50 protein-coding genes and 2 tRNA genes (2 of these 52 only partly in view) are annotated in these 56505 nt (G+C 72.3%); 21 read left to right on the top strand and 31 right to left on the bottom strand.

Features of this window, described 5'->3' with window-relative positions:
- Together D7I47_RS06920 and D7I47_RS06915 are read right to left on the bottom strand one after the other, a co-directional pair.
- On the bottom strand, positions 1-65 hold the 5' end (the start) of the coding sequence (locus D7I47_RS06920; RefSeq protein ID WP_120762362.1) for a TRIC cation channel family protein. 289 nt of this gene lie to the left of the window's left edge; only the first 65 of its 354 coding nucleotides appear in the window; its start codon is at positions 63-65; its stop codon lies off the left edge, out of view.
- A gap of 121 nt (positions 66-186) precedes the next feature.
- Complete coding sequence (locus D7I47_RS06915) at positions 187-897, bottom strand: alpha/beta fold hydrolase (protein ID WP_120762361.1); 711 nt, start codon at positions 895-897, stop codon at positions 187-189.
- A gap of 154 nt (positions 898-1051) precedes the next feature.
- Between D7I47_RS06915 and D7I47_RS06910 the strand changes: the two genes are divergently transcribed.
- Positions 1052-1711, top strand: a complete 660-nt coding sequence (locus tag D7I47_RS06910; protein ID WP_120762360.1) for a GntR family transcriptional regulator — start codon at positions 1052-1054, stop codon at positions 1709-1711.
- A gap of 13 nt (positions 1712-1724) precedes the next feature.
- Here the strand turns inward: D7I47_RS06910 and D7I47_RS06905 are convergent, their stop codons facing one another.
- Positions 1725-2765 (bottom strand): LacI family DNA-binding transcriptional regulator, encoded by a 1041-nt coding sequence (locus tag D7I47_RS06905; protein ID WP_227000919.1) that lies wholly within the window; start codon positions 2763-2765, stop codon positions 1725-1727.
- 83 nt (positions 2766-2848) lie between these two features.
- Here D7I47_RS06905 and D7I47_RS06900 point away from each other — a divergent pair, with 83 nt between their 5' ends.
- The 5 genes from D7I47_RS06900 to D7I47_RS06880 all read left to right on the top strand — a co-directional run bounded on the left by D7I47_RS06900 (position 2849) and on the right by D7I47_RS06880 (position 10223).
- A complete protein-coding gene (locus D7I47_RS06900; protein WP_170154367.1) occupies positions 2849-5788 on the top strand; it encodes an alpha-mannosidase in 2940 nt (979 codons plus the stop codon).
- Complete coding sequence (locus tag D7I47_RS06895; protein WP_120762357.1) at positions 5785-7113, top strand: MFS transporter; 1329 nt, start codon at positions 5785-5787, stop codon at positions 7111-7113. The genes D7I47_RS06900 and D7I47_RS06895 overlap by 4 nt, the downstream gene beginning before the upstream one ends.
- Positions 7114-7215: 102 nt before the next feature.
- A complete protein-coding gene (locus D7I47_RS06890) occupies positions 7216-8481 on the top strand; it encodes an MFS transporter (RefSeq protein WP_157981658.1) in 1266 nt (421 codons plus the stop codon).
- Positions 8481-9320 carry an alpha/beta fold hydrolase gene (locus D7I47_RS06885; RefSeq protein WP_120762355.1) on the top strand — a complete coding sequence of 280 codons (840 nt, stop codon included), beginning with the start codon at positions 8481-8483 and terminating at the stop codon, positions 9318-9320. Before D7I47_RS06890 ends, D7I47_RS06885 begins: the two co-directional genes overlap by 1 nt.
- 9 nt (positions 9321-9329) lie before the next feature.
- Positions 9330-10223, top strand: a complete 894-nt coding sequence (locus D7I47_RS06880; RefSeq protein WP_120762354.1) for a cation transporter — start codon at positions 9330-9332, stop codon at positions 10221-10223.
- 9 nt (positions 10224-10232) lie between these two features.
- Here D7I47_RS06880 and D7I47_RS06875 read toward each other — a convergent pair whose 3' ends face one another.
- The 3 genes from D7I47_RS06875 to D7I47_RS06865 all read right to left on the bottom strand — a co-directional run bounded on the left by D7I47_RS06875 (position 10233) and on the right by D7I47_RS06865 (position 15078).
- Positions 10233-10685 (bottom strand): MarR family winged helix-turn-helix transcriptional regulator, encoded by a 453-nt coding sequence (locus D7I47_RS06875; protein WP_120762353.1) that lies wholly within the window; start codon positions 10683-10685, stop codon positions 10233-10235.
- Positions 10682-12376, bottom strand: coding sequence for an MDR family MFS transporter (locus tag D7I47_RS06870; RefSeq protein ID WP_120762352.1), 1695 nt, complete (start codon positions 12374-12376; stop codon positions 10682-10684). Before D7I47_RS06870 ends, D7I47_RS06875 begins: the two co-directional genes overlap by 4 nt.
- A 110-nt stretch (positions 12377-12486) precedes the next feature.
- Positions 12487-15078 carry a helix-turn-helix transcriptional regulator gene (locus tag D7I47_RS06865; RefSeq protein ID WP_120762351.1) on the bottom strand — a complete coding sequence of 864 codons (2592 nt, stop codon included), beginning with the start codon at positions 15076-15078 and terminating at the stop codon, positions 12487-12489.
- Between the two features lie 129 nt (positions 15079-15207).
- Here D7I47_RS06865 and D7I47_RS06860 point away from each other — a divergent pair, with 129 nt between their 5' ends.
- From D7I47_RS06860 to D7I47_RS06850, 3 genes are read left to right on the top strand one after another with little or no spacing between them, the layout of a single operon-like run.
- On the top strand, positions 15208-15756 hold the full coding sequence (locus D7I47_RS06860; RefSeq protein WP_120762350.1) for a hypothetical protein: 549 nt from the start codon (positions 15208-15210) through the stop codon (positions 15754-15756).
- Positions 15753-16259 carry a hypothetical protein gene (locus tag D7I47_RS06855; protein ID WP_120762349.1) on the top strand — a complete coding sequence of 169 codons (507 nt, stop codon included), beginning with the start codon at positions 15753-15755 and terminating at the stop codon, positions 16257-16259. Before D7I47_RS06860 ends, D7I47_RS06855 begins: the two co-directional genes overlap by 4 nt.
- Positions 16256-16888: a hypothetical protein gene (locus D7I47_RS06850; protein WP_120762348.1), complete on the top strand. Its 633-nt coding sequence runs from the start codon at positions 16256-16258 to the stop codon at positions 16886-16888. Before D7I47_RS06855 ends, D7I47_RS06850 begins: the two co-directional genes overlap by 4 nt.
- A gap of 3 nt (positions 16889-16891) precedes the next feature.
- On the opposite strand, the gene helR is transcribed toward D7I47_RS06850, so the two are convergent.
- The 3 genes from helR to D7I47_RS06835 form a co-directional block, all read right to left on the bottom strand.
- Positions 16892-19045, bottom strand: coding sequence for an RNA polymerase recycling motor ATPase HelR (gene helR / locus D7I47_RS06845; protein ID WP_120762347.1), 2154 nt, complete (start codon positions 19043-19045; stop codon positions 16892-16894).
- 115 nt (positions 19046-19160) lie between these two features.
- Positions 19161-19988, bottom strand: a complete 828-nt coding sequence (locus D7I47_RS06840; protein WP_120762346.1) for an SDR family NAD(P)-dependent oxidoreductase — start codon at positions 19986-19988, stop codon at positions 19161-19163.
- A complete protein-coding gene (locus tag D7I47_RS06835) occupies positions 19985-20767 on the bottom strand; it encodes an SDR family NAD(P)-dependent oxidoreductase (protein ID WP_120762345.1) in 783 nt (260 codons plus the stop codon). The genes D7I47_RS06840 and D7I47_RS06835 overlap by 4 nt, the downstream gene beginning before the upstream one ends.
- 124 nt (positions 20768-20891) lie before the next feature.
- On the opposite strand from D7I47_RS06835, the gene D7I47_RS06830 reads away from it, so the two are divergent.
- On the top strand, positions 20892-21812 hold the full coding sequence (locus D7I47_RS06830; RefSeq protein WP_120762344.1) for an AraC family transcriptional regulator: 921 nt from the start codon (positions 20892-20894) through the stop codon (positions 21810-21812).
- 2 nt (positions 21813-21814) lie between these two features.
- Here the strand turns inward: D7I47_RS06830 and D7I47_RS06825 are convergent, their stop codons facing one another.
- The 7 genes from D7I47_RS06825 to serS all read right to left on the bottom strand — a co-directional run bounded on the left by D7I47_RS06825 (position 21815) and on the right by serS (position 27810).
- Positions 21815-22651, bottom strand: a complete 837-nt coding sequence (locus tag D7I47_RS06825) for a hypothetical protein (RefSeq protein WP_120762343.1) — start codon at positions 22649-22651, stop codon at positions 21815-21817.
- A 10-nt stretch (positions 22652-22661) separates the two neighbouring features.
- A complete protein-coding gene (locus D7I47_RS15220) occupies positions 22662-23852 on the bottom strand; it encodes a Fic family protein (RefSeq protein ID WP_120762342.1) in 1191 nt (396 codons plus the stop codon).
- Between the two features lie 300 nt (positions 23853-24152).
- A tRNA-Ser gene (locus D7I47_RS06815) sits at positions 24153-24241 on the bottom strand.
- 50 nt (positions 24242-24291) lie between these two features.
- On the bottom strand, positions 24292-25548 hold the full coding sequence (locus D7I47_RS06810; protein WP_120763852.1) for an LCP family protein: 1257 nt from the start codon (positions 25546-25548) through the stop codon (positions 24292-24294).
- 52 nt (positions 25549-25600) lie between these two features.
- A tRNA-Ser gene (locus D7I47_RS06805) sits at positions 25601-25685 on the bottom strand.
- Between the two features lie 38 nt (positions 25686-25723).
- Positions 25724-26551 (bottom strand): HAD family hydrolase, encoded by an 828-nt coding sequence (locus D7I47_RS06800; RefSeq protein WP_120762341.1) that lies wholly within the window; start codon positions 26549-26551, stop codon positions 25724-25726.
- The gene (gene serS / locus D7I47_RS06795; RefSeq protein ID WP_120762340.1) at positions 26548-27810 is read right to left on the bottom strand and encodes a serine--tRNA ligase; all 1263 of its coding nucleotides are present in this window, start codon (positions 27808-27810) and stop codon (positions 26548-26550) included. Before serS ends, D7I47_RS06800 begins: the two co-directional genes overlap by 4 nt.
- Before the next feature lie 53 nt (positions 27811-27863).
- On the opposite strand from serS, the gene D7I47_RS06790 reads away from it, so the two are divergent.
- Positions 27864-28859 carry a diacylglycerol/lipid kinase family protein gene (locus tag D7I47_RS06790; RefSeq protein WP_120763851.1) on the top strand — a complete coding sequence of 332 codons (996 nt, stop codon included), beginning with the start codon at positions 27864-27866 and terminating at the stop codon, positions 28857-28859.
- 273 nt (positions 28860-29132) lie between these two features.
- Here D7I47_RS06790 and pheA read toward each other — a convergent pair whose 3' ends face one another.
- A complete protein-coding gene (gene pheA, locus D7I47_RS06785; protein WP_227000917.1) occupies positions 29133-30059 on the bottom strand; it encodes a prephenate dehydratase in 927 nt (308 codons plus the stop codon).
- Positions 30060-30089: 30 nt separating this feature from the next.
- Between pheA and pgm the strand changes: the two genes are divergently transcribed.
- Positions 30090-31709, top strand: a complete 1620-nt coding sequence (gene pgm, locus D7I47_RS06780; RefSeq protein WP_120762339.1) for a phosphoglucomutase (alpha-D-glucose-1,6-bisphosphate-dependent) — start codon at positions 30090-30092, stop codon at positions 31707-31709.
- Positions 31710-31953: 244 nt separating this feature from the next.
- On the opposite strand, the gene D7I47_RS06775 is transcribed toward pgm, so the two are convergent.
- Entirely contained in the window at positions 31954-33231 is a 1278-nt protein-coding gene (locus D7I47_RS06775; RefSeq protein ID WP_120762338.1) for an amidase domain-containing protein, read from the bottom strand.
- A gap of 305 nt (positions 33232-33536) precedes the next feature.
- Between D7I47_RS06775 and D7I47_RS06770 the strand changes: the two genes are divergently transcribed.
- The 6 genes from D7I47_RS06770 to D7I47_RS06745 all read left to right on the top strand — a co-directional run bounded on the left by D7I47_RS06770 (position 33537) and on the right by D7I47_RS06745 (position 39820).
- Positions 33537-34853 carry an ABC transporter substrate-binding protein gene (locus tag D7I47_RS06770; RefSeq protein ID WP_120762337.1) on the top strand — a complete coding sequence of 439 codons (1317 nt, stop codon included), beginning with the start codon at positions 33537-33539 and terminating at the stop codon, positions 34851-34853.
- Between the two features lie 91 nt (positions 34854-34944).
- Complete coding sequence (locus D7I47_RS06765) at positions 34945-35994, top strand: carbohydrate ABC transporter permease (RefSeq protein WP_120762336.1); 1050 nt, start codon at positions 34945-34947, stop codon at positions 35992-35994.
- Positions 35991-36866, top strand: a complete 876-nt coding sequence (locus D7I47_RS06760) for a carbohydrate ABC transporter permease (RefSeq protein WP_120762335.1) — start codon at positions 35991-35993, stop codon at positions 36864-36866. Before D7I47_RS06765 ends, D7I47_RS06760 begins: the two co-directional genes overlap by 4 nt.
- Positions 36866-38287 carry a GH1 family beta-glucosidase gene (locus D7I47_RS06755; RefSeq protein ID WP_120762334.1) on the top strand — a complete coding sequence of 474 codons (1422 nt, stop codon included), beginning with the start codon at positions 36866-36868 and terminating at the stop codon, positions 38285-38287. The genes D7I47_RS06760 and D7I47_RS06755 overlap by 1 nt, the downstream gene beginning before the upstream one ends.
- A gap of 36 nt (positions 38288-38323) precedes the next feature.
- Positions 38324-39340 carry a LacI family DNA-binding transcriptional regulator gene (locus D7I47_RS06750; RefSeq protein ID WP_120762333.1) on the top strand — a complete coding sequence of 339 codons (1017 nt, stop codon included), beginning with the start codon at positions 38324-38326 and terminating at the stop codon, positions 39338-39340.
- A gap of 195 nt (positions 39341-39535) precedes the next feature.
- Positions 39536-39820 (top strand): GNAT family N-acetyltransferase, encoded by a 285-nt coding sequence (locus D7I47_RS06745; RefSeq protein ID WP_120762332.1) that lies wholly within the window; start codon positions 39536-39538, stop codon positions 39818-39820.
- Here D7I47_RS06745 and D7I47_RS06740 read toward each other — a convergent pair.
- The 6 genes from D7I47_RS06740 to D7I47_RS06715 form a co-directional block, all read right to left on the bottom strand.
- Positions 39799-40743: a hypothetical protein gene (locus D7I47_RS06740; protein WP_120762331.1), complete on the bottom strand. Its 945-nt coding sequence runs from the start codon at positions 40741-40743 to the stop codon at positions 39799-39801. The genes D7I47_RS06745 and D7I47_RS06740 overlap by 22 nt on opposite strands.
- A gap of 4 nt (positions 40744-40747) precedes the next feature.
- Positions 40748-41515, bottom strand: coding sequence for an SGNH/GDSL hydrolase family protein (locus D7I47_RS06735; RefSeq protein ID WP_120762330.1), 768 nt, complete (start codon positions 41513-41515; stop codon positions 40748-40750).
- A gap of 94 nt (positions 41516-41609) precedes the next feature.
- Positions 41610-42371 (bottom strand): heme ABC transporter ATP-binding protein, encoded by a 762-nt coding sequence (locus D7I47_RS06730; protein ID WP_120763849.1) that lies wholly within the window; start codon positions 42369-42371, stop codon positions 41610-41612.
- Positions 42368-43435 (bottom strand): FecCD family ABC transporter permease, encoded by a 1068-nt coding sequence (locus tag D7I47_RS06725; RefSeq protein WP_120762329.1) that lies wholly within the window; start codon positions 43433-43435, stop codon positions 42368-42370. The genes D7I47_RS06730 and D7I47_RS06725 overlap by 4 nt, the downstream gene beginning before the upstream one ends.
- Positions 43432-44481, bottom strand: a complete 1050-nt coding sequence (locus D7I47_RS06720; protein WP_120762328.1) for a lipoate--protein ligase family protein — start codon at positions 44479-44481, stop codon at positions 43432-43434. The genes D7I47_RS06725 and D7I47_RS06720 overlap by 4 nt, the downstream gene beginning before the upstream one ends.
- Positions 44482-44501: 20 nt before the next feature.
- Positions 44502-45386, bottom strand: coding sequence for an alpha/beta hydrolase (locus tag D7I47_RS06715; protein ID WP_120762327.1), 885 nt, complete (start codon positions 45384-45386; stop codon positions 44502-44504).
- Positions 45387-45458: 72 nt separating this feature from the next.
- Here D7I47_RS06715 and D7I47_RS06710 point away from each other — a divergent pair, with 72 nt between their 5' ends.
- Both D7I47_RS06710 and D7I47_RS06705 read left to right on the top strand, forming a co-directional pair.
- Positions 45459-46778: an MFS transporter gene (locus D7I47_RS06710; protein WP_120762326.1), complete on the top strand. Its 1320-nt coding sequence runs from the start codon at positions 45459-45461 to the stop codon at positions 46776-46778.
- A gap of 27 nt (positions 46779-46805) precedes the next feature.
- On the top strand, positions 46806-47951 hold the full coding sequence (locus D7I47_RS06705) for a GDSL-type esterase/lipase family protein (protein WP_120762325.1): 1146 nt from the start codon (positions 46806-46808) through the stop codon (positions 47949-47951).
- A 231-nt stretch (positions 47952-48182) separates the two neighbouring features.
- On the opposite strand, the gene D7I47_RS06700 is transcribed toward D7I47_RS06705, so the two are convergent.
- Genes D7I47_RS06700 through D7I47_RS06670 form a run of 7 tightly spaced genes read right to left on the bottom strand, consistent with a single transcriptional unit; the run spans position 48183 to position 55733 of the window.
- The gene (locus tag D7I47_RS06700; protein ID WP_120762324.1) at positions 48183-49613 is read right to left on the bottom strand and encodes an aldehyde dehydrogenase (NADP(+)); all 1431 of its coding nucleotides are present in this window, start codon (positions 49611-49613) and stop codon (positions 48183-48185) included.
- Entirely contained in the window at positions 49610-50695 is a 1086-nt protein-coding gene (locus tag D7I47_RS06695) for a mandelate racemase/muconate lactonizing enzyme family protein (protein ID WP_120762323.1), read from the bottom strand. Before D7I47_RS06695 ends, D7I47_RS06700 begins: the two co-directional genes overlap by 4 nt.
- A complete protein-coding gene (locus D7I47_RS06690; RefSeq protein WP_120762322.1) occupies positions 50692-51600 on the bottom strand; it encodes a 5-dehydro-4-deoxyglucarate dehydratase in 909 nt (302 codons plus the stop codon). Before D7I47_RS06690 ends, D7I47_RS06695 begins: the two co-directional genes overlap by 4 nt.
- A 1-nt stretch (position 51601) precedes the next feature.
- Complete coding sequence (locus D7I47_RS06685) at positions 51602-52501, bottom strand: NAD-dependent epimerase/dehydratase family protein (protein WP_120762321.1); 900 nt, start codon at positions 52499-52501, stop codon at positions 51602-51604.
- The gene (locus D7I47_RS06680; protein WP_120763848.1) at positions 52498-53799 is read right to left on the bottom strand and encodes a Gfo/Idh/MocA family protein; all 1302 of its coding nucleotides are present in this window, start codon (positions 53797-53799) and stop codon (positions 52498-52500) included. The genes D7I47_RS06685 and D7I47_RS06680 overlap by 4 nt, the downstream gene beginning before the upstream one ends.
- A gap of 44 nt (positions 53800-53843) precedes the next feature.
- Complete coding sequence (locus tag D7I47_RS06675; protein WP_120762320.1) at positions 53844-54752, bottom strand: carbohydrate ABC transporter permease; 909 nt, start codon at positions 54750-54752, stop codon at positions 53844-53846.
- A 45-nt stretch (positions 54753-54797) separates the two neighbouring features.
- Positions 54798-55733, bottom strand: a complete 936-nt coding sequence (locus D7I47_RS06670; protein ID WP_120762319.1) for a carbohydrate ABC transporter permease — start codon at positions 55731-55733, stop codon at positions 54798-54800.
- Positions 55734-55875: 142 nt separating this feature from the next.
- Here D7I47_RS06670 and D7I47_RS06665 point away from each other — a divergent pair, with 142 nt between their 5' ends.
- Positions 55876-56505, top strand: partial view of a LacI family DNA-binding transcriptional regulator gene (locus D7I47_RS06665; protein ID WP_120762318.1) — the 5' portion only. It continues 375 nt past the right edge of the window; only the first 630 of its 1005 coding nucleotides appear in the window; its start codon is at positions 55876-55878; the stop codon falls past the right edge of the window.

Below are 56505 nucleotides of genomic sequence, written 5' to 3'. Positions count from 1 at the left end.
GCGCCGACGCTCCCCACCCCGAGGCTGAGGGCCTTCGACGCGGCGATGGCGCCGAAGATCCCCATCACGACCGCGTCGAGACCCGTGATGGCCCAGCCCGCCCGGACGAACAGTGATCGACATGGTCCTCCTGCTTCCTTCGAGGTCGGCCCGCGGGCGCGGGCCGACCTCTGGTGGGCCCGGTCCTCAGGAGATGCCGACCAGGGCGTTCTCGGCGGCCGCGACGATGACGTCGGAGACGACGTCGGCCTGCGTCAGGTAGAGGGCGTGGCTGGCCGCGACGGTGGTGATCGCCGCCCCCATCCGGTGGGCCATGTGCTGCACCATCGCGGGGTCGAACGCCTTGTCGTCCGAGCCGATGACCGCCCACGTCGGCTTGTCGCGCCACGCGGCCCGGGTGACCGCCGCACCGAACACCGACATGTTGATCGGCACCTGCGAATCGCGGAGGAAGGCCGCGTCGGCGTCGTCGGCGTCCGCCGCGAATCCGGCCTTGAACGCATCGGCGTCGAGGTACCCGAAGCCGTCGTCGCCCACGTCGATCACGAACTCGGGGGTGGGGGCGAATCCCTCGTACTGCTGCGCCGTGGTCTCGCCCGAGTCCGGCGCGAGTGCGGCCACGTAGACGAGTCCGGCGACCCCGTCGTGCACTCCCGCCTCGGTGATGACGGTGCCGCCCCAGGAGTGGCCGACGAGGATGCTCGGGCCATCCTGCCGGTCGAGGACCCGCCGGGTGGCGGCGACGTCGTCCTCGAGAGACGTGAGGGGATTCTGCACGATCGACACGCGGTACCCCCGCGCCGTCAGGTTGTCGTACACGCGACGCCAGCCGGAGCCGTCCGCGAACGCGCCGTGCACGAGGACGATGTTCCTGATCCCCTGCTCAGTGGTGTTCATGATGCACTTCCTTTCCCCCTCGCGCCGTCGCTCGGCGGCGAGGTTGTGGTCCGTCGTATCTCGACTTGTGATATGCAACATATTGCAGTCCGACCGATATTCCCACCCCCCCTCATGATTTGCGTTTCGGCCTCGCGGGCCCGCAACATATTGCATGCCCATTCCCGGAGGAACCCACGGCGTCGGCCGCTCGCTGCTGCGCGACGACGTCTTCAGGCGTCTCCGCGACGCGATCGTCGACGGCACGTTCGAGCCGGGAGAGCAGCTCAAGGACGGGGAGCTCGCGGACTGGCTGGGGGTCAGCCGCACGCCCATCCGCGAGGCCCTGCTCCGGCTGGGGGCGAGCGGGCTCGTGCAGGCGATACCGGGCCGGTCGACGACCGTCACCACGATCGACCCCCGCGCGGTTCGAGACGCCCGGGACGTGATCGCGGCGATGCACGCCTTGGCGGTGCGGCAGGTGGCGGGGAGACTCGGCGACGACGAGCTCGCCCGCATGAGAGCGGCCAACCGGCGTTTCGCCGAGGCCGTCGCCTCAGGCCGGGTCGCGGATGCGCTCGACGCGGACGAAGAACTCCACCGGATCCCGGTCGCGGCAGCGGGGAATCAGGCCCTCGAATCGGTGCTCGATCACTTCGACCCGCTGGTGCGTCGCGCCGAGGGCCAGCGCTTCCGGCACGACGGAGGCGCCTCCGTCCAGGTGCACGACCGCCTCATCGAGGCGCTCGCGGCCGGAGATGCCGAGCAGGCGGCGAGCGTGGCGTTCGAGATCTGGCACAGCCTGGCCCCCGCGGACGAGGATCCGAGCAGCTGAGTCGACCTCGGTCTCAGCTGTCCCGAGTCGCCGTGCCCGTCGAGCCGCGCACCACGAGATGCGGGGTCGAGTCGAGGAAGGCGGCCGGCTCGGAACCCGCGACGACGTCGAACAGACGGCGCGCCACGTGCGAGCCGAACGCGACGACGTCGTGGCTGAGCGCGGTGAGCTTCGGCAGGGTGTGCTCGCACAGCACCGAGTCGTCCCAGGCGACGATCGACACCTCCCCCGGCACGCCGAGCCCCAGCTCCATCGCGACCGTGAGCCCCGCCACCGCCATCACGTCGTTGTCGTAGATGAGCGCCGTCGGCGGCTCCGCCCCCGTGAGCGCCTCGCGCGTCACGCGCTCGCCCGCCTCCGGCGTGTAGTCGGTGCGCAGCAGCTCGCCCGCGACGCCCAGGAGGCCGGTCTCCTCCGCGAACGCGTCGTCGCGGATGCGGGTGTGGGCGAGCGAGCCGAGCCCGGCCACCCGCGCGATCCGACGGTGGCCGAGCGACACCAGGTGCCGCACCGCCTCGCGCATCGAGGCCGCGTCATCCGTCCACACGCTCGTGAGGCCCCCGGCGATACCCGGGTCGCCCACCACGACCGCCGGCAGCCCGGAGTCCGCGACGAACGCGGCGCGCGGGTCGTCGTCGATGAGGTCGGTGAGCACGACCCCGTCGACCCGGCGCGTGCGGTGCCACTTCTGCAGGGTCGCGAGCGCGTCGTCCGTCGACCCCACCACCTGCAGCAGCAGGCTGTAGCCGCGCTTCGAGAGCTCGATCTCGAGGCCCGCGAAGAACTCCATGTAGAACGACTCGACGCCCAGGTTGTGGGGGTCGCGGGCGAGCACGAGGCCGAACGTCTCGGTCTTCGCCTCGGCGAGCGACCGAGCCGCCGTCGAGGGCGCCCAGCCGAGCTCGTCGGCCACCCGCAGCACGCGGGCGCGGGTCTCCTCCGAGACGCCCTTGCGCCCGTTGAGCGCGAACGAGACGGCGCCGATCGACACCCCCGCGCGTTCGGCGATGTCGCTGATGGTCACACGACCGCTCGATCGCCGGGAAGTGCTCACGAGGGAACGATAGCCGCCGCACCGCCACCCCCGGGGGCGCGAAGGGGCAGGATATGAGACAGCGGTGCGGCGAAGGAGGGCGGATGGCGGGGTTCCTGTCCTTCCTGTACGGCATCCGCGTCGAGCAGCCGGAGCAGTACCTTCGGCTGCGGCGGCTGCGGGCGCGGGTGTACCGGCGGGTCGCGCCGCTCGAGGCGGCCGTCGTGCGCTCGGCCGAGCCGATCCCGTTCGCCGAACTCGACCCCGCGGCGTTCACCCCCATCCGCGCCGGGGCGGCGTGGGGCGGCGTGCTCGACTGCGCGTGGCTGCGGCTCACGGGCGAGGTGCCCGCGGATGCCGTGGGCGCCCGCGTGATGCTCGGCATCCGGGGCGAGGGGCTCGTCGTCGACCGGCACGGCACACCCTTCGACGCCGTGTCGACCGTTTTCCAGCAGGGGGACCTGCCGCACTCCGGGGGCCGGTTCCGTCCCGTGGGGGACGGGCTCGCACCGGGCGAGCGCGTCGAGCTCTACGCCGACGTGTCGTACAACGGCTTCATCCTCTACCCGGTGGGGCGCGGCGTCTTCCGCGGCGCCCACCTCGCCGTGCGCGACGAGACCGCCTTCGGGCTCTACTACGACTACCTCACCCTCGCCGTGCTCGCGGGCCACACGGACGACGCGGAGCTCGCCCGCGAGCTGCGCACCTCGCTCGACATCGCCTGGCGGCACGCGCGCTCCGGCGAGCTCGTCGCGGCGCGGGCGGCGCTCGCCGGCCCGCTCACGACGCCCGCGGCATCCGACTTCGTCTACCACGCGATCGGTCACGGCCACCTCGACATGGCGTGGCTGTGGCCGCTGCGCGAGACCCGCCGCAAGGCGGCCCGCACCTACACGCGCACCCTCGCCAACCTCGAGCGCTACCCCGGCTACCGCTACGGCACCAGCCAGCCGCAGCAGCTCGCCTGGATGAAGGAGCAGCGGCCCGAGCTGTTCGCGCGCCTCCGCGACGCGGCCGCGTCGGGGCGGCTCGAGCTGCAGGGCTCCTTCTGGGTCGAGCCCGACACCAATATGCCGTCGGGGGAATCCCTCGTGCGCCAGGCGCTCGTGGGGCGGCGTTTCCTGCAGCAGGAGTTCGGCCTCGACGACGAGCAGCTGCGGCTGTGCTGGCTGCCCGACACCTTCGGCTACAGCGGCAACCTGCCGCAGCTGCTGCGCAAGAGCGGCATGGACTGGTTCCAGACCATCAAGATCTCCTGGAACAAGACGAACGTCTTCCCGCACCGCAGCTTCCGCTGGCAGGGCATCGACGGCTCGAGCGTGCTCGTGCACATGCCGCCGGAGGGCGACTACAACTCGCGCGGCGCCCCCGACGGGCTGCTGCGCGGCCTCGCCCAGTACCCGGAGCGCGCGCTCGGGGCGGCGCTGCTCGTCTACGGCTCGGGTGACGGCGGCGGCGGACCCGGCGAGATCCACCTCGAGGTGCTCGATCGCGAGATCGGCGTCGACGGCCAGGGCATCCGGGGTCTGCCGCGCGTGCGGTTCTCGACCGCGAACGCCTTCTTCCGCGAGCTCGAGCGGCACGAGGTGCCGCACACCCACGCGGGCGAGCTGTACCTGGAGGCGCACCAGGGCACCTACACGACGCAGGGCGCCATCAAGCGGCACAACCGCGTCGTCGAGCGGATGCTGCACGAGGTCGAGGCGCTCTCGGTGCTCGCCTCGGTCGACACCCGCGCCGAGCTCGAGCCGATCTGGCGGGCGCTGCTGCTGAACCAGTTCCACGACATCCTGCCGGGCTCCTCGATCGAGCGCGTGAACCGCGAGGCGGTGGAGACGTACCGCCGGCTCGAGGGCGAGCTCGAGACGCTCGCGAGCGACCTGCTCGAGGGCGCGGCCGAGGGCGACACTGCCACGGCCGTCAACCTCACGGGCTTCGCGCGCGACGAGCACGTGCGCGTCGACGGACGCTGGCACCGGGCCGTCGTCGAGCCGTATGCCGCCGCGCGCATAGAACCCGCGCCCGGTCCCTTCGGCCTCGCGACGGCCGGCGACATGATGACCAACGGGCTGCTGACGCTGCGCTTCGACAGCGCGGGCGTCATCGTCTCGTGCACGGATGCCGCGGGCGCCCAGCACGCGGGCGCCGGGCTGAACCGTCTCGTGCTGCACCGCGACCCGTACCAGTGGCCGTTCGACGCCTGGGACATCGACCCCCGCTACACGACCCGCGCTCCCCGACAGCTGCGCCTCGCCTCCGCCGAGACCCGCGTCGACGGCCCCACGGTGGTGCGCACACAGCGGCTCGTCGGCCGCGGCGTCGAACTCGAGCAGCGCATCGTGCTCGAGGCGGGCTCCGAGCTGGTGCGCTTCCACACCCGCGTCGACTGGCACGCGAGCCACCGGATGCTGCGCGCCGAGTTCCGCCCGAGCCGGTACGGACCCGAGGCGCTCTGCGAGATCCAGTTCGGCCACCTCGCCCGCACCACGACCGAGCGCGACGCCGTCGAGGCCGCCCAGTTCGAGGTGTGCGCGCACCGCTGGATCGCCGTGCAGGACGAGGCGGGCGGCTTCGCGCTGCTCAACGACGGCAAGTACGGCCACCGCGCGAAGCAGGGGCTGCTGAGCCTCAACCTGCTGCGCTCCCCCACCTTCCCCGACCGCAGCGCCGACCGCGGCCGGCACGAGTTCACGTACGCGTTCCGGCCCTTCGCGCCCGGCGGGCTCGGCGAGGTGATCCGCGACGGCTACCGGCTGAACAACCCGCTGCGCACGACGCGCGGCGTCGCCTTCGACAGCCTCGTCTCGACGACGGATGCCGGGGTCGTCGTCGACACCGTCAAGCGCGCCGAGGCGGGCGCCGGCACGGTGGTGCGCCTCTACGAGTCGCTCGGCCGCCCGGCCACCACGGCCCTCGTCACCCGCATCCCCCATGTCACCGTGCACGAGACCGACCTGCTCGAGCGCCGCATCCGCGAGGTCGACCTCGAGCGGCTCGAGCTCGGCCCGTTCGAGGTGCTCACCCTGCTGCTGGAGGACGGGTGACCGAGCGCGAGGTGCCGCCGCGCACCCAGGCGCTCGCGGTCGTGACGGCCGGGTTCGGGCAGAACCTCGTGCTCACCACGGTGACGACGTTCATCCTCGTCTACCTCGTGCAGTACGCGGGCATCTCGACCGCGGGCCTCGCGGTCGTCACCGCGATCATCACGGTCGCCAAGGTGGTCGACGCCGTCACCGACCCGGTCATGGGCGTCGTCATCGACCTCACCCGCACCCGCTGGGGCAAGCTCCGGCCGTACCTCCTGTTCTCGGCGGTGCCGGTGGCGCTGCTGACGACCCTCATGTTCTCGGTGCCGGATGCCGACGAGCCGCTGCAGCTCGTCTGGTTCGGCGTGGTCTACGCGCTGTGGGGCTTCGCCTACACGGTGTGCGACGTGCCGTTCTGGGGGCTCATCGGCTCGGCGTTCCCCGACCCCGCCCGGCGCACCCGGGTGATCGGCGACGTGCGGGCGTTCGGCGCGATCTCGCTCGGGCTCGCGACGCTCGGGATGCCGTGGCTCGCCCGCGCCCTCTCGGGCGGCGAGACGACGGGGTCGGGCTGGTCGCTCGCCGTGCTCGTCATCTCGGTGCTCGGCATGGGGCTGTTCCTGCTCGCCTTCTTCTTCACCCGCGAGCGTGCCTCGTCGCTCGCGGGCGGCCGCCTCACCCTGCGCCAGCTCGCGGGCACCCTCGCCCGCAACACGCCCCTGCTGCTCGTGCTGCTGGGGTCCGTGCTCGGCTTCGGTCGCTACATCGTGCAGGCGGGCGGCGCCGTGTTCGTCGTGGTGGCGTACGGCGACGAGGGGCTGTTCACCCTCATCGGGGCGGCGATCATCGCCGGCATGGTGATCTCGAGCTTCACGACGCCGCTGCTGCTGCGCGCGATCTCCGGCCGCGCGCTCGTGATCGCGAGCTCGCTGCTCGGCGCGGCCCTCTATGTGGCGATGTACCTCGTGGGCTTCGCGAGCATCCTCTGGATCGTCGTGTTCATCTTCCTCACCGGGCTCACCCTCGGCGTCTTCCTCGTCGTCCAGGCCACGATGATCGCGGATGCCGTCGACGACGCCGAGCGCCGCACCGGGGTGCGCAACGACGGCATCTCCTTCGCGACGCTCACCTTCGTCTCGAAGATCATGAGCGCCCTCGCGGTGCTCGTCTTCGGCGTCTTCGTGGTCCTCGCCGGCTACGAGGCCGGCGCCACGGTCACCCCCGCGATGCAGCACACCGTGTTCCTGTCGATCACGCTCGTGCCCGCGGCGAGCTGCCTGCTCTCGGCGGTGCCGTTCGCGTTCGTGCGACTGCCGTCGCATCCAGCGCCCGAGCGGTCATAAGCCCACCCGCGGCGGGCGACGATGGTGGTTCGCCCCACTGCGCGGGCGGCGCCCCGCTGGGATCATCGGGCAACCGACCCGATCGACGCGAAGGCGGCATCGATGACCCTCCCGGCCCCCGAACCGCTCACGCCCGAGCTCGCGACCCCTCCGGCGCCCGAGCTGCCGTCGCGTACCTGGCGCTTCACCGTCATCGGCGTGCTCTACCTGGTGACCGACATCGGGTTCGCGTTCTTCCTCGGGGCGCTCACCACGATCCTGCTGAACGGCGGGATGCCGCCCGCGACGGTGGGCGCGATCTCGCTCGTGGGCCTCGTCTACGTGCTGCGCTTCGCGATCGGCCCGATCGTCGACCGCTACGGCTCGGTCCGCTTCGGGCACTACCGCAGCTGGATCGTGGTGACGCAGCTGCTCGTGATCGGCGCGCTGCTGTGGCTCGCGACGATCGACCCGCTCGCCTCCCCGGGGCTGCTCGTGCTCGCGCTCGCCGCCGTGCTCGTGCCGAGCGCCTTCCACGACGCGGCCGTCAACGGTCTCGCCGTGCGCCTGCTCGCCCCGCGCGAGCGCGGCATCGGCAACGGCATCCAGGTGGGGGCGGCGACCATCTCGGCGGTCATCGGCACGGGCCTCGCGCTCATCGTCTACGACGCGATCGGGTGGACGCCGACCGTGCTGCTGCTCGCGGCGCTGTTCGTGCTGCCGCTCGTCGTGATGGCCTTCTTCCACGAGGCGGGCGGGTTCACCGTGCCCCGACGCGTGCCGTGGGAGGCGCTGCCCGGGTTCTTCCGCTCGCGCCGACGCGCCGTCTTCGTGGTGCTCATCGTGCCGGCGCTCTGCCTCGGACCGTACCTCGTCACGGCGATCCAGTCGGCGATGCTGCTCGACGCCGGATGGTCGCTGTCGCGGATCGGGGTCGTGCTCGGCACCGTCTCGCCGATCGCCGGCCTGCTCGGCGGGCTCGTCGTGGGCTGGCTCATCAGCCGCTTCGGGCGCCTCGTGCCGCTGCTCGCCGTCGGGGCGCTGTACGCCGTCGGCATCTTCGGGCTGCTGCCGCTCGCCATGGGCGTCGCGTGGGACACGCCCGCGACCGTCGCCCTCGTGGTGCTCTACCTCAGCTACGCCTCGGCGGGCGTCTGGGTCTACACGATCGCCATGGACAACACCCGCCCCGAGCTCGCGGCCACCGACTTCTCGCTGCAGATCGGGGTGATCGGGCTGCTGCGCCTCGGGCTCAACTCGGGCGGCCTCGCGCTCATCGCGGTCGCGGGGTTCCCGCTGCTCGTGACGCTCGCGGGCCTGCTGACGGTGGCCGGCGTGACGGTCGCGGCGTTCTGGGCGCGCGGCGACCGCGGCGGCACGGGGTCCTGATGCCCTACGCGGAGGCGGACGGCATCCGGCTGTTCTACGACGTCGCCGGGCCGGAGGACGGCATCCCCCTCGTACTGCTCGCGGGCACCGGCGCGCAGCTCATCGCCTGGCACGAGGAGCTCGTGGCCGCCTTCGTCGCCGCGGGGTTCCGGGTGCTGCGCGTCGACAACCGCGACACGGGCCTGTCGACCATGACGGGCGGACCGCGCAGCGTCGACGGCGGCTACGGGCTCGAGGACATGGGCGACGACGTCGTGCGGGTGCTCGACGCCGCCGGAATCCCCGCCGCGTTCCTGCTCGGCCAGTCGATGGGCGGGATGATCGCGCAGCTGGCGGCGCTGCGACACCCCGCGCGGGTGCTCGGGCTGGGCCTGGTGTCGACCATCCCGGGCCGCTCGCCCCGCTGGGTGCTGCACGGCGAGCATCCGGAGCTGCGTCGACCGCAACCGCGGCTGCCGCGCCGGCTCGTGGTGTGGGGCGCGCGGTTCCAGCGCCCGCCCGGCTCGAGCTTCCCGTGGGACGCCGCCTGGCATCGCTGGGCGGCGGGTGCCGCCTACGACCGTTCGTACCGGCCCGACGGGCTCGCGCGGCAGTGGTCGGCGCTGCTGCGGGCGCCCGAGCGGCTCGAGGCGTTGCGCGGGCTGCGCATGCCGGTGGTGGTGATGCACGGCACCGCCGACCGCGTGCTCTCGGCGGATGCCGCGCGCGACATGGCTGCCGCGATCCCCGGTGCCGAACTGCTGCTCGTCGAGGGCATGGGCCACGAGCTGCCGCGCGAGGTGTGGCCGGATGCCGTGGCCGCGATGGAACGCATCGCCGGGAGGACGGCGGGGTCGTAGGGTGGCCGCATGGCGATCTCGGCCGCCCGCGAGGTGCGCATCCTGACGATCTCCCTCGCCGTCAGTGTGGGGCTCGCGCTCGTCGCGCTCGGGCTGGGTCTCGCCCTCGGCATCCGCGTGCTCGTCTTCGACGGCGCGTTCGGCGTGATCGGCATCGCGACCACCTGGATGGCGATCGCCGCCGTGAAGATCGCGCGCGAGGCGCCCACCCGCCTCAACCCCTTCGGACGGGCGGCGGTGACCCCGCTCGTGGTCGCGGCGCAGGGCGTCGCGGCCCTCGCGGCGCTCGTCGTGGCGGTCGGGGATGCCGTGATCGTGATCCTCGACGGCGGCGAGGAGGTGCAGATGGGCGCGGTCGTCGCCTACGGCATCGCGGTCGCCGTCGTGTCGACGGGGATGGCGATCTGGCTCGGCCTCATCCGCAGCGACCTCGTGCACGCCGAGTCGCTCGAGTGGCGCGGGGGCGCGATCCGCGCGGCCATGGTGGCGGTCGCCGCGGTGGCCGCGATCCTCATCGCGGCGGCGAGCTGGCACGGGCTGCTGCCCTACGTCGACCCGGTGCTCGTGCTGGCCTCCTGCGCGCTCGTCGCGCCCATGCCGATCTCGCTCGTGCGCACCGGCGTGCGCGAGCTGCTCGAGGGCGCACCGCCGCCCGAGGTGTCCGCGCGCGTGACCGCGGCGGTCGAGAGCGCGGCGGCCGAGTTCGGCCTCCACGACGAGCACCTCATCCGCTCGTCGAAGCTCGGCAACCGCCTCAACCTCGAGGTGCTGTTCCGCGTGGAGCCGGGCTGCACGATCGAGCGGCAGGACCTGGTGCGGCGACACATCCTGCGCGAACTCGAACCGCTCGAGATGGAGATCTGGTCGACGGTCGAGCTCACCACCGAGCAGACGCTCGACTGAGCCCGGCGGCTACGCCTCGGGCGTCTCGCCCCGGGCGAGTGCGTGCAGCAGGCCGGTGAGGCGTTCGATCGACTCCATGGGCCAGTCGGCGAGCACCTCGGTGAGGCGCCCCTCGTAGGGCAGCCGGGCCTGCTCGAGGCGGCGGCGGCCCTCCTCGGTGACCGAGATGACCTTGATGCGGCCGTCGGACCGGTCGGCCGTGCGCTCGACGAGCCCGAGGTCTTCGAGCTCGGTGACGCTGCGGCTCACCTGGCCCTTGTCGGCGGAGATCCGCTCGGCGAGGCCCGAGACCGTCTCGGAGCCGGAGCGCTGGATCATCGACAGCACCTTGAAGGTGCCGGGCAGCATCCCGGGGCTGACGGAGGCGGCCGCCTGCACGTAGATGCGGCGGAACTCGCCCATCAGCTCGCCGAAGGCGCCCTCGAGCCCGCGCACGGCCTCCTGCCGCGGATCCGTGGTCATCTCGCGGTGCCCTCCCCGTTCCGGTCGCCCTCGGTGGTGGCGATGCTACCGGTCGCGGTGAGCGCCTCCATGCCCTCCGGCACGGACACCGTCGCGAGGTCGGCCTCGGAGGCCTGGACGCGTTCGGTCGTCGTCATGCGGGTGAGCGGCTTGTTGGGCAGGAACACGATCGCGAGCAGGCTCAGCACGGCGAACGGCACCGCGATGAGGAAGGAGTGCGAGATGCCGGTGGCGTAGATGTCCTCGAAGATCACGCGCAGCGCCTCGGGCATCGTCGACACCTTGGGCAGCGAGCCCGACTGCAGCTGCTCGGCCCAGGTGGGGGCGTCGGCTCCGAGGCTCGCGATCGCGGCCGCGATGTCGTCCTTGCGCTCGGCGACGAGGTCGGTCACGCGCGCCGCGAGGGCGGCGCCCATGACCGAGACGCCGATCGTGCCGCCGAGGCTGCGGAAGAAGGTGACGCCGGAGCTCGCGACGCCGATCTGCGCGGGCTCGGTCGTGTTCTGCACGACCAGCACGAGGTTCTGCATCGTCATGCCGACGCCCGCGCCGAGCAGCACCATGTAGATCGACACGAGCGTGAAGTCGGTGTCGTAGTGGATGGTCGACAGCAGGTACGAGCCCGCGATGAGCAGCAGCGCGCCGAGGACGACGAACGGCTTCCAGCGGCCGAAGCGCGTGATGAGCGCACCCACGAGCACCGAGGAGATCAGCAGGCCGGCGATCATCGGGATCGTCATGAGGCCGGCCTCGGTCGGCGTGGCGCCGCGGGCGAGCTGCATGTACTGGCTGAGGAACACGGAGGCGCCGAACATCGCGAGGCCCGTCGCGATGGAGGCGATCACCGAGAGCGTGAAGGTGCGGTTGCGGAACAAGGTCAGCGGGATGAGCGGCTCCTTCGAGCGCACCTCGACGACGATGAACAGCGCCACGGCGACGAGCGCGCCGCCCACCATCCAGGCGGTCGTCCAGCTCCACCACTCGAACTGGTCGCCGGCGAGGGTCACCCAGATGAGCAGCAGCGAGACGGCGACCGAGAGCAGGATGACGCCCAGGTAGTCGATCGCCGTCTTCTTCGGCGCGCGCTGGGGCAGGTGCAGGGTGCTCTGCACGAGGATGAGCGCGAGCACGGCGAAGGGGATCGCGACGTAGAAGTTCCAGCGCCAGCCCCACGCATCCGTGATGACGCCGCCGAGCAGCGGGCCGCCGACGGTCGCGACCGCCATGACGGCGCCGAACAGGCCCATGTAGCGACCGCGCTCGCGCGGGCTGATGATGTCGGCCATGATGACCTGGCTGAGCGCGGCGAGGCCGCCGGCGCCGATGCCCTGCACGGCGCGGAACGCGATGAGGGTCTCGGGGTTCTGCGAGAAGCCGGCGGCGGCGGTCGCGATGACGAAGATCGCGATCGCCAACTGGAACAGCACCTTGCGGTTGGTCAAGTCGGCGAGCTTGCCCCAGATGGGCGTCGAGATCGCGGTCGTCAGCAGGGTCGCCGTGACGACCCAGGTGAAGGCCGCCTGGTCGCCGTCGAGGTCGTGGATGATCGTCGGCAGCGAGGTCGAGACGACGGTCGAGGCGAGCATCGACACGAACATGCCGAGCAGGAGGCCGGAGAGGGCCTCGAGCACCTGGCGGCGGCGCTTCTTGTCGGCGATCGCGTCGGGCGACGCGGGGGCGGAGCTGGACATGCGGGTCCTTCTGGTGGAGTCGGATGGGGCGCGCGACGACGACGGCGCGAGATGGTTGACGAACGTCAACCGTTGAGATTCGTCAACGATACGCGGATGGTTGACCGATGTCAACCATCCAGTCCGACCTCCGCGAGCGCCTCCCGCAGGGCGTCGCGCGAGTTCACCCCGAGCTTGCGATAGGCCGAGCGCAGCTGCGCCTCGACCGTGCGCGGCGAGGTGCCGAGCCGAGCCGCGATCTCCTTCGAGCGCTCCCGCGCCGCCGCCGCGCGGGCCACCTCGAGCTCCCGCGCGGTCAGCAGGGTCGCGACGCTGCGCTGGAAGGGCGGCTCCGACACCGTCGCCGACACCCGGGTGAGCGTGAGCTCGAGCTTGCGGCGCAGCTCCGGCCGGGGTCGCATCCGCAGCGCGATGGCGATCGCATCGACGACCGTCGGCTCCTGCCCCGACGCCTCCACGCGCCGCAGCACCCCCGGCAGCACCTCGAGGTCGCGGTCGCGCAGCGCCACCGCGAGGTCGCGGATGCACAGCACGATCTCGAGCTCGGTGGGCGCCGACTCCACGAGCAGCTCGAGCAGCTCGGCCGCGCGATCCAGGGCGCCCAGCCGGATCGGGATGCACGCCGCGAGCGCCGCGAGGAAGATCGCACCGCGCTCGGCCCCCCGCGTGATCGCGCGCCCGACCACCTCGACGGCACCGTCCACGTCGCCCGAGTGCGCGAGGATCCACGCCTCCGCCTCCGCCACCTGCAGGTAGGCGTGCCGACCCGCTCGCTGGGCCGGGGTCATGGCGTCGAGCAGGGCGCGCGCCTCCTCGAGTCGCCCCTGCTTCGCGATCGCGTTCGCCTGGTAGCCGATCGCGACGCCCAGCAGCCCGAGCCCGTCGCGCCAGCGCAGCTGGTCGACCGCGAGCGTCGTGAGCCGCTCCGCCTCGGCGAGGCGCCCGCCGCACTGCCGCAGGTTGCCGAGCAGCATCGTGTAGATGCCGACGCCGTCATCGGCGTCCACGCGGCGCGACTCGACGTAGGCGGCGGCCTCCGGCACGCGGCCCGCGCAGATGAGCTCCACGAAACGCGCGAAGCCGAGGGCGGCCGAGGCGAGCGGATCGACCTGGCCGATCTGCTGCTGGATGCGGGCCAGGTCGTCGATCGCCGAACGCGCCGCGCCCAGGTCGCCGCGCGACGAGCGCGACACGATCAACAGGATCGCCGAGCGGATCGCGAGCTCGGGCTTCACCCGGAACGCGAGCCGGCCGAGCAGAGGCATCCCGGCGATGATGTCGAGCGAGGCGTCCCACTGGCGCAGCGAGTCGTCGAGGGCGTCGGACTCGGCGTTGATGCGTGCCCGGATGCGCTCGGCCTGGGCGACCGCGCCCGCCAGGTCGTAGCGGCGGTACGAGAGGTGCTCGCCGCGCCGCACCGCGACGAGCGCGAGCTCCTCCGGCGAGTGCGCGAGCTCCTCGGCCTCCGCGAAGGCCTGCTCGGCGGGGCCGTGCTCGCCGAGCAGTGAGCGCGTGCTCGCGAGCGTCGTGAGCGCCGCGCAACGGTACGGCCGCTCGTCGGCCCGCGCGAGCAGCTCGGAGGAGAGCTCGGCCGCGAGCAGCAGGTCGCCCGTGCCGTAGGCGTACGCCGCCGCCCACGCGAGCTCCTCGAGCGGCGGGGGCTCGGCATCCTTCAACTGCAGGCGCACGGCGAGCAGCCGGTCGCGGTCGTCGCCCGTCGCCCGCAGGCGGCCGACCGCATCGGCGACGTCGTGGTGCGACTCGGGGTCGCCGGCGACGCTCTCCGAGATGAGCGGATGCGTGACACGGATGCGGCCCGTGCCGGGTTCGGCGGCGAGCAGCCCGCGGGCCTCGAGGGTGGTGAGCAGCAGCGCCTCGTCGCGCGTGCTGGCGAGCACGCCGCGCGGCACCGGCTGGAGGAGGGCGGCCAGCCGCAGCAGGCGGCGCTGCTCGGAGCTGAGGTCGGCGAGCCGCGCCGCCATCGCGTCGACGAGGTCGGTCGGGGCGTCGCCCTCGTCGATCGTGACGGTGTCGCCGTCGCGGTGGATCTCGCCGTTGCGCTGGGCGCGCTCGACGAGCACCCGCAGGTAGAGGGGGTTGCCGGTCGTGCGCTCGGTGAGGCGCAGCACGTCGGCGTAGCGCACGCGCGCGTCGAAGCGGCGGTCGAGCAGTTCACCCACCTGGCCGAGCGTGAGCCCCGCGATGTCGTGCCGCACCGTGAGCCCCTCGTCGACCATCCGCTGCACGGGCGCGGGGAGCCGCTCGCCGAGCCGCGCCGTCGCGATCGTCGGCACGCCGAAGGCGCGCACGAGCTGGTAGACGGCGGCCGCCGACACGTCGTCGAGCCGCGGGATGTCGTCGACGAGCAGCACGTGGCGTTCGGCGGCACCGCCCACGACCGCCATGAGGGCGGGCACGGCGCGCTCGGGGTCGCTCGGGATGCCGAGCCGGGCGAGCGCCGGACCGAAGGCGCCGAGCGGAACCCCGGCGAGCTCGGCGAGGGCGATCACCTCGACGACTTCGCGATCCTCGCCGCGCGCGACCATCGAGGCGAGCACCGTCTTGCCGACGCCGGCGGACCCCACGAGCAACTGCACGCGCGCGGGCTGCCGGGCGAGCCCCGCCGCGATGTCCCCGGTCTCGAGCGCACGGGCGACGAGAGGCCACTCCCCCGTGGCGGCCGGGCTTCGAGGATCCGTCACGGTTGTGATCGTAGCGAGCGCCCGTAGGTAATTCGTACCGATTGCGTACGCACGCCGTTCTGTGACCCTGATGTCGTCGGCGCCGGGGGGCGCCGCGCCACCACACAGCCCGTTCGAAAGGACACCCGTATGCCCTCACGAATCCCGGCGGCGCTCGCGCCCGCCGCGCTCGCCGTCGCGGCGCTCGCCCTGTGCGCCTGCGTCCCCACCGTCCCGTCCGTCCCCGATCTGGATGAGCTCGGCGAGCTCGTCGAGGATGCCGAGGAGCTCGTCTCCGACGCCCCCGAGGACGAGGGCGACGACGACACCGTCCAGCCCGGCACCGAGGGTCTCAGCCCGGAGGCGATCGCGGCCGGGTACACCGCCGTCGAGATGCCGAGCGGCTGGCCCTCCGAGCTGCCGCTGCCCGACGGCATCCCTGTGAGCGGCATCCGCTCGGGTGAGAGCTTCTACCTCGTCTTCGACGCCGCATCCGCCGACGAGCTGACCGCGCTGCACGACTGGTACCGGGGCGCCGGCTGGACCGTCGAGTCGGAGTTCGAGGTGGACGGCGTCGTGCTGTCCATCTACGCGAGCCCCGAGACCAACGAAACCGGCCCGCTGCGACGCGCCACCGTCTCCGGTATGGCGGACTGGCCCACCGGCGTGCAGTACAACCTGGAGGTCCAGAGCTCGTGAGCATCCGCATCCGCATCCGCGCCCGCCTCGCCCTCGTCGGCGGCGCCGGCATCCTGTTGGCCCTGAGCGGCTGCGCCGCGCCCGCCCCGACCACGCCCGAGGTCGCCGACCCGCCCACCCAGTCCGACTCGACGACCGACGAGACGGTGGATACGCCGGACGCGCCGACTGTGGGCGGCTTCATCGACCCGGCCTGGCCGTGGCCCGAGGCGCTCCCGCGCCCGGACGCGACGCCCACCTTCGAGACCTCGGGGGCGAATCCGGTCGGCGAAGGGGGCGTCTGGTCGATCACCGTCACGGTCGGCTCGATCGACGAGGCGCAGGCGTACGCCGACCGGCTCGCCGCCGCCGGCATCACGTGGTTCACGCCGAGCTTCGCCGACCTCGACCAGGGCGACGACGAACTCGGGCTCGCGGCCAAGTCGGAGACCTACATGGCGACGCTCTCCGTGGCCCCCGCGACCCTCGAGATGGAGTTCAGCTTCGTCGGATCGCTCTCGTGAGCGGGGGCCGACGGCGCCCGAGGGGTGCCGCGCTCGCGCTCGCCCTCGCGGGCGCCGCGGCACTCGCGGGATGCGCCACCGCCGGGTCGGAGGGGGCCACCGCCCCCTCCGCGCCCGACGCGGCCGGCGCGCCCGCGCAGGACCCCGCCGCCGAACGCGCCGCCATGGAGTGCGTCACGGGCGCGTGGGTCGCCGAGGCCCCCGCCCTGCAGGCCTACTTCGACGCGGCGCTCGAGGCCGCGGGGGCGAGCGAGTACGAGATCATCGCCGACGGCAGCATCGTCTACGAGTTCATCGAGCACGGCTTCGGCATGAACGTGCTGCCGACCGCCTTCACCATGCGGATGCCGACGAACTTCGGCGACGTGCTCGGCGAGATCACCGGCCAGGCGAGCGGCGTGTGGACGGTCTCGGGCGAGGAGATCCGTGTCGTCGCGGACGGCTGGGAGAGCCTGCTCGAGACGAGCTGGAGCTTCAAGGGGCAGGCGATCGAGGCCGACCCGGGCACGCAGTCGCTGTCGTCCGGCTTCACCGACATCGACCACTTCGTCTGCGCGGGCGACGAGCTCGTGCTGCAGTCGCCCGACGCGCCGCCGCTCACGCTCAGCCGGATGGTCGAGCGCGACTGAGCGTCAGGCTCCGCCCTCGAGCACGACGAGTCGCTCGGTGGCGCGGGTCATCGCGACGTAGTGGTCGACGGCGCCCTCGATGCCGGTGCCGAACCGCGCGGGGTCGACGAGCACGACGAGGTCGAACTCGAGCCCCTTCGCGAGCTCCGGGGTGAGCGAGCGCACCCGCTCCCCCGGTGCGAACCCCGGGGCGCCGATGACGCACGCGACGCCGTCGTCGTGCTCGGCGAGCCAGGCGCCGAGCACGGTGTCGAGCTCGTCGAGCCGACCGTGGCGCACCGGGATGCCGTTGCTGCGCACCGAGACCGGCACGTTGGCATCCGGGATCGCCGCGCGGATCACGGGCTCGGCCTCCGCCATGATCTCGGCCGGCGTGCGGTAGTTGATGGTGAGCGAGGCGAGCGTGACGGCACGCAGGCCCACCCGGGTGAGGCGCTCCTCCCAGCTCTCGGTGAAGCCGTGGCGCGCCTGGGCGCGGTCGCCGACGATCGTGAAGCTGCGGGAGGGGCACCGCGCGAGCAGCATCTGCCACTCGGCGTCGGTGAGCTCCTGCGCCTCGTCGACGACGACGTGGGCGAACGGCCCCGCCAGCTCGTCGGGGTCGAGGTGCGCGATCCCCGACTCGTCGACGAGGGTGTTCTGCAGGTCGGAGACCGACAGCATCGTCATGACACCCTCGCCGTCGTCGAGCTCCTGCGAACCGACGAGGTAGTCGATCACGGTCGACATCCGCTCGCGCCGGTCGGCGAGCTCCGCCTCGGCGCGGCGCCGCACGGATGAGGTGCGCGGGTCGCCGATGCGCAGGCGGGCCGCGTCGAGGATCGGCAGGTCGGAGACCGTCCACGCGCGCGGCTCACCACGCTGCAGCAGCGCGACCTCCTCCGCGGCGAGCCACGGTGCGCTCACCCGCAGGTAGGCGGGCACCGACCACAGGTCGCCCACGACCCCCGCGGGGTCGAGCACCGGCCAGGCGCGGCTGAAGGCGGCGCGCAGTTCGGCGTTGCGCGTGAGCGAGCGGCGCACCTGGTGGGGCGGGATGCGGTCGTCGTGCTGCCGTTCGAGGATCTCGAGCAGCGCCTCCCACACCACGAGCCGCGCCTCGTTGTGCGGGGTGCCGGGGTCGGGTGCGTCGAAGGCCTCCGCCCAGTCGTCGGCGTCGAGGTGCAGCGCGGCCCAGTCGGTCGTCACGGCGAGCCCCGTGGTGGGCGGGCGCTCGTGGTAGCGCACGGCGGCCTCGACGGCCCGCACCATCGCGACGGAGGACTTCAACCGCGCGACCTCGGCATCCGCCTCGACCCCGGCATCCGCCCCCTCGGGCACGAGGTCGCGCAGGGTGCAGGTCTGCACGCCCTCCTCGCCGAGTCCCGGCAGCACGTCGGCGGTGTAGGCGAGGTAGCCGGCGCTCGGGCCGACGAACAGCACGCCGCCGCGGCCGCGGCTGAGGCGCGGGTCGGAGTACAGCAGGTAGGCGCTGCGGTGCAGCGCCACGACGGTCTTGCCGGTGCCGGGGCCGCCGTCGACCACGAGGGCGCCGCGCGATGAGGCGCGGATGATGGCGTCCTGGTCGGCCTGGATGGTGCCGAGCACGTCGCGCATGCGGGCCGAGCGGCTGCTGCCGAGGCTCGCGATGAACGCCGACTGGTCGTCGAGGGCGGCGGTGTTCTCGAGCCCCTCGGCGGTGAACGCCTCGTCCCAGTAGTCGGTGATGCGGCCGCGGGTCCAGCGGAAGCGGCGGCGGCTGACGAGGCCGTGCGGGTCGCCGTGGGTGGCGGCGAAGAAGGGCTCGGCGGCGGGCGAGCGCCAGTCGACGAGCAGGCGCTCACCGTCGCGGTCGGTGAGGCCGAGACGGCCGATGTAGACCGGCTCGGCCTCACCCGCGCGCACGATCCGGCCGAGGCACAGGTCGAGGCCGAAGCGGGTGAGCGAGCGCAGCTGCGCGGTCAGCCGATGGATCTCCTGGTCGCGGTCGAGCGCATCCTGACCCTCGCCCTGCGGCCGACGCCGCTCGGCCGCGAGCCGCTCGCCGAGTTCGGCGATCGTCGCCTCGAGCGTCTCGGCGATGCGCGCGAAATGCTCCTCATCGCCCGCGATGAGCGCGGGGTCGCGCTTCGCGGCGAGGCGATCGGGGAGGTCGAAGACAGGGTTTCGACGGGTCACGCATCACGTCCTTCGGCACGGCAGAAGGTCGATTCTGCTCCACGACCGGGGGCTTGCGGCAAGCCCCGGGTCGTTCGATAGATTGGAGGCGGAGAGGGGTCGCCCCTCTCCTTCGTCATCTCCGGGAGGCGACGGGCGCGAGCCGCCCGACGTAGAGGGCGGCGAGCCGCGCCCGGTTGCCCGGGTCGGTCACCTCGGGACTCGGGGCGACGACCCGATCGTCCTCGAGGTACGAACCCGACGGCACGTCCGCGACCGTTGCATGCAGCACGCGCTCGGCCCCGCGCGACGGCGGTCCGCCGATGCGACCCATCATCGCCGCGCTCAGCGGGGTGTCGTTGAGTCCCGGGCACAGCGCGACGACGGTCGTCGAGGTGCCCGCCTCCTCCTCGGCGAGCAGTGCCGACCAGGTGACCATCGCGAGCTTCGACCGCGCGTAGGCCGCCACCGGCGAGTAGTCGTGGACGAGGTCGGGGTCGTCGAGGTGGAACCGCTCGACCCGGTGCGCCGACGAGCCGACGTTGACGATGCGCGCGCCCGCGGCGAGCGCCGGCACGAGCAGGCGCGTGAGGAGCGCGGGCGCGAGCGCGTTCACCTGGAGGGTGCGCTCGAAGCCGTCGACGGTCAGGAGCCGCTCGGGAGCACCCGGCACACCCGCGTCGTTGATGAGCAGGTCGATCCCGTGCGGCACCCGCGCCCGGATCGCGCGCGCCGCGTCGACGACGGCGTCGAGGCTCGTGAAGTCCGCCGGCACGTAGTGCACCTCGGCGCGGCCCCGCGTCCGCAGCTCCCGCAGCAGCGGCGCGACGGCATCCGCAGACTCGGGCCCCTGGACGACGAGCACCTCGCACCGCGTGACGAGCAGCCGCGCCGTCGCCTCGCCGATGCCGCTCGTCGCACCCGTGAGCACGACCGTGCCCCAACGACCCTCGACGGAGGTCACAGCGCGTACCCGCCGGACACCTGGATGTCCTGGCCGGTGATCCAGGCCGCCTCGGGCGAGACGAGGAACGCGATGACGCGCCCGATGTCCTCGGGTTCGCCGATGCGGCCGAGCACCGTCTTCGCGGCGAGCGGGGCGATGATCTCCGGGTACTTCTCGAAGGCGTCGCCGCCGAGGCGCGTACGGGTGGGTCCGGGTGCGATCGTGTTGACGCGGATGCCGCGCTCGCCGAGCTCGCGGGCCAGGAAGCGGCTCGCCGTGATGAGGCCGGCCTTCATCCCCGCGTACCCGGAGTAGCCGGGCTCGGTGTCGCCGGGGCGCACGGAGCTGCTGGAGACGCTGAGGATCGCGCCGCCCGGCGCGAGCAGCGGCAGGAGCGACCGGGTGAGGAAGTAGGGGCCGCGCAACAGCACGCGGTAGTAGTCGTCGAAGGCTTCCTCGGTCATCTCCTCGAAGGAGCGGCCGCCGCCGAAGCCGGCGTTGTTGACGAGCGCGTCGATGCTGTCGGCGCCCCACTCGGAGGCGAGGAGGTCGCGCACCGCGTCGTGGAAGGCGGGGAAGGTCGCGGTGTCGCCGACGTCGAGCCGGAGCGCGTGAGCCCGCCCTCCGAGCTCCTCGATGAGGGCGACGGTCTCCTCGGCGCCCTCCGGGCGAGAGTGGTAGGTCGCGATGACGCCGGAGCCGCGCCGGGCGATCTCGACGGCGGCGCTGCGCCCGATGCCGGCGCTCGCACCGGTCACCACGACGACGGACGGGTGTTCGTTCTGCTGACTGTTCATGCCCTCCAGCCAAGCCGCGAGCCGCAGGGGGGCGGTAGGGGATTCACGCCAGACCCTTGCCTGATCCTGCTCGATCCGCCACGATCCGGCGACACCGGTGCGGTCGTGCTGCTTGAATCGGCGCATGTCGTTGCCCGAACTGCAGAGCCTGCTCGTCCGCCACGCCGCGAACGGGGTCTCGCCCACCGCCATCCCCGGCGTGCTCGTCGCCCGTCAGGACGAGTCCGGGCCGCAGGACGAGTCGACGACGGGCACGGTGCTCGCGATCGTCGCCCAGGGTTCGAAGCGCCTCTCGGTCGGCGACGCCGTGCACGACTACGGCCCGGGGCAGTTCCTCGTCGCCTCGGTCGAGGTGCCCGTGAGCGGACGTTACACGGACGTGTCGCCCGACCACCCCGCCCTCGGCTTCGGGCTCGAGCTGCGTCCGGAGGTCATCGCGGAGCTGCTGCTCAACCCCGCCGCCGCCGACGTCGCGCGGCCCGTGCGCGGCGAACCCGTCCCACCCGCGATCGCCGTGGGCACCGCATCCGCGCGCCTGCTCGACGCGGCGGTGCGGATGCTGCGGCTGCTCGACACCCCGCGCGACATCCCCGTGCTCGCCCCGATGATCGAGCGCGAGATCCTCTGGCTCGTCATGTCGGGCGAGCAGGGGGCGACCGTGCGCCAGCTCGGCCTCGCCGACAGCAGCCTGAGCCGCGTGCGCCACGTCGCCCGATGGATGCGCGAGCGCTACGCCGAGACGGTGCGCGTCGACGAGCTGGCGTCGCTCGCGAACATGAGTGCCTCGGCGTTCCACCGCGCGTTCCACACCGTCACCGCGATGAGCCCCATCCAGTACCAGAAGAGCATCCGGCTGCAGGAGGCGCGGCTGCGGCTGCTCGCCGACCCCGCCGACATCGCCGGCACCGCATACGCCGTCGGCTACGAGAGCCCCTCGCAGTTCAGCCGTGAGTACCGTCGCCAGTTCGGCGAGCCCCCGAGTCGCGACGTCGCGCGGCTGCTCGAGACGGTCGGTCAGCCGCGCCGCCACTCGGCGGTGCTCTGAAATCACGCGTATCCGCACCAGTCGGCGACCCAGCGCAGCATCCGCCCCTTGAGCTCGTCCGACGCCGCCACGTCGACGACGCCCTCCACGCCGTCGGCGCGCAGCGAGAGGCCGAACACCGTGCCGCGCTTGTCCTCCATGACGGCGTGCGGGTCGCACCGCTGTGGCACGAGCGGAATCTGCAGGGTCTGCGGTGCGTCGGATCCGGCGACCGTGACGCCGAGCGGATGCGGGCTCGACTCGGCCGTGGTGAACTGCAGCAGGTTGGTCGGCCGCAACTCGAGCAGCTCGATCGCGCCATCGCCGCCGGTGGGCTCGATCGCGAGCTCCAGCCGCGCGGGCTCGCCCGCGGGGGATGCCACGAAACCCGAGATGCGGATACCCGCGACGGCGGCCGCGTCGTGCGCGAGGCACTCCCGCTCGTGCAGGCGGACGCTGAACCCGAGCGGGTCGACGAGATCGACCTCGACGGTGCCGATGCCGGCCAGCTCGAGCAGGGCGCGGCTGCGCCGCTCCCCCGCGGCCGGTTCGCCCTCGCACGCCGACTCCGGCAGCTGGATGCGCAGGTCGACCGTGCGCCCGGCGGCGATCGCGCTGCGCTTCTCGCGCTCGGCGGGGCCGGCGAACCAGTCATCCTCGACGACGAGCCGCTCCACGACGAGGTCGGCGTCCGATCCGTTCACCACCCGTACCTGGGCCGTGCGGTCGGCGACGTCCGAACGCAGCTGCACGAGCTGCACCTGCACGCCGTCCGGCAGCGCCGGCGCCGGCGAGGGGGCGCACCCCGCCGCACCGAACAGCACGGCGACGAGCAGCCCGCCGACCCCGACGCCCCGCATCCACGCCTCCTTAGGCCCGCTGCCGACGACCTGCGCGCCTCGCGAAGCGGTCGACGGCGTCGAGGATCTCCTCGCTACGCCAGAGGGTTCCGATCCGATACTCGTTCTTCGCCGCAAGCACGCCCTTCTCCGTGAGGTCACGCAGCAGCGGGTACGCGTTCTGCGTCCGGATGCCGAGCTCGCGGGCGATCAGCGCGGCATCCACCACAGGAGTCCGGGCGACGACGTCCAGCACCCGCCACACTCCGCTGTCCGAGCGGGCCCGCACACGCTCGCGCCACCCGGCGTGGATCGCATCGATGTCAGCCACCAGCTCGCGTGCGTTGGCCACCGCGCGCACGCTCGCCTCCGTGAACCTGGCGACGATCGGTTCGGCGTCGCCGGCGCGGTATGCCGTCAACGCCCGGTGGTACCCCTCGACGTCCGAGAGCAGACCCGCAGAGACCGGTACGGCGACGCTGCGGGTGACCGCGCGATGTCGGAGCATCGCCTGAGCCAGCGCACGACCGGTTCGGCCATTCCCGTCGGTGAACGGGTGGATGGTCTCGAACTGCGCGTGTGCGACCGCCGTGGACACCAGCGGCAGCACATCCAGCCGCCCGGTGAAAGCCACGAGGTCGTCGATCAGCCCGGGGACGAGCTCCCACGGAGGAGCCACGAAGTCCGCCCCGACCGGCGACTGCGACGAGACCCCGATCCAGACCGGCTCCTCGCGCCACCGGCCGGGCGCGTGCCGGGGCTGCTCCGCCATGAGAACCGCGTGCATCTGGCGGATGGCGGCCGGGCCGAGTTCTCCTGCGAGATCCACGGCGGCCTGGAGTGCGGAGGTGTTCGCCGCGATGAGCAATGCGTTGCGGGCTCCCCGAGCGCCGAGCTCCGCCGAGAAGATCGCACGGGCGCTCGCCGTGAGCTGCTCGATCTGCGACGAGGCTGCAGCCTCGCTCCGCAACAGCACGGGCGCGAACGCCGCGACGCGGTGGCCCAGCTCGGCATCGAACCGACTCAATTCACGAGCGGCCTCGTCCGCGGCCGCGAGCAGGGCGGCCGGTAGCGCCACGTCGACTCCGGCGATCGATGCCGGAATCGTCGCGGTGTACTCGCGCGGACCGCCCAGGTACTCGGCGAGGCCCGGACCCGTTTCCGCGCGCGCGAGCGATCGCCACTCGAACACCTCGGCTGTCGCCGCCGGCCACGATCCCATACCGCATCACCTCACGTGTATGACTTAGTAGCCTAAGTCATACACGCCGCCGCCGACAGTATGAGATGCAGCTTCCGGGTCCTGATGGTCTCCCGTCTCGACCGCAAACGCCGAAACCCCGCCGAAGCGGGGTTTCACGATGCGGAGACGGAGGGATTTGTCCCCACCGCCCCTCCACCCGCCGCTGCGCGGCGCGCGGAGCCTCCGGCGGCGTGGGCCCACCCTCGTGTGAAGGCTTCGCGTCCTTCCGGCTCCCGACAACGACGAAAGCCCCGCACGCGGCGGGGCTTTCATCGTTCGCGGAGACGGAGGGATTTGAACCCTCGGACCCCCGGAGGGGTCTCCACCTTAGCAGGGTGGTGCACTCGACCGGACTATGCGACGTCTCCCGGTACTGCCTGCCCATCATACCCACAGCGGGATGGGCTCCCGACGCGCGTCAGTTGCCGATCGTGCAGGTCTGGTCTGCCGCCGTCTGACCGCGCAGACCGTTGATCGTGACCGCCTCCGACAGGGTCTGCTCCGGGGTGGGGGTCGCCGAGCCGGTCGGGTCCGGCGTCGAGGTCTCGGGGGCCGTCGGCTCCTGCGTCGCGTTCGGGTCGAGCTCCGAGCCGCGACCGTCACCGGCCTCGACGGCGATCGCCTGGTCGGCCTTGATCGCGTCGATCAGCTGGGTGCCGAGCGTCTTGTTCGGCTGCACCTTGCCCGCGTAGATCCCCGTGCCGCCGGTGCTGCCCGGGTACTGCACGAAGGTGATGCGGTCCATCGGGATGTTGCTGAGCGCCTTCGCCATGGCGATCATCGTCGGAACCTGGGTGAGCTCCTTCGACAGCTTCATGTTCTCGAGCGCGGCATTCGCGATGCCCCACAGCTTGCCGACGTTGGTGAGCGTGTCCTCCGACTTCAGCTTGCGCAGCAGAGCCGACATGAACACCTGCTGCGAGCTGATACGCGTGAGGTCGGAGCCGTCGCCGACACCGTGACGCGAACGCACGAACTGCAGCGCCTGCCAGCCGTCGAGGTGGTGGGTCCCCGCCTCCAGGTCGAGGCCCACGTACTTGTCGTGGATCTCACCCTGCACGCAGACATCCACGCCGCCGACCGCGGTCGCCATGTTGGCGACCCCCTCGAAGCCGATCATGGCGGCGTACTGGATCTCGAGGCCCGTGAAGTTGCGCACCACGTCGACGACGCAGTTGAGGCCACCGTAGGAGAGGGCGCTGTTGATCGGGATGCCGGAGGCGGCGCTCGTCTTGCGGCCCGTCTCCTCGTTGGTGCACGGGGGGAACGGCACGACCATGTCGCGCGGGAAGCTCACCGCGACAGCGCTCGTCTGGTCGGCGGAGACGTGCACGAGGATGTTGACGTCGTTGAGCACGCTGTCGCGGTCGTAGTAGGCGTCGCTGCCGACGACCAGCACGTTGAAGCCGCCCTCGTAGGCGCCGATCTCGGGGATGGGCGCCTCGGTCTCGTTGATCGTCACGCCCGTGTCGTCGAGCTCCTGCTTGAGCTGCATGATGGCGATCGCACCGACCGAGGTCGTGGCGACGAGCACGACGGCGACGGTCGAGCCGATCAGCCCGAGCACCGTCTTCCAGGCCCGCGACCGCGGAAGCCGTCCATGCCGCGCGATGCCGGTGGGGCGGGGCGCCCGGGCGCGCTGGGAACGATCGCGCAGCTGCTCCTGCTCGGACACGGACACCTCTTCTCGGGATCAGGCTCGGAAAACGGACGGGGACGACGTGCAGCGGAGGGCGTGGGATTCGAACCCACGAGACATCACTGCCCACCGGTTTTCAAGACCGGCTCCATCGGCCGCTCGGACAGCCCTCCTCGGTTGACCGGAATCGAGTGTAAGGGAGAAGGGGTCGTCAACCCTGGAAATACCGTGCGAGAGCGCTGGCGACGCCCTGTTCGAGGTCGGTGCCCGTGACATCCGTCGACACGGCCTTCACCTCATCCGGCGCCTGCCCCATCGCGATCGCGACGCCGCCCCCGGATGCCGCCCACTCGAACATGTCGATGTCGTTGCGTCCGTCGCCGATCACCATGACGTGCTCGCGCGAGATGCCGAGCGTCTCGCGCACGTACTCCATGCCGGTGCCCTTGTTGACACCGTCGGGGGCGATGTCGAGCCACGCCGTCCAGCCGACGTTGTAGCTCACCTTGTGCAGGCCCATCCGCTCGACGATCTTCAGGAAGTCCTCGATCGCGTGGCCGGGCGACAGCACCACGACGCGCGTCGCGCGGGTGGTGAGCAGCTCCTCGAACTCCACCTGCAGGCGGCCCGCGGCGAGCGCGCCCTCCGGGAACGGGCCGCTGAAGCGGAACAACCCCTCCTCGTCCTCCACGGCGTAGCTCGCACCGCGCAGGTGGCCGCTGATCGTCGTGAGCACCTCGCGCGGGTCGAACGTCTCGACGCGGTCGCGCACCCAGCCGACCGGCGCCTCCTTGTCGCGTCGCATCACGATCGCCCCGTTCGCGCACACCGCGAACGACGGCGCGATGCCGACCCGGTCGATCACGGGCAGCGTCATCGACACCGAGCGGCCCGTCGAGGGCATGATCTCGTGGCCGAGATCGCGCACCCGGCGGATCTCGGCCGCCACGCGGTCGTCGAGCTGGCCGTCCTCGTGCAGCACGGTGCCGTCGATGTCGAGGCCGATGAGCCAGCGGTCCTCGGGGGCGAGCGCCGTCACTTCACGGGCTCCAGCACCTCGAGGCCGAGGAACGGTTGCAGCACCTCCGGCACCGCCACCGAGCCGTCGGCGCGCTGGTGGGTCTCCAGCAGCGCCACGATCCAGCGGGTCGTGGCGAGCGTGCCGTTGAGGGTCGCGACGGGGCTCGTCCGGCCGTCCTCGCCACGGCGGCGGATGTCGAGGCGTCGCGCCTGGAAGGTCGTGCAGTTGCTCGTCGAGGTGAGCTCGCGGTAGGCGTCCTGGGTAGGCACCCACGCCTCCACGTCGAACTTGCGCGCGGCGCTCGTGCCGAGGTCGCCCGCGGCCGTGTCGATCACGCGATACGACAGGCCGAGGCTCTGCAGCATCCCCTCCTGCAGGGCGAGCAGACGCTCGTGCTCGGCCTCGGCATCCGCGGGGTCGATGTAGCTGAACATCTCCAGCTTCTGGAACTGGTGCACGCGGATGATGCCGCGGGTGTCCTTGCCGCCCGAGCCGGCCTCGCGCCGGTAGCAGGTCGAGATGCCGGCGTAGCGCTTGGGGCCCGCCGAGACGTCGATGATCTCGTCCTTGTGGTAGCCGGCGAGCGCCACCTCGCTCGTGCCGGTGAGGTAGAGCTCGTCGCGCTCCAGGTAGTAGATCTCGTCGGCGTGCGCGCCGAGGAAGCCGGTGCCGGCCATGATGTCGGGTCGCACGAGCGTCGGGGTGATGAGCGGGGTGAAGCCCGCCTCGAGCGCGCGCTGCAGACCCAACTGGATGAGCGCGAACTCGAGCCGCGCACCGACGCCCTTCAGGAAGTAGAACCGGGCGCCCGACACCTTCGCGCCGCGTTCCATGTCGATCGCGTCGAGCAGCTCGCCGAGCTCCAGGTGGTCGCGGGGGGCGAAGTCGAAGCTCGGCCTCCCGCCCACCTCGCGCAGCGTCACGAAGTCGTCCTCGCCCCCGGCGGGCACCCCGTCGATGACGATGTTCGGGATCGACCCGGCCACCTCGGCGAAGCGCTCCTCGGCCTCGGTGCTCGCGCGCTGCGCGTCCTTCACCTTCGCGGCCAGCTCCTGCGCCTGCGCGACGAGCGCCGCCTTCTGCTCCTTCGGCGCCTGCGCGACCGTCTTGCCGAAGGCGTTCTGCTCCGCCCGCAGGGTTTCGAACGCCGAGATCGCGGCGCGGCGGCCCACATCCGCCGCGAGCGCGTCGTCGACGAGGGCGACGGATGCCCCGCGACGCTCCTGCGAGGCTCTCACGGCATCCGGGTTCTCACGCAGCAGCACGGGGTCGATCACGCCTCAAGTCTAGGAGCCTGTCGGGCGCGTGGCTCATGGCCTACCGTGAGACCATGACGCCGCCCGACGCAGGTGCACCCAAGCGGGCGGCCGTCGTCTACAACCCGATCAAGGTCGACATCGACCGGCTGCGCGCCGCGGTCGCCGTCTCCGAGAGCGAGCACGGCTGGGCGAAGAGCATCTGGTTCGAGACCACCCCCGACGACCCGGGCTACGGGCAGACCCGGCAGGCCCTCGCCTCCGCGCCGGATGTGGTGATCGCGTGCGGCGGCGACGGCACCGTCCGCGCCGTCGGGCAGGTACTGCGCGGCACCGGCGTCGCCATCTCGGTACTGCCCTGCGGCACCGGCAACCTGCTCGCCCGCAACCTGCGGCTCGACGTCAACACCAGCCACCTCGAACGCATGGTCGACTACGCCTTCACCGGCTTCGACGGCGCGATCGACGTCGGGGTGATCGAGATCGACCGCGCCGACGGCGGCAGCGAGGAGTTCGCGTTCCTCGTCATGGCGGGCGTCGGGCTCGACGCGAAGATGATCGCCAACACCAACCCCGAGCTGAAGAAGCGGGTCGGCTGGCTCGCCTACGTCGACGCCATCGCGCGCGCGCTCGTCGACCGCGAGGTGCTGAAGGTGAACTACCGCCTCGACGACGGCGAGGTGAAGGCGTCGCGGGCGCACACCGTCATCGTCGGCAACTGCGGCACCCTGCCCGGCAACGTGCACCTGCTGCCGGATGCGGAACTCGACGACGGCCTGTTCGACATCGTCATGCTGCGCCCCGAGGGCTTCTTCGGCTGGGCGCGCGTGTGGGTGGGCGTGCTGTGGGAGAACGGGGTGCTGCGCCGCAGCTCGATGGGGCGCAAACTGCTCGACCTGCGGCAGAAGCCGGTGCGGGCGATGCGCTACCTGCGCGGGCGCCGCCTGCACGTCGACCTCGACCATCCCGAGGACTTCCAGCTCGACGGCGACGAGTTGGGCCTCATCAACGGCTTCCGCGCCCACGTCGACCCCGCAGCCCTCGTGGTGCGCCTCCCCCGCGACGCGTAGGCGGGTTGGGTTGCCCCCTCCCGCTGGTTGCCCCCGCGGGTTGAGTAGCCCGCGCAGCGGGCGTATCGAAACCCATGCAGACGTGGACCAGTGGGGCCTCACCGAGCGAAGGCGCCCCATCGAGGGGCGCCTTCGCTGGTTTCGATACACCGCGCTTCGCGCGGCACTCAACCAGCGGAAGGGGTGACGCCCGGCGCGCGGCACTCAACAGCGGGAAGGCCGCATCGCGGCCGTCCCGCAAGACACAGCGCGGCCGCAGGCCGCACCTCGCCGTCACTCCGCGGCGGGCGCGCCGCTCACGATGTCGCGCAGCCAGTCGCGCGCGTCGATGAAGACCTGGTCGTCGTAGCGGCTCGTCACCTCGACGTGCTGCTGGTCGGCGCGCGGGTAGGAGCCGAGGAACTGCACGCTCGGGCTGAACCGCTTGAGGCCGAGCAGCGCATCCGCGACCCGCTCGTCGAGCACGTGACCGTCGAGGTCGACGATGAAGCGGTAGCGGCCGAGGGCGTCGCCGATGGGGCGCGACTCGAGCAGGCTGAGGTTCACCCCGCGGGTGGCGAACTGCTCGAGCATCTCGACGAGCGCGCCCGGCTGATCGGTCGGCAGCTCGACGATGACGCTCGTCTTGTCGGCGCCGGTGCGCGGCGGGATGACGCGCGAACGCGACACGAGCACGAAGCGGGTCACCGCCTCCGCGTTGTCGGCGATGTCCTCGGCGAGCACCTCGAGCGGCAGGTGCGCCGTGATGCCGGGGGGTGCGATGGCCGCGTCGGCGTTCGTCGACTCGAGCAGCTCGGCGGGCGCCGCCACGTTCGAGGTCGACGGGATGTGCCCGTGGCTCGGCAGGGTCGCGTCGAGCCACAGGTGGCACTGCGCGTAGGCGACGGGGTGCGCGTTGATGACCCGCACCTCCTCGAGGCGGGTGCCCGGCCGCGCGACGAGCTGGAAGTTGACGGACACGAGGTACTCGCCCACGATCCGCAGCCCCGGGATGTTGGCGAGGGCGTCCTGGGTGGCCGAGACGCCGCCCTCGACCGAGTTCTCGATCGCGATCATGGCGGCCGTGCTGCGCCCGCTCACGACGTCGTCGAGCGCCTCGCCCACGTTGTTGACGCTGCGCCACTCGGTCCCCGCCGCCTCCGGCACCTGGGCGAGCGCCGCCCAGGTGAAGGTGCCCGCGGGGCCGAGATAGCTGTACACGTCCGCGAGCCTAGCGGGCAGGATGGTCGCATGACCTCGCGTGCCGGAACCCCCGCCCAGCCGTCCGACCTGATCGACGTGCACGAGCTCGTCGACGCGTACTACCACCGCACCCCCGACATGACGGATGCCGCCCAGCGGGTCGTGTTCGGCACGAGCGGGCACCGCGGCTCGAGCCTCGACGGCGCCTTCACCGAGACCCACATCGCCGCCATCACCCAGGCGATCGTCGAGTACCGCGCCGAGCAGGGCGTCACGGGTCCCCTGTTCGTCGGCGCCGACACCCACGGACTCTCGGCCCCCGCCCAGACCACCGCGCTCGGGGTGCTCGAGGCGAACGGGGTGCACGCGATCGCCGACGAGTACGACGACTACGTGCCGACCCCCGCGCTCAGCCGCGCCATCATCCGGTACAACACCGACAACCCGGGCGAGCCCCAGGCCGACGGCATCGTCATCACGCCGAGCCACAACCCGCCGCGCGACGGCGGCTTCAAGTACAACCCGCCGCACGGCGGCCCGGCCGACTCGGATGCGACGGGTTGGATCGCGGCGCGCGCGAACGCGATCATCGAGGGCGGCAACCGCGAGGTGCGGTTCGCGGAGCCCTCGGGGGTCGACAGCTACGACTTCCGAGGGGCGTACGTCGACGACCTCGCGGGCGTGCTCGACATGGAGGCGATCGCCTCCTCGGGGCTGAAGCTCGGCGCCGACCCGCTCGGCGGGGCGAGCGTGCACTACTGGGAGCTCATCGCCGAGCGCTACGGGCTCGACCTCGAGGTCGTGAACCCGGCCGTCGACCCGAGGTGGTCGTTCATGACGCTCGACTGGGACGAGAAGATCCGCATGGACCCGTCCTCGCCCTCGGCCATGGCATCCGTCGTGGCCCGCGCGGGCGACTACGCGATCCTCACCGGCAACGACGCCGACGCCGACCGGCACGGCATCGTCACGCCCGACGGCGGGCTCATGAACCCCAACCACTACCTCGCGGTCGCCATCCAGTACCTGTACGCGCACCGGCCGGGCTGGCGTCCGGATGCGGCGATCGGCAAGACGCTCGTCTCGAGCTCGATGATCGACCGCGTCGCCGCCTCGCTCGGGCGGCGGCTGTGGGAGGTGCCGGTCGGGTTCAAGTGGTTCGTACCGGGCCTCGTCGACGGCTCGGTCGGCTTCGGCGGCGAGGAGTCGGCGGGCGCGAGCTTCCTGACGCTCGACGGCAGGGCGTGGACGACCGACAAGGACGGCATCCTGCTCGCCCTGCTGGCGGCCGAGATCCGCGCGGTGACCGGCAAGAGCCCGAGCGAGCTGTACCGCGAGCTGACGGCCGAGTTCGGCGACCCCGCCTACGCGCGGGTGGACGCCGCGGCGACGCCGGAGCAGAAGGCGCGGCTCGGCAAGCTCTCGGGCGACGACATCACGGCGACCGAGCTCGCGGGCGACCCGATCACGGCGAGGCTCTCGCACGCGCCCGGCAACTGGGCCGCGATCGGCGGGGTGAAGGTGACGAGCGAGCACGCCTGGTTCGCGGCGCGGCCGAGCGGCACCGAGAACGTGTACAAGATCTACGCCGAGTCGTTCCGCGGGCCCGAGCACCTGGCGCTCGTGCAGGCGGAGGCGAAGCGCATCGTCGACGCGGCGCTGGGGTAGCGCTTCCCGCCGGTCGAGCGCCGCTCGGCGGCGCGCCCCACCCCCGCTGGTCGAGTGCCGCCGCAGGCGCGCCCCACCGCCGCTGGTCGAGTGCCGCCGCAGGCGGTGTATCGAGACCACGACGGACGCCCCTCGACGGGGCGCCCGTCGTCGGTGAGGCCCCACGCATCCACGTCTGCACGGGTTTCGATACGCGCCCTCCGGGCGCTACTCAACCAGCGGGAGGGGGCCCGGCGAAGCGGGCCTACGGGATCGAGTAGATCCGCACCTTCGAGTTCTGGTGCTGCGTGAAGAGGGTGTACTGCAGTTCGCGGTAGTCGCCGTCGGAGTTGTGGCTGACGAAGTAGACGACGGGGCCGTCGGGCGTGTACTCGACCTTCGACACGGTCATCGTGTGGTCGACGCCCGGGCCCTTCTCGCCCCAGTCGAAGATGCCGACGTCGCCGACGCGCACCCGGTCGAGGTGGTCGTTGTCGTTGGAGACGAAGCCCTGCGACTTGAGGTAGGCCTCCATGGCGGTGGTCGAGATCCACGCCTTGCTGGCGAAGCCGGACGCGCCGGGCGAGCTCCAGGTGCCGTCCATCTTCCAGCCGCGGGCGAGCAGGCCCTGGCTCGTGAAGTTGACGCAGTCGCCGCCGTAGGCGTTGTAGTCGTTCCACGCGGCGGTGTTGTAGTTCTGCCAGTGGTCGAGCAGGTAGCCGAGCTGCGCGTCGACGTCGCCGCCGGTCGGCTGGCTGCTGCCGGAGGCCGCGGCGACGATCTGCGCGCGGTACGCCTCGGCGTCGGCGATCATGGAGGCGGATGCGGCGCCGGCGGCGGTGAGCGCCGCCTCCGCCTGGTCGGCGGGCGCGTCCTGGAACGCGGTGAGCGCTTGGTAGAGGGCGTCCTCGGTGCTCTTCTCGGCGTCCGAGTAGGCGCCGAGCTGCCGGGTGCCTTCCGCGACGACGGCGGTGCGGAAGTCGTCCCACGCGGTGCCGAGCGCCTGCGCGGCGGCCGCGACCTTGTCGGGCGCCGCGTCGACGGTGTCGCGCAGTCCGTCGAGCCCCGCCTCGAGCACGGCGCTCTCGGCGTCGAGCTCGGCGACGGATGCGGTGGCGGTGTCGAGCGCGGGCCGCGCGAGGATGTCGGAGTCGCCCCCGCCGAGGGCGGCGGCCGCGTCCTCGCGGGCGGTCTGCAGGGCACTCGCGGCGTCGTCGGTGACGAGGCCGCTGCCGTCGGCGAGGATCGCGTCGAGCTGGTCGGCGCTCGGCGGCCGGCCCGTGCCGTCTCCCGCGTCGGCGTAGGCGGCGTCGAGCTTGCCGCGCAGTTCGCCGAGCTGCTTCTCGGCGGCGTCGTAGCGTGCGACGGCGGCCGCGCGGGTGAGCACGGGCGGCACGAGCACGACGGCGGCGACGAGGCCGGCGACGACGATCAGGCCGATGATGAGGGCGACGATCCGGCGTCGGCGGTACACCTTCTTGGAGCGGCGGGGACGCATCGCGCCGGGGGTGGGCCCGGGGGGATCCGTCTGCAGCACACTCACCCGCGCATGGTACCGCCGCCCCCTGGAAGGCGCCCGGATGCCACCCCGCCGGAGGGCGTGCGCGGGGTGCGTCGGGGCCTCGCGCGCCGAGGTCGTGGGAGCGCTCTCCCGCGTGTCGGACCGTCCTGTCTACCGCCTCCGACCAGGCATTTTCGATCGTTGCCAATTCGTTGCCAAAGCCGGAGTTGACACCGCTCGCGGACCGTGCGTAGTGTGGCCCCGATTTCGTGGGAGCGCTCCCACGCTCCGATCATGAGAGCGCTCCCACCGAGATCTACCCCATCCACGCACACAAAGGAGTGACCGTGAACTTCTCACGACGCACCGCTGCTGTCGCTGCGATCGCCGGTACCGCCTCCCTCGCCCTGGTCCTCTCCGGGTGCGCGAGTGACGGCGACAACGGCGGCTCCAGCGACGAGCCCATCACCCTCACCATCACCACGTTCGGAACCATGGGTCTCGACGGTCTCTACGCGCAGTACGAGAAGGACCACCCGAACATCACCATCAAGGCCACCAACATCGACACCGGCGGCAACGCGCTGACCGACTGGAAGACGAAGCAGGCCTCCGGTGGCCTCCCCGACGTCCAGGCCGTCGAAGAGGGCTGGCTCGGCTCGGTGATGGAGGTGTCGGACACCTTCACCGACCTGCGCGACTACGGCGCCGACGACATCAAGGGCAACTGGGTGGACTGGAAGGTCCAGCAGGCGACCGACTCGGACGGCCGCATCATCGGCTACGGCACCGACATCGGACCGGAGGGCCTGTGCTACAACGGCAAGCTCTTCGAGGCGGCCGGCCTCCCGAGCGACCGCGACGCCGTCGCGGAGCTCTTCGGCGGCTCGTCGGCCACCTGGGACAAGTTCTTCGAGGTCGGCAAGCAGTACCACGACGCGTCGGGCAAGGCGTTCTACGACCAGTCCGGCTTCCTGTGGAACGCCTTCGTGAACCAGCAGGACGAGGGTTACTACACCGCGGACGGCGAGCTCAACGTCGAGGGCAACTCGACGCTGAAGAACTTCTGGCTGCAGCTCGCCGACGCCCAGCAGGCGGGCCTCTCCGCCAACCAGGCCCAGTGGGACTGGGGTAAGGGCCAGGCGTTCGTCGACGGCACCTTCTCCGTCTTCGTCTGCCCGGGCTGGATGCTCGGCGTCGTCAAGGGCAACACCGAGGCCGCCGGCGGCGACGCCAGCACCGGCTGGGACTTCGCCGACGTGTTCCCCGGTGGAGCGTCGAACTGGGGTGGATCGTTCCTGACGGTTCCCACCTCGTCGAAGCACCCGAAGGAGGCCGCTGCGCTCGCCGAGTGGCTGACCGCCGCCCAGCAGCAGGTCGCCGCCTTCCAGGCCGCGGGCACCTTCCCGAGCAACATCGAGGCGCAGTCCGACCCCGGCGTGACCGGGCCGAACGACCTCGGTGCGTTCTTCAACGACGCTCCCGTCGGTGAGATCCTCGGCTCGCGCGCCCAGGGCGTGACCGCCCAGTTCAAGGGCCCGGATGACGCGATCATCCAGGAGCAGGTCTTCGGTCCGCCGCGCACCGCCCTCGACGCCGGCGAGGCCGACGGCGAGACCACCTGGAACCAGGCGATCGAGCTGCTGAACCAGCTGGTCGGCTGACCGGAGCAGTAACACCACGCGAGGCCCCTCGGGCGGCACTCCCGCCCGGGGGGCCTCGCCTCCGACAACGACTCTGACGAAGAAGCACCCGATGACCACGACACTCAACGCCCCGCCGGCGGCCAAACCGCGGCTGACGCTCAGCCAGCGGCTCAACCACGCCGACGCGAAGTACTCGCCCTACGTCTACGTGGCGCCGTTCTTCGTGCTCTTCGGCCTCGTCGGACTCTTCCCGCTCGTCTACACCTTCGTCGTCTCGCTCAACGACTGGGACCTGCTGAAGGGCCAGGGCGACTGGGTCGGCTTCGACAACTACATCATCGAGCTGCAGGACCCGTGGTTCTGGAACTCCCTCGGCAACACCTTCAGCATCTTCCTGCTGTCCGCCATCCCGCAGCTGATCGGCGCGACCTTCATCGCCGCGATCCTCGACCAGAACCTGCGGGCGCAGACCTTCTGGCGCCTGAGCGTCCTGCTGCCCTACGTCGTGACGCCCGCCGCCGTCGCCCTCATCTTCAGCAGCATCTTCTCCGAGGACTACGGCCTCGTGAACAACATCCTCGGCTCGTTCGGCATCGACCCGGTGCTGTGGAAGCACGACACGCTCCCCGGCCACCTCGCGATCGCCACCATGGTGAACTGGCGCTGGACCGGCTACAACGCCCTCATCCTGCTCGCCGCCATGCAGGCCGTGCCCACCGACATCTACGAGTCGGCCGCCCTCGACGGCGCCGGCGCCTTCCGCCGCTTCTTCTCGATCACGCTGCCGAGCATCCGCCCGACCTTCATCTTCGTGCTCATCACGGCGACCATCGGCGGCCTGCAGATCTTCACCGAGCCGAAGCTGTTCGACGCCACCCGCGCCACCCCGGGCGGCGCGTACCACCAGTTCGAGACCACCACGCTCTACATCTGGAACATGGCGTTCAACCAGGACCGCTTCGGGCGGGCCTCGGCGATCGCCTTCATCCTGCTCATCATCATCGTGCTCATCGGGCTCGTGAACTACTACCTCTCCAAGGGGATCGCCTCGAGCGAGACCAAGATCGCCAAACGCAGCGCCGCACGGCGACTGCTGCGCTACCGGTCGCGGAAGTCCATCCCCTTCGTCGCCGAGAACCAGCTGGAGCGCCGCCCATGACCACCGCAACCCCCCGCATCTCCCGCCGCGACGACGTCCGCGTCTCCCGCGGGATGCGCGACCGCCGGCCCCGCTGGTACATCTACGCCATCCTCGGCGTCTGGTTCACCGTGAGCGCCTACCCGCTGTGGTGGTCGTTCGTCGCCGGCTCGAGCGACACCACGGTGCTGACGCTGCCCTACCCGCCGCTCATCCCCGGCAGCCACTTCTTCGAGAACGCGATCGAGGTGTTCAACACCATCGACTTCTGGAAGGCGCTCGCCAACAGCGTCATCGTCTCGACCGCGATCACGGTGTCGGTGCTGTTCTTCTCCACCCTCGCCGGCTACGCGTTCGCGAAGCTCCGCTTCCGCGGACGCAACGGGCTCATGCTGTTCGTCATCCTGACGCTCGCGGTGCCGACGCAGCTCGGCATCATCCCGCTGTTCATCCTCATGAAGGAGTTCGGCTGGACCGGCAGCCTCGGCGCGATCATCGTGCCGACGCTCGTGACCGCGTTCGGCGTGTTCTTCATGCGGCAGTACCTCGTGGATGTGATCCCCGACGAGCTCATCGAGGCGGCCCGCATGGACGGCGCCAACCAGATCCGCACCTTCTGGAACGTGGGCGTGCCCGCCGCGCGGCCCGCGATGGCGGTGCTCGGCCTGTTCACCTTCATGACGGCCTGGACCGACTACCTGTGGCCCCTCATCGTCGCGGGCTCGAATCCCACCCTGCAGGTGGCGCTCAGTCAGCTGCAGTCCGCCAAGTACGTCAACTACACGATCGTGCTGGCCGGTGCGGTGCTCGCCACCATCCCGCTGCTGCTGCTGTTCTTCTTCGCCGGACGCCAGCTCGTCGCCGGCATCATGGCGGGGGCGGTGAAGGGCTGATGGCGCTGGCCCTGCCCGACGGCTTCCACTGGCCGGCCGGGTTCCTGTGGGGTGCCGCGACGGCCGCCGCCCAGATCGAGGGCGCCGCCCACGAGGACGGCAAGCTCGACTCCATCTGGGACCACTTCGCCCGCATCCCCGGCAACGTGGCGCACGGCGACACCCCCGAGGTGGCGGTGGACCACTACCACCGGATGCCGGAGGACGTGCAGCTCATGAAGCGGCTGGGGCTCGACTCCTACCGCTTCTCGGTGAGCTGGGCGCGGGTGAAGCCCGCCGACGGCCCCGTCAACGCGAAGGGCCTCGACTTCTACAGCCGTCTCGTCGACGAACTGCTCGCGAACGGCATCCTGCCCTGGCTCACGCTCTACCACTGGGATCTGCCCCAGGCGGTGGAGGAGACGGGCGGCTGGGCGAACCGCGACACCGCCGAGCGCTTCCTCGACTACGCGATCGCGGTGCACGATGCGCTCGGCGACCGGGTCACCCACTGGACGACCTTCAACGAGCCGCTGTGCTCCTCGCTCATCGGCTACGCCGGCGGCGAGCACGCCCCCGGACGCCAGGAACCGCGCGCCGGCCTCGCGGCGCTGCACCACCAGCACCTCGCCCACGGCCTCGCCGTGCGCGAGCTGCGCGCGCGGGGCGCCGAGAAGCTCGGCATCACGCTCAACCTCACCAACGCCATCCCGAACGACCCGGCCGACCCCGTCGACCTCGACGCGGCCCGCCGCCTCGACGCCCTCTGGAACCGCGCGTACCTCGAGCCGATCCTGCTGGGCTCCTACCCGGCCGACTTCCTCCAGGACGTCGCGGCCCACCGCTTCGAGGAGCTCGTGCTCGGCGGCGACCTCGAGGTGATCAACCAGCCCATCGACTTCCTCGGCGTGAACCACTACCACGACGACAACGTCTCGGGGCATCCGCTGCCCGAGGGGCACCCGCGGGGGCTCGCCCCGACCGACAAGCAGACCTCGTCGTGGTTCGTGGGCTCCGAGTTCATCACCACCCCCACCCGGCACCTGCCGCAGACGGCGATGGGCTGGGAGATCAACCCCGACGGCCTGCGCAGCCTGCTCGTGCGCCTCGGCCGGGAGTACCCCCAGCTGCCGCCGCTCTACATCACCGAGAACGGCTCGGCCTGGCCCGACGAGCTCGCCGAGGACGGGCACGTGCACGACGCCGACCGGGTCGCGTTCCTCGAACGGCACCTCGAGGCGGTCGCGCAGGCGGTCGCGCAGGGGGCGGATGTGCGGGGCTACTTCGCGTGGTCGCTCATGGACAACTTCGAGTGGGCCTGGGGCTACGAGAAGCGCTTCGGGGTGGTGTACGTGGACTACGTCAGCCAGGAGCGCATCGTCAAGGATTCCGGGCACACCTTCGCCGCGATCGCCGCCTCCGCCCGGAGCCTCACGCCGTAGGATGAACAGGCCGATCCCGGCCAGGAGGACCCCCCGATGACCCCGGAACTGCGCGGAGGAGCGCCGACCCTCGAGATGGTCGCCGCTGCCGCCGGTGTGTCCCGGTCCACCGTGTCGCGCGTCATCAACGACTCCCCGAAGGTGACGCCCGAAGCGCTCGCCGCGGTGCAGAAGGCGATCGACGAGCTCGGGTACGTGCCGAACCGCGCCGCCCGCACCCTCGCGAGCCGGCGCACGCAGTCGATCGCCCTCGTCATCCCCGAGAACACGGCCAAGTTCTTCGCCGACCCGTACTTCGCCACCGTCGTGCAGGGCATCGCCATGTACCTCGCCGACACCGACTACACGCTGAGCCTGCTCATCGCCGCCGAGAACGACGGCGAGAAGACCCGCCGCTACCTGCAGGCGGGCAACGTCGACGGCGCCCTCGTGCTGTCGCACCACTCCGACGACCGCTCCTACACGCAGCTCGCGCGCTCGATCCCGGTCGTGTTCGGCGGGCGGCCCATGAGCCAGGAGGGCTCGGCGGCGTACTACATCGACGTCGACAACGTCGAGGCGGCCCGCAACGTCACCCGCACGCTCGTCGAGCACGGGCGCCGCCGCATCGCGACGATCGCCGGCCCCGCCGACATGTCCGCGGGACTCGACCGCCTCGAGGGCTGGCGGCAGGCGCTCGACGCCGCCGGGATCCCGACCGACCTCGTCGAGCACGGCGACTTCAGCCCGGCGGGCGGCGAGGCCGCCATGCGTCGGCTGCTGGAACGCGAGCCCGAGCTCGACGGGGTGTTCGCGGCGAGCTCGCTCATGGCATCCGGTGCCCTCAACGTGCTGCGCAGCCACGGCAAGGCGGTGCCGCACGACCTGGGACTCGTGACCTTCGACAACGACTACGCCGCCCAGTCGTCGAGCCCGCCGCTCACGACCGTCGAGCAGCCGACCGTCGAGCAGGGGCGGCGCATGGTCGACGTGCTGCTGCACCTCATCGACGGCGGCACGGTGTCGCAGATCACGATGATGCCGACGCGCATCATCGAGCGCGGCTCGGAGTGATCCCTCCCACCCCCTCCCATCTCAAGGAGTGGGGCATCCCATCTCAAGGAACCCGTGTGGAGGGTGAGGCGGATGCGGCCCGTGTGACGGTTTCTCCGAGCGCACTCCTTGAGATGGGTGGTTCGGCTCCTTGAGATGGGACGCCAAGTGGGATGCCGGCAAGCGCGGCGCGCGGCCACCGGCTAGCGTCGGAGCATGACCGATCGCGTCGTCGACCTCCCCGAACGCAGCCGATTCGTGCTCGAACGCGATGGCGAGGTGATCGGCAAGGCCCTCTACCGGCGCGAACCCGGCGTCATCACCTTCACCCACACCGAGATCGACCCGACCATCCAGGAGCGCGGGCTCGGGTCACTGCTCGCGAAGAGCGCGCTGGATGCGGTGGCCGCCGAGGAGGGCACGCGCGTCGTCGCGCTGTGCCCCTTCATCGCCGCCTACGTCGAGCGGCATCCGGACTATCAGCCGCTGCTGACGCGCTGAGCAACCCGCCTCGAGACCACCGCCACGCCCGCGAACCCCACCGCCGCCACGACGACCGCGACCGCGAGTCGCGGCAGCACGAGCTGCGGCATCGTGAGCGCCGACACGAACACGCTCCAGCCGTAGTCGAGCAGGTCCCCCGGGCTCCGCAGCAGCACCCGCGAGCCGACCGCCGACTGCACGGCGGTCGCGAGCGCCGGCACGACCCAGAGCAGCACGAGGCCGACCGCGGCCGCGACGATCCGCCCGCGCGTGCGGACTCCGCCCCAGGCGATCGCGGCGCCCGCGAGCACGGGCGGGATCCAGGTGGCGAGCGGCGCCAGGGCGTAGGGCAGCGGCGACAGCGGACCGAGCAGCGCGAGGTACCCGGAGATCCACCATCCGACCGAGATCGCCGCGAGCGTCAACGCCACGACCGCGACCGGCACGCCCCCGCGGGCGACGGCCGCGAAACCGAGCAGCCCGCCGACCATCCCGAACACCGCCACACCGATGCACGCCGCGAGATAGAACGCGGCCTCGTCGCCGGTCTGCAGCCCGGCCCGCAGCACCTCCACGGCCTGCGCGGCCGCGACGACCTGCACGAAGAGCAGCCCCGCCGCGACGGTGACGGGTGCCGCCGACGGCAGCCGTCGCCGCAGCACGCGGGTCGCGATCCCCGCGGCCGCGGCGCCCACCACGAGCACGGCGAGCAGGAAGGTCACGGAGTACTGGCTGAACGGCAGCCAGGCCACGGGCATGTCCTCCGGCAGCGCGTCGAGGGCCCACAGGTTCTGCAGCGGCAGCCGCATCCCGGTGGCGATCCACGGCAGGAGGCCGAGCAGCGCCCCGCCGACGCCGATCGCGACGCTCGCGAGCGCCGCGCCCCACCGTGGCGGGCGACGGACGGGCGGCTCGGCCTCGGGCCACGCGGAGGAGCTCATCCGATCACGCTATCCCGGCGGGGTTCCGCGTCACCCAGCCGCCGCCGAACTTCGGCTCGCGGCCGTCGCCCGAGGAGGTGCCGGTGAGGCGGCGCTTCACCCACGGGCCGACGTGCTCGCGGTAGTAGGCGGCACCGCGCGGGCCGGAGGCGGGCAGCTCGGGAAGCGACCACCACGCATCCGGACGCGGCACACCAAGCGCGTCGAGCAGCCGCGCGGCGACCCGGTGATGGCCGCGCGGGTTCATGTGCAGGCGGTCGTCCGACCAGTACGACGGCTTCGCGAGCTCGGCGTCGAACCAGTTGAGCGCGCGCACGATGTCGTCGCGGCCTCCGATGCGCGCCTCGACGACCCGGGCCAACAGGTCGCCGCGGCGCCGCATGACGGACCCGAGCGGCAGCTGCGCGGTGGGGTTGGCGCCCGACAGCAGGATGAGCGTCACCCCCTCCTCGTCGCAGCGCCGCACGACATGCTCGAAGAGGTCGGCGATGTGCTCGGCGTCGGCGCGCGGCCGCAGGATGTCGTTGCCGCCCCCGTTGAAGCTCAGGTGGGTGGGCTTCAGGGCGAGCGCCGGCTCGAGCTGCTGCTCGACGATGGGTGCGATGAGCTTGCCGCGGATGGCGAGGTTGGCGTACTCGACCGGCTCGCCGAGGCCGTCGGCCCAGCCCTGCGCGGCGAGGTCCGCCCAGCCGCGCACCGTGCCGTCGGGCAGCTCGTCGCCCATCCCCTCGCTGAACGAGTCGCCGATGGCGACGTACCGTACGGAACCCACCGCCCGAGCCTACGTGCTCTCCGTTCGGGAGGACGACGCGCCGCACACGGCCCGGATTGGAGGGGCTGCACGGCGCGTCGTCCTCCCGAACGGACTAGCGCACCGGGATCAGGAGGGGGCGACCGTCGCGGACGAGCACCTCGACGGGGAGGCGGTAGACCTCGGAGACGAGCTCGGCGGTGAGCACCTCGACGGGGGTGCCGTGGGCGCGGAGGCGGCCGTCCTCGAGGAGGGCCACGCGATCCGCGTAGGCGCCCGCGAGGGAGAGGTCGTGCAGCACGACGACCACCGTTCGGCCCTCGGCGGCGAGCTCGCGCGCGATGCGCAGCACGTCCTCCTGGTGGCGCAGGTCGAGGGCCGCGGTCGGCTCGTCGAGCAGCACGACGGGCGTGTCCTGGGCGAGCACGCGGGCGAGCGAGACGCGGGCGCGCTCGCCGCCCGAGAGCTCGGTGAAGCGGCGCTTCACGAGGTGCGCGATGTCGGTGCGGGCGGTGGCGGATGCGATGACCGCGTCGTCGCGCTCGCGCTCGCCCGTGCGCGCCCAGGGGCTGCGCCCCATCTCCACGACATCCGCGACGAGGAAGGGGAAGCTGACGGCGTTGTCCTGGGTGAGCATCGCGCGCACCCGCGCCAGCTCGAGCGGGGTGTACTCGCCCACCTCGCGGCCCGCCACGACCACCCGGCCGTGGCTCGGCGCGCGTTCGCCCGAGATCGCCGCGAGCAGTGTCGACTTGCCGGCGCCGTTCGGTCCGACGAGGGCGAGCACCTCACCCGCCGCCACCTCGAGGTTCACCCCCTGCACGACGGCGCGCCCGCCGAGCTCGACCGTGACGCCCTCCGCGCGCAGGCCCGTCATGCCCATCCCCCCGACGCGCGGCGCTGACGCCACAGCAGGAAGAAGAAGAACGGGCCGCCGATGAGCGAGGTGAGCAGGCCGATCGGCAGCTCCGCCCCCGACACGAGGGTGCGCGAGAGCAGGTCCGCCACGACGATGAGCAGCGCGCCGCCCGCCGCGCTCGATGCGAGCAGCGCGCGGTGCGACGGCCCGATGATCATGCGCATGAGATGCGGGATGACGAGGCCCACGAAGGCGATGATGCCGACGAACGCCACCGCCGCGCCCGTGAGCAGCGCGACGAGCACGATCGACCAGAACCGCAGCCGCTCCACGTCGACGCCGAGGTGCCGGGCGTTCCGCTCCCCGAGCGACAGGATGTCGTAGCGCCGGCCGAGCACGACGGCGACCACCGTGCCGATCGCCGCGACGACGACCACCAGGATCGACTCCCGCCAGAGCGAGCCGCTGAGCGATCCGAGCTGCCAGAACACGATCTGCTCGCGACTCGCGGTGCCCGCGAGGAACAGCAGGAACGCGAGCCCGGCACCGCCGAAGGCGTTGACGGCGATGCCGGTGAGCAGCAGCGTCACCACCTCGGTGCGGCCGCCCGCGCGCGAGACGCCGTAGACGAGCAGCGTCGCGCCGAGGCCGCCCGCGAAGGCGAGCAGCGCGATCGTCCACTCGCCGAAGGCGAGCAGCCCGGAGACGATGGCCACCGCCGCACCGAGCGCCGCACCGGAGGAGACGCCCACGACACCCGGCTCGGCGAGCGGGTTGCCGAAGATCGCCTGCATGACGGTGCCCGCCACCGCGAGCGCGGCACCGACGGCGATCGCCATGACGATGCGCGGGAACCGGATCACCCAGAGCGCCGCCTCCGTCGTCGGGTCGTCGGGCGCCCAGCCGTTGGGGATGCCGACCGCGCGCAGCAGCGAGCCGACCACCTCCGCGACGCTCACCGGGAACTGGCCGACGACCGCCGAGACGAGCACCGCCGCCACGAGCAGCACGGCGAGCGCCACCCCGAGGAGGGTGCGCCGTCGCGCGAGGTGGGCTCCCCCGCCGGCCGCGGGGCGGCTCACGGGACCCGGTACAGCCACTCGTCGGTGCCGAACTTCTCGGCCACCAGCTGCTCCGCGCGCGCGTACTCGGCCGGGGTGATCTCGCCGTCGTGCAGTCCGTGCAGCGAGCGGAAGGTCGCCACCATGCGCTCGATGATCTCGGCCCGCGAGAGGCCGGTCTGGCTGCGCAGCGGGTCGACGCGCTTCTGGGCGGATTTCGTGCCCTTGTCGCTGAGCTTCTCGCGCCCGATGCGCAGCACCTGCACCATCTTCTCGGCGTCGATGTCGTACGACATCGTCACGTGGTGCAGCACGGCGCCGTCGGCGAGCCGCTTCTGGGCGGCGCCGCCGATCTTGCCGGTGGGGCTCGCGATGTCGTTGAGCGGCTGGTACGTCGCCTCGATGCCGAGAGAGCGCAGCGCCACGAGCACCCAGTCGTCGAGGTAGGCGTAGCTGTCGGCGAAGCTCATGCCCTGCACGAGGTCGATCGGCGCGTACAGCGAGTAGGTGACGACGGAGCCCGCCTCCATGAACATGGCGCCGCCGCCCGAGATGCGCCGCACCACGGGGATGCCGAAACGCTCGGCGTTCTCGGCATCCACCTCGTTCTTCACCGACTGGAAGCTGCCGATGACGACGGCGGGCTCGTCCCACTCCCAGATGCGCAGGGTGGGCTTGCGGCGACCGGCCGCGACCTCCTCGGCGAGCACCTGGTCGAGGGCGAGGTGGGTGACGGGGCTGAGGGGGCCGGGATGCACGAGCTCCCAGTCGTAGTCGCGCCAGGTGGTGGCGCGGTGCACGGCGCGGCGCACCGCGGTGGCGACCGCCTCGGGCGAGAAGCCGAGCATCACGGCACCCTCCGGCAGCGCCGCCTGCACGGCGGCGGCGATCGCCCGACCGTCGGCATCCGCGGGAAGGCCGGTCAGCGCGGCGTCGATGAGCGGGAGCGCGTCGTCGGGTTCGAGGAAGAAGTCTCCCGAGAGCCGCACGTTCGCGAGCCGCTCGCCCTCGATGTCGACGTCGACCACGACGAGCTTGCCGCCCGGCACCTTGTACTCGCCATGCACCCCTCTAGCTTAGGTGCGCCTTACCCGCGGTGCGGGCTCGGGTTCTCACGACCGACGTGGGCGTCGAGCCAGGCGACGATGTCGGCGCGCACCTCGGCCTGGTTGGTCTCGTTGAGGGTCTCGTGGCGCGCGCCGGGGTAGATGGTGACCGTCACATCGCTGAGGCCGCCGCGCTTCTCGTAGGCGGCCGCGAGTTTGCGGATGCTCGCGGGGCCGCCCAGCGGATCCTCCTCGCCGATCATGATGAGCATCGGCAGGTCCCGGTTCAGCCTCCTCGGCGTGCCGAGCAGCCGCAGGGTGTCGGGCAGGCCGAAGAGCGCCAGCACCTTGGCATCGAAGGTGAGCGGGTCGGCCGCGAACGCCGCCCACACCGCGGGGTCGCGCGAGAGCCACTCGTGCCCGGTCGTGCCGAGGTGCTTGTGCTTCGCGTTGAGGTCGCCCCCGTTCATGTCGGTGAGGGTGCGGTAGGCGCTCGCCGAGAGGATCACGGCGTCGTAGCTCGCGGCATCCGTGCCGATGATCTTCTGCGCGAACAGCGACCCCAGGCTGTGCCCGAACAGCGCGAGGGGCAGGTCGGGGTGCGCGGTGCGGATGATGCCCGTGAGCTGCTGGATCGCCGCGATGGCGGCGCGGACGCCGCCCGGGCCGAGCTTGCCGAGCTTCGCGTGGTCGCCGCCCCACTGCCCGAGGCCGGTGGCGCCGTGCCCGCGGTGGTCGTCGGCGTAGACCGTGTACCCGGCGAATGCGAGCGCCTGCGCGAAGCGCTCGTAGCGGGTGGCGTACTCGCCCACCCCGTGCAGCAGCTGCACGATCGCGCGCGGCTCGGGGGCCGCCCACACGTAGTAGTGGATGGTCACCCCGTGGGCGTCCACGAAGGTGTGCTCGGTGCGGGTCACGTAGGTCATCGGGCCTCCTCGCCGGATCCGAGCGTAGCGCCGAGCGGCCGGCATCCAGGCGAGGGGTGGATGATGGATGCGATGAGTCAGATGTTCCGTTCGTTCGCGACACGGAACTACCGCATCTGGTTCGCGGGCGCGCTCGTCTCCAACACGGGCACCTGGATGCAGCGCATCGCCCAGGACTGGCTCGTGCTGGCCGAGCTCACCGACGACGACGCGATCGCGGTGGGCGTCGTGATGGCGTTGCAGTTCGGGCCGCAGCTCGTGCTGCTGCCGATCACCGGCTGGGTGGCCGACCGCTTCGACCGACGCCGCGTGCTCGCCGTCACCCAGGGCGCGATGCTGCTGCTCGGGGTGGGGCTCGGCGTGCTGACGCTCACCGGCGTCGTGCAGCTGTGGATGGTGTTCGCCTTCGCGCTCGGGCTCGGCGTCGCGGCCGCGTTCGACGCCCCCACCCGGCAGGCGTTCGTGGGCGAGCTCGTCGACGACCGCACGCTCGCCAACGCCGTCGCCCTCAACGCCGCCTCCTTCAACGGGGCGCGCCTCATCGGACCCGCGGTGGCGGGTGTGCTCGTGGCGGCGGTCGGCTCCGGCTGGGTGTTCCTCATCAACGCGGCCACCTTCCTCGCCGTGCTCGGCTCGCTGTGGGCGCTGCGGCCCGCCGAGTTCACCCCCTTCACGCGCAAGGCGAAGGGGCGCGGGCAGCTGCGGGCGGGCTTCCGCTACGTGCGGCGCCGGCCCGACATCCTGCTGGTGTTCGCGATGGTGTTCCTCACCGGCACGCTCGGCTACAACTTCCCCATCTACACCTCGACGATGGCGCGCGTGGAGTTCGGCGAGGGGCCGCAGGAGTTCGGCTGGCTGTCGTCGGCGCTCGCCGTCGGCTCGGTCGCGGGCGCCCTGATCGCCGCCCGGCGGGAGCGGCCCCGGCTGCGCACCGTGACCCTCGCGAGCCTCGGCTTCGGGCTCTCGCTCGCGGGCGCCGCCCTCGCCCCCGAGCCGTGGAGCTTCGCGGCGCTGCTCGTGGTGGTGGGCTTCACGGGCATCACGATGATGAACACCGCCAACGCCTACGTGCAGACCACGACCGCCCCGTCGATGCGCGGCCGGGTGATGGCCATCTACCTGGCGATCTTCATGGGCGGCACCCCGATCGGCGCCCCCCTCGTCGGCGCGGTCGCGGATGCGGCGGGGCCGCGCTGGGCGATCGCCGTGGGCGCCGCATCCGGGTTCGTCGCGGCGGCGATCGCGGCCGGCTTCTACCTGCGCACCCGGGAGGTGCGGGTGCGCTGGAACCGCGGCGGGCGCTGGCCGCTCAGGCTCTCCTCCGCGACGGCCGCCGACCGCGACACGGCGACGCAGGAGATCGCGATCGTCGAGGTCGAGACGCAGCGCTGACCCGCAGCCGAGGAGCAGAATGGCGGGGTGGCCCCCGGAACCGTTCGCTTCGACGGGGCCGTGGAGACGGTGCGCGAGGGCGACGGCTGGCGTCCGCTGCGGCTGCTCGCGGCGCAGTCGGCGCTCGCCCCCGAGCCGCTGCGCGTGATGGGGTCGTTCGCCTCCGGGGTGCGGATGCGGCTGCGCACCGCCGCGCGCACGCTGACCCTCGAGGTGCGTGTCGACCGGCTCGTGATGGCGCACCGGGAGGCGCCCGAGCGCACGGCCGAGTTCCTCGCCGAGGTCGACGGCGAGGTCGTGGCCCGCGCGAGCGTGGAGCCCACGGGTCTCATCCGCGAGGTGCGGGACGCGGCGTGGATGGCCGAGCCGGCGCCCGCGCGGCGCCTGGTGCTCGAGCTCGGCGGCACGGGCGCCGAGCGGGAGGTGGTGGTGTGGTTCCCGGTCGACGCGGCGGTCGCGGTCGACGGGGTGACCGGCGACGCCGCCGTCGCCGCGGCGCCCGCCCGCACCGGTGCGCACTGGGTTCACCACGGCAGCTCGATCAGCCACGGCGGGGCGGCCCGCGACGCCCGCGGAACGTGGCCGGCGCTCGTGGGGCGCGAGCTCGGCATCCGCTGGACGAACCTCGGCTTCGGCGGCAACGCCCAGCTCGACCCGATGACGGCGCTCAGCATCCGCGCCCTCGACGCCGACGTCGTGACGCTCGAGCTCGGCATCAACGTGGTCGCGGCGGATGCCATGCGCCGTCGCGCCTTCGCCTCCGCCGCGCACGGCTTCCTCGACCTGCTGCGCGACCGGATGCCGGAGGTGCCGATCGTGGTGATCGGCGCCTTCACGTGCCCCGCGCTCGAGGAGACGCCGGGGCCGGGGCGGGCGGGACCGGACGGGCGGCTCGTGGGCACGCCACAGGACGACGCCACCGCGCTCACCCTCGCCGCGAGCCGGGAACTGCTCGCCGAACTGGTGGCGGCGCGCGCCGACCCCGCGCTCGGCTACCTCGACGGGCGCGAACTGCTGGGGCCCGACGACGCGGCCCTGCTCACCGACGGCCTGCACCCCGGCCAGCCGGGCCTCGACCTCATCGCCCGCCGCTTCCTCGACCGCACCCGCGACCCCGGCACCCCGCTCAGGCGTGCGTTCGCCGGGGTGGCTCCGGCCCGTCCCGCTGGTTGAGTAGCCCGCGCAGCGCCACCCCTCCCGCGGGTTGAGTAGCCCGCGCAGCGGGCGTATCGAAAACCGTGCAGGCGTGGACCAGTGGGCCCTCACCGAGCGAAGGCGCCCCATCGAGGGGCGCCTTCGCTGGTTTCGATACACCGCGCTTCGCGCGGCACTCAACCAGCGGAAGGGGTGACGCCCGGCGCGCGGCACTCAACCAGCGGGAAGGGGTACCGCCATCGGTGGCACTCAACCAGCGGGGGTGGCGGGGAGCACGTAGACGCCGTCGACGCGGCGGGGGATGCCGAGGGGGTTGTCGTCGTGCAGGGCCTCCGGCAGCGCGGATGCGGGCGCGTCCTGGTAGGCGACGGGCCGCAGGAAGCGGCGCACGGCGGTGGCCCCGACGGAGGTGAACACGGTGTTGGTGGCCGGCCACGGTCCGCCGTGGTGCTGCGCCCACGACACGGCGACGCCGGTCGGCCAGCCGCCGAACAGCACCCGCCCGGCGCGCCCCGCCATCCAGTCGGCGAGGCCCGTGACGTCCTCCTCGGGTTCGGCGTGCAGGGTCATGGTGAGGCTGCCCTCGAGCGTCTCGAGCACCTCCTGCAGGGCGGCCGCGTCGCGGTAGCGCACGAGCACGGTGACCGGGCCGAACACCTCGTCGAGCAGTTCGCGGTGCGCGAGCAGGGTGGCGGCGTCGGCCGCGAGCACGGTCGGCGCGGTCGCCCCGCCGCCGCCCGCGAGCACCTCGACGCCCGGGATGGCGGCCGCCCGGTCGCGCCCGCTCGCGTAGCCGTCGGCGATCGCGGGGGTGAGCATCCGCGGCTCCCCCGCCACGACGGAGTCGGGCAGCGCGGCCTCGAGCGCCGAGCCCTCCGGGACGAGCACGAGCCCCGGCTTCGTGCAGAACTGGCCGTCGCCGAGCTGGAACGATCCGGCGAGGCCGGCGGCGAGCGCGGCGCCGCGGGCGGCATCCGCGTCCGGCGTCACGACGACGGGGTTGAGCGAGCCGAGCTCGCCATAGAACGGGATGGGCCGCTCCCGCGCGGTGCAGCGGTCGAGCAGCGCCCGGCCGCCGCGCAGCGAGCCGGTGAACGCGACCGCCTCGAGCTCGTCCGCGTCGACCAGCTCGAGCCCCTCCTCGAAGCCCTCGACCGTCTGGAACACCCCGTCGGGCGCGCCGCCCTCGGCGAGGGCGGCGGCCACGAGGGTGGCCGTGAACGCCGAGGTGCCCGGATGCCCGGGGTGCGTCTTGACGATCACGGGGCAGCCGACGGCGAGCGCGGATGCCGTGTCGCCGCCCGCGACCGAGAACGCGAAGGGGAAGTTGGAGGCCGCGAACACCGCGACCGGTCCGATCGGGCGCAGCATCCGCCGGAGGTCGGGGCGCGGCGGGGTGTCGCCCGGGTCGGCGTGGTCGACGGTCGCCTCGAGGTAGGCGCCCTCGGTGACGACGGCACCGAACTTGCGCAGCTGGGCGGTGGTGCGGGCGAGTTCGCCGCGCAGCCGCGCCTCCGGAAGGTCGGTCTCCTGCCCGGCGACGGCGACGAGCTCGTCGGCCCGGGCGTCGAGCGCGTCGGCGATGCGGCCGAGCAGTTCGGCGCGCCGGGCACCGCTCAGGGCGGCGAACGCGGGCGCGACGCGGGCGGCGCGGTGCACCGCGGCTCGTGCGTGGCTCATGGGGTGTCCTCCTCACGTGGTTCGCGGAAGCGGATGCCGAGGCCGGCGGCGGGACCGCCCGAGACGCGGGCATCGGCGAACACGAGCCCCGGCTCCTCGGCGAGGGCGCCGAGCTCCGCGAAGCGGGCGTCCTCGACGTCTTCGATCCAGTGCTCCTCGGGCAGCGCGAAGGCGAGCTGCGCCGAGAGCTCCGGCAGCAGGTGCGGGGCGAGCGTCGCCCCGGCCGCGCGCACCTCGCGCGCGATCTCGAGGAACGGCGTGATGCCGCCCACCCGCACGATGTTGGGTTGCAGCACGGTCGCCCCGGCGTCCAGCGCCTCGCGGAAGCGGTGCACGGTGTGCAGGTTCTCGCCGACGGCGATCGGGATGCCGGTGCGCTTGGCGAGTTCGCGGTGCTCGGCGAGGTCGTCGGCCCGCAGCGGCTCCTCGATCCACGCGGGCCGCACCTCCTCGAGCATCCCGAGGGCGTGCACGGCCTGCGCGAGGCTCCAGCGCTGGTTGGCGTCGACCATGAGCTCGCGGTCCGGCCCGAGCACCTCGCGCACGGCGCGCATCCGCTCGAGGTCCTCGCGCGGGTCGGGTTTGCCGATCTTGACCTTGACGGCGCGATGCCCCGCGGCCACCCAGCGCTCCGTCTGGGCGACGAGCTCGTCGAGGCTGTAGTGCAGGTTCACGCCGCTGCCGTAGACGGGGAGCGTGTCGTGGCGGCGGCCGATGAGCTCGGCGACGCCCGTGCCCGCTCGGCGCCCCGCGGCATCCCACAGGGCGAGGTCGACGCCCGCGAGCGCGATCGTCGTGACGCCCCCGCCGCCCGCCTCGTGCACGCGCGCCCAGGCTTCGGGCCAGAGCGCCGGGTCGGCGGGGCGCCCCGTCCACCACGGGGCGAGCTCCTCCTCGAGGAACGCGCGCACCGCCCCCGCACCGATCGTGGGGGTCCAGCTGAAGCCGTAGCCGGTGACGCCGTCCGTGCGGCGCACCTCGACGGGCAGCACCGTGACGTCGGTCACGTCGCTCGCCCACGGACGCCGCAGCGGCACCCGCACCCGCCCCACGCGGATGCTCTCGATCGGCGGCGCGCTCATGCCGCGGCGATCCGGTGTCCCTCGTCGAGGATCGCGGCGAGACGGTCGAGCTGTGCGGCGCTCGGGTCGACGAGCGGCGCGCGCACCGAGCCGACGGGGGCGCCGGCGAGCCGCAGCCCCGCCTTGATGAGCGAGACGGCGAAGCCGGGCGTCTCGTCGCGCAGGGCGACGAGCGGACGGTAGAAGCCGTCGAGCAGGCGGTGCTGGGTGGCGAGGTCGTCGGCCAGGGACGCCCGGTAGAACGCGGTCGCGATGTCGGGCGCCATGGCGAACACCGCCGAGGAGTAGAGGGGCACGCCGATCGCGCGGTAGGCGGCCTGGCTGAGCTCGGCGGTCAGCAGGCCGTTGAAGAACAGCGTCTCCGCCCGGCCCGACTCGGCCGCGACCCGCACGAACTGCTGCGCGAGGGCGATGTCGCCCACGCCGTCCTTGATGCCGGCGACGCGCGGATGCCCGAGCAGCCGCTCGACACCGCGCGGGGTGAGGCGGCCGGCCCCGCGGTGGTAGAGCACGACCGGCAGCCCGCTCGCGGCGAGCACCGCCTCCGCGTAGGCGACCACGCCGTCCGCGGGCCCCTCGACGAGGTAGGGCGGCAGCAGCAGGATGCCGTCGGCGCCGGCCTGCTCGGCGGCGCGCACGCAGTCGATGGCGTGGCCGAGCGGCCCGCCCGCGCCGGCGACGACCGGCACCCGGCCCGCGGTCGCCTCGACGGCCGCCCGCACGACGGCCGCGTGCTCGCCGGCGGAGAGCGCGTGGAACTCGCCCGTGCCGCACGCCGCGAACACGCCGCCCGGGCCGTCGCCGACGCGCTCGGCGACGTGCGCGCCGGTCGCGTCGAGGTCGACCGACCCGTCGGCGCGGAACGCCGTCACCGGGAAGAACAGCACCCCGTCGGGGAACCTCAACTCACTCACCCTCCACCTCCACGAGTTCGGTGCGCCAGCTGCGCGTCGGCCGCCAGCCGAGCAGCTCCTCGGCGCGGGCGCTCGAGAACAGGGCGTCCCGCTCGCCGAGCGCCTCGGCCGCGTCGGCCGCGCTCGGCAGGTGGGCGGCGACCGCCTCGCGCACGGGGCCGCGCACGAGCGCGTCGCGCGCGCCCGCGAAGAGCACGGCGCCGTTCGGCACGGCATCCGCGTGGTCGAGCCAGGCCACCACGAACGCGCCCGCGTCGCGCGCGTCGAGGTAGTTGAACAGCGCCACCGCCGAGAGCTCGGGCTGGGCGAGGCGTTCCAGCAGGGTGTGCCCCTGCTGGGTGGGTGCGCCGGCCCACTCCTCGGGGGCGATGACGTAGCAGGGCCGGAAGGTGCCGAGGCGGATGCGCGCGCCCTCGCGCTCGGCCGTCTCGCGCACGAGCTCCTCGACGGCGACCTTGGAGCGCGAGTAGGCGTTCCACGGCGCCACCGGATGCGCCTCGTCGAGCGGCAGGTAGGCGGGCGCCCAGCCCTCGGGCGCCCCGTAGCCGATCACCGTGGGGCTGCTCGCGGCGAGCAGGGCGCGCGTGCCGACGCGCAGCGCGTCGCCGAGCACCCCGGAGGCGAGTCCTGTGTTGACGGCGTAGAGCTCGTCGTCGGGGGCGGCGAAGGGTGCCGGGATGGCGGCGAGGTGCACGACCTCCTCGGGCGCGACGCGCGTGAACAGCTCGTGGCGGGCCGCGTCGTCGAGCAGGTCGAGCTCGAACTGCTGCGCCGGCAGCCCCTCCGCGGCGACCCGGTCGACCGAGACCACCTCGCGCCCGGAGGCCGCGAGCGCCGCGACGACGCTGCGCCCGAGCCGGCCGGCGCCGCCCGTGACGAGGGTGCGGGTCATGCGTCCACCCCCGGCAGACCGCGGGCGGCCACGCCGAGGCCGAGCTCGCCGATCCGCACCGCCTGGCCGGTCTCGAGCGAGCGGTTGCCGGCGAGGCCCACGACGACCGCGCGCACGCCGTCGCGCCAGGTGGCGGCGCGTCCGAGCGGGTCGACCTCGCCGCCCACGAACACCTCGCGCAGCAGCAGCGCGTCGCCGCCCCCGTGCCCGCCCGCCCCGTGCGGGATCTCCACCTCGGTCGCGGCCTCCCAGTGCCGCTGCACCATGAGCCGCTCCGAGACGGGGCGGGCGCCCTCGTCGACGACGAGGTCGGGGCGCGCGCTCGGGTCGACGACGACGTCGCCGTCCTCGTCGAGCATCACCGCGCCGCGCTCGACGACGGTCAGCTCGGCGCGACCCTGGGTGCCGTTGACGGAGACCGTGTAGCCCTCCCACGGCGCGTGGGCGTTCAGCGAGTACGACATCGACGCGCCGCGCGCGTAGTCGACCACGAGCGAGAGGTTGTCCTCGATCGTGATGCCCGCGTCGAACACGTCGCGGTCGCGCAGGTAGCCGTCGTGCTGCTCCTGCTCGTAGTAGAGCCCCGCGAACAGCGGGTCGCGCCGCAGGTCGAGGCTGAAGCGGTCGCGCAGCTCGGAGTCGGTCGTGCCGCGCTCGGGCCGCGGACCGAGGCCGCGCCGGGCCGCGTTCTCGGCGCCGTAGAAGCGCAGGCCCCCCGAGGCGTACACCTTCACGGGGCTGTCGGCGATCCACCAGTTCACGAGGTCGAAGTGGTGCGAGGCCTTGTGGATGAGCAGGCCGCCCGAGTTCGCCTTCTCGCGGTGCCAACGGCGGAAGTAGTCGGCGCCGTGGCCGGTGTCGAGCACCCACTCGAAGTGCACGCTCGTGACCTCGCCGATCGCCCCGGAGGCGATGACCTGCCGCAGCGCCGTGTTGCGGGGGGCGTAGCGGTAGTTGAAGGTGATCGTGACCTGTCGTCCGGTGCGCTCCACGGCATCCGCGATGCGCCGCACCCCCTCGGCGGTCGTGGTGAGGGGCTTCTCGACCACGACGTCCGCGCCCGCCTCGAGGGCGGTGACGATGTAGTCGGCGTGCGTCGCGTCGGGCGTCGTGACGATGACGGCGTCGATCGCCTGCTCCCGCACGACACGCGCGAGCTCGTCGAGGCCGAACTCGAGAGGGGCGCCGAGGCCCGGGAATCGCGCGAGCGACCAGGCGATGCGCCCGGGGTTGGTGTCGGCCCAGGCCGCGAGGCGCGCCACGTCGGCGTGCGCCCCGGCGATCGCCTCGAGGTACATCTGGGCGCGCGAGCCGACCCCGACGAGGGCGTAGTTCCTGATGCTCACTTGATCCCCGTCGTCGCGATGCCCTTGACCAGGTACTTCTGCCCGATCAGGAAGGCCAGGAACAGCGGGATGAGCGAGACGACGCTCATCGCGAACATGGCCCCGTAGTCCGAGCTGGACTGCGCATCCACGAAGCCCTTGAGGGCGATCGACACGGGGAAGTTCTCGCGCGTGCGCAGGTAGATGAGGGGGCCGAAGAAGTCGCCCCAGGTCCAGATGAAGGTGAAGATCGCGGTGGTCGCGAGCGCCGGCACCATGAGCGGCAGGGTCACCTGCGCGAAGATGCGCGGATGCCCCGCCCCGTCGATGCGGGCCGCCTCGAAGATCTCCTTCGGGAGTCCGCGGATGAACTGCACCATGAGGAAGACGAAGAAGGCATCCGTGGCGAGGAACTTCGGCACGATGAGCGGCAGGAACGTCTCGAGCCAGCCGAGCTCGCGGAAGATCACGAACTGCGGCACGAGCACGACGTGGAACGGCAGCATGATCGTGCCGAGCATGATCGCGAAGAACAGGTTGCGCCCGCGGAACCGCAGCCGCGCGAAGGCGTAGGCGGCGAGCGAGCACGAGATCAGGTTGCCGAGGATCGCGCCGACCGACAGGATCGCCGAGTTCAGCAGGAAGTGGCTGAACGGCAGCCCCTGGGTGGTCCACCCCTGGACGTAGTTGTCGAGGGTGAGGTCGGTCGTGAAGATGCTGAGGTCGCGGAAGATCTGGTCGTTGGGCTTGAGGGAGGAGACCACGAGCCAGATGAGCGGGTAGATCATGACGATCGACAGCAGGATGAGGCCCGCGTGCTTGAAGACGGAGGCGATCCGGGCGCGGCGCCGGTAGTGGATGCGCGACTTCGGGGGCGCGGGGAGCGGGGGCAGAGTCGCCTGCTCGGTGGCTGCGGCTGAGCTCATCGCGGTGCCTTTCGGTTCGGGGTCACGGGTCGGGTCGGGGGCGTCTCAGTCGTCATAGAAGACCCAGAACCGCGAGAGCCAGAAGTTGAAGGCGGTGAAGCCGGCGATGATGAGCAGCAGGAACCACGCCATGGCGGATGCGTAGCCCATGTCGAGCTGGGTGAACGCCTGCTTGTAGAGGTAGAGCGTGAAGAACATGGTCGAGTCGCTCGGCCCGCCGGTGCCGCCGGAGACGATGTAGGCCTGCGTGAACGACTGGAACGCGAAGATGATCTGCAGCACGAGGTTGAAGAAGATGATGGGCGTCAGCAGCGGGAAGGTGATGGAGAAGAAGCGCCGGATCTTGCCCGCGCCGTCCATCGAGGCCGCCTCGTAGTACATGTCGGGGATCTGCCGGAGGCCCGCGAGGAAGATCACCATGGGCGAGCCGAAGGTCCAGATGTGCAGGATGATGATCGTCCCGAGCGCGTAGTCGGGGTGCGAGATCCAGCCGGGCCCCTCGATCCCGAACCACGACAGGAAGCCGTTGATGATGCCGTCGTTGCCGAACACCTGGCGCCAGAGGATGGCGATGGCGACGGAGCCGCCGAGCAGGCTCGGCAGGTAGAAGATCGAGCGGTAGATGCCGAGTCCGCGCATCCCGCGGTCGAGGATGAGCGCGACGAGCAGGGCGAAGGCGAGCTGCAGCGGCACCGAGAACACCACGTAGGTGAAGGTGACGCGCAGCGAGTTCCACAGGCGCTCGTCGTTCATCATCCGCACGATGTTGTCGAAGCCGCTCCACACGGGCGGCTTCAGCAGGTTGTAGTCGGTGAACGACAGGTACAGGGATGCGAGCATCGGCCCGATCGTGAAGACCACGAGGCCCACGAGCCAGGGGGCCAGGAAGATGTACGCCGCCTTGTTGTCGGGGGTGGCGGCCTTGATGCCCGAACCCTTGCGGTTCAGGGCCATCTTCCGCAGTTCGCCGAGACTGCTCACGCCGGACCTCCTCGTCGTCGCGCGTATGCTCATGGTATCCGAGAAAGCGCTTTCTCGGTCGAACGATTATGACCCGGCACCCCGTGCTCGTCAAACCGCGCCCCCACGGCCACTATGGTGGCGCTACCACGGAAGGAACGGCATGGCTCGACGATCGCGCGCCGCGACCATCGCGGATGTCGCCGCCCACGCGGCCGTCTCGCCCGCCACCGTCTCGCGCGTCATGAACGGTCGCTTCGTCGGCGACCCCGCCGTCGCCGAACGCGTGCGCGCCTCCGCGAGCGAACTCGACTACCGCCCGAGCCACCTCGCGCGCAGCCTCGCCCTCGGCCAGACCTCCGCGGTCGCGTTCGTCGTGCCCGACCTCGCCAACCCCGCCTTCCAGGCCGTGCTCTCGAGCCTCTCCAAGACGGCCGCCCACGACGGCTACCGCGTGCTCGTCGCCGACTCGGCCGAGTCGCCGAGCGACGAGCCGCTGCTCGCCGCCGAGGTGCGCCGCCGCTGCGACGCGATCGTGCTGTGCGCCCCGCGCATGTCCGACGACGAGCTCACGGCGCTCGCCGGCCAGCTGCAGCCGCTCGTGCTCATCAACCGCGAGCACACCGGCATCGAGGCGCCGTCGCTCTCGATCGACTACCAGTCGGGCATCGCCACGCTCGCCCAGCACCTGTACGACCTCGGCCACCGGCGCATCGTCTACCTCGAGGGCCCCGAGTCGAGCGTCTCGAACGCGCACCGCCTCGACGGCATCGCCGACTTCCGGCGCCGCACC

The organism is Protaetiibacter intestinalis (assembly GCF_003627075.1).
GTDB lineage: Bacteria > Actinomycetota > Actinomycetes > Actinomycetales > Microbacteriaceae > Homoserinibacter > Homoserinibacter intestinalis.
This window is presented reverse-complemented; position numbering and strand designations above follow the sequence as displayed.

Excerpts from the sequence above, each read along its gene's own strand:
- D7I47_RS06915 (WP_120762361.1), bottom strand. The coding sequence starts at position 897 with ATGAACACCACTGAGCAGGGGATCAGGAACATCGTCCTCGTGCACGGC.
- D7I47_RS06910 (WP_120762360.1), top strand. The coding sequence starts at position 1,052 with ATGCCCATTCCCGGAGGAACCCACGGCGTCGGCCGCTCGCTGCTGCGC.
- D7I47_RS06900 (WP_170154367.1), top strand. The coding sequence starts at position 2,849 with ATGGCGGGGTTCCTGTCCTTCCTGTACGGCATCCGCGTCGAGCAGCCG.
- D7I47_RS06890 (WP_157981658.1), top strand. The coding sequence starts at position 7,216 with ATGACCCTCCCGGCCCCCGAACCGCTCACGCCCGAGCTCGCGACCCCT.
- D7I47_RS06885 (WP_120762355.1), top strand. The coding sequence starts at position 8,481 with ATGCCCTACGCGGAGGCGGACGGCATCCGGCTGTTCTACGACGTCGCC.
- D7I47_RS06880 (WP_120762354.1), top strand. The coding sequence starts at position 9,330 with ATGGCGATCTCGGCCGCCCGCGAGGTGCGCATCCTGACGATCTCCCTC.
- D7I47_RS06875 (WP_120762353.1), bottom strand. The coding sequence starts at position 10,685 with ATGACCACGGATCCGCGGCAGGAGGCCGTGCGCGGGCTCGAGGGCGCC.
- D7I47_RS06870 (WP_120762352.1), bottom strand. The coding sequence starts at position 12,376 with ATGTCCAGCTCCGCCCCCGCGTCGCCCGACGCGATCGCCGACAAGAAG.
- D7I47_RS06860 (WP_120762350.1), top strand. The coding sequence starts at position 15,208 with ATGCCCTCACGAATCCCGGCGGCGCTCGCGCCCGCCGCGCTCGCCGTC.
- D7I47_RS06835 (WP_120762345.1), bottom strand. The coding sequence starts at position 20,767 with ATGAACAGTCAGCAGAACGAACACCCGTCCGTCGTCGTGGTGACCGGT.
- D7I47_RS06830 (WP_120762344.1), top strand. The coding sequence starts at position 20,892 with ATGTCGTTGCCCGAACTGCAGAGCCTGCTCGTCCGCCACGCCGCGAAC.
- D7I47_RS06825 (WP_120762343.1), bottom strand. The coding sequence starts at position 22,651 with ATGCGGGGCGTCGGGGTCGGCGGGCTGCTCGTCGCCGTGCTGTTCGGT.
- D7I47_RS15220 (WP_120762342.1), bottom strand. The coding sequence starts at position 23,852 with ATGGGATCGTGGCCGGCGGCGACAGCCGAGGTGTTCGAGTGGCGATCG.
- D7I47_RS06790 (WP_120763851.1), top strand. The coding sequence starts at position 27,864 with ATGACGCCGCCCGACGCAGGTGCACCCAAGCGGGCGGCCGTCGTCTAC.
- pgm (WP_120762339.1), top strand. The coding sequence starts at position 30,090 with ATGACCTCGCGTGCCGGAACCCCCGCCCAGCCGTCCGACCTGATCGAC.
- D7I47_RS06765 (WP_120762336.1), top strand. The coding sequence starts at position 34,945 with ATGACCACGACACTCAACGCCCCGCCGGCGGCCAAACCGCGGCTGACG.
- D7I47_RS06760 (WP_120762335.1), top strand. The coding sequence starts at position 35,991 with ATGACCACCGCAACCCCCCGCATCTCCCGCCGCGACGACGTCCGCGTC.
- D7I47_RS06755 (WP_120762334.1), top strand. The coding sequence starts at position 36,866 with ATGGCGCTGGCCCTGCCCGACGGCTTCCACTGGCCGGCCGGGTTCCTG.
- D7I47_RS06750 (WP_120762333.1), top strand. The coding sequence starts at position 38,324 with ATGACCCCGGAACTGCGCGGAGGAGCGCCGACCCTCGAGATGGTCGCC.
- D7I47_RS06745 (WP_120762332.1), top strand. The coding sequence starts at position 39,536 with ATGACCGATCGCGTCGTCGACCTCCCCGAACGCAGCCGATTCGTGCTC.
- D7I47_RS06740 (WP_120762331.1), bottom strand. The coding sequence starts at position 40,743 with ATGAGCTCCTCCGCGTGGCCCGAGGCCGAGCCGCCCGTCCGTCGCCCG.
- D7I47_RS06730 (WP_120763849.1), bottom strand. The coding sequence starts at position 42,371 with ATGACGGGCCTGCGCGCGGAGGGCGTCACGGTCGAGCTCGGCGGGCGC.
- D7I47_RS06715 (WP_120762327.1), bottom strand. The coding sequence starts at position 45,386 with ATGACCTACGTGACCCGCACCGAGCACACCTTCGTGGACGCCCACGGG.
- D7I47_RS06710 (WP_120762326.1), top strand. The coding sequence starts at position 45,459 with ATGAGTCAGATGTTCCGTTCGTTCGCGACACGGAACTACCGCATCTGG.
- D7I47_RS06700 (WP_120762324.1), bottom strand. The coding sequence starts at position 49,613 with ATGAGCCACGCACGAGCCGCGGTGCACCGCGCCGCCCGCGTCGCGCCC.
- D7I47_RS06695 (WP_120762323.1), bottom strand. The coding sequence starts at position 50,695 with ATGAGCGCGCCGCCGATCGAGAGCATCCGCGTGGGGCGGGTGCGGGTG.
- D7I47_RS06685 (WP_120762321.1), bottom strand. The coding sequence starts at position 52,501 with ATGACCCGCACCCTCGTCACGGGCGGCGCCGGCCGGCTCGGGCGCAGC.
- D7I47_RS06680 (WP_120763848.1), bottom strand. The coding sequence starts at position 53,799 with ATGTACCTCGAGGCGATCGCCGGGGCGCACGCCGACGTGGCGCGCCTC.
- D7I47_RS06675 (WP_120762320.1), bottom strand. The coding sequence starts at position 54,752 with ATGAGCTCAGCCGCAGCCACCGAGCAGGCGACTCTGCCCCCGCTCCCC.